Source organism: Jutongia sp. (assembly GCF_057878315.1).
Genome location: NZ_DBLXSO010000025.1, coordinates 1 through 42,396, shown reverse-complemented (window position 1 = coordinate 42,396; position 42,396 = coordinate 1). Strand labels below are relative to the sequence as shown.

The window sequence follows — 42,396 nt, the reverse complement described above, 5'->3', positions numbered from 1 at the left end:
TTAATGGACTTTTCTGAAAGGAGGTTATTGCTGTGAAAGTTAGATCTTCAGTAAAACCGATTTGCGAAAAATGTAAGGTCATCAAGAGAAAGGGGCGCGTCAGAGTAATCTGCGAGAATCCTAGACACAAACAGAGACAGGGCTAATGAGAGAACGGAAACCAAAGCATATCACTTTGGCTTTTCTGTTGTTAAAATAGAACTTGCTTTCTGTAATTATAGTGCGTTTTATAACATGCGCACTGTGACATTGTGGATGGAGTGATTACCCATCTCATCACGGCTATGTGTCATTTCATAGCAGGATGGTCCTGCCACGGCAGATGATGACTGCGGCGTAGATCGATCGTCAATTCGCAGGCGATCCCGAGGGACAGCAATAGGGCTGTCATAGTGAAAAATGTCTATGCAGTGGGATTACAATTTAAAGCGGCTGAAGATGAAGGAACCATCTATTCCCTCATCGAAATCACTGAAAGCATGGGGATTCCCATGTGACCGGCAGCGAGGCTGCCACGAAACTCATTGTAAAATAGAAAATTAACGGAGGTGTAAAGTACACATGGCTCGTATTAGTGGTGTAGATTTACCAAGAGAGAAACGTGTAGAAGTTGGTCTTACCTATATTTATGGTATCGGACTTACCAGCTCAAAGCGTATTTTGGCAGAAGCTAATGTCAATCCTGACACACGTGTCAAGGATCTTACGGACGAGGAAGTTTCCCGTATCCGTGATGTCATTGACGAGACACAGACAGTAGAGGGTGATCTTCGCAGAGAGATCGCAATGAACATCAAGAGACTTCAGGAGATCGGATGTTACAGAGGTATTCGTCATAGAAAGGGTCTGCCGGTTCGTGGACAGAAGACAAAGACAAATGCCAGAACTCGCAAGGGTCCTAAGCGTACTGTCGCTAATAAGAAAAAGTAATTTAGGTAGGAACAGTTAGACACTCTACCAAAATCTAACTAGGAGGGTTTGATAATGGCTAAAGTAGCAACAAAGAAGGCAACAAAGAAGCGTGTCAAGAAGAATGTCGGACATGGACAGGCACACATTCAGTCTTCCTTTAATAATACAATCGTTACGCTTACAGATTCAGAAGGAAATGCTATTTCCTGGGCAAGCGCAGGCGGATTAGGATTCAGAGGATCCAAAAAGTCAACTCCATATGCAGCACAGATGGCTGCAGAGACAGCAGCAAAAGCAGCTCTGCCACATGGTTTGACATCTGTTGACGTTATGGTTAAGGGACCTGGTTCAGGCCGTGAGGCAGCAATTCGTGCACTGCAGGCATGCGGTATCGATGTAACAAGCATCAGAGACGTAACACCTGTACCACATAATGGATGCCGCCCACCGAAGCGTCGTCGTGTTTAATCAATGATTACCAGATTAGGAGGATATAGAAATGGCAAGAGATATGACGCCTGTACTGAAGAGATGTAGAGCTCTTGGTATTGAGCCTGCATACATGGGACTTGATAAGAAGTCTAAGAGAAATGTTCGCGCTGGCAGAAAGCCAAGTGAGTATGCGTTACAGTTAAAAGAGAAGCAGAAAGCAAAATTCATCTACGGTGTACTTGAGAAGCCGTTCAGAAACAATTTTGCAAAGGCACAGAAGTTAAAATACGGTACAACCGGTGAGAACCTTATGATTCTCCTTGAGCTGAGACTGGACAACGTAGTATTCCGTATGGGATACGCACGCACCAGAAAAGAAGCTCGTCAGATCGTTGGACACAAGCATGTACTTGTAAACGGCAAGTGTGTAAACATTCCATCTTACACAGTTAAGCCGGGCGATAAGATCGAGATCAAGGAAAAGGTTAAGGGATACCAGAGATATAAAGATGTTCTGGAGACTACCGAAGGCAGACTGATCCCGGATTGGCTTGAGGCTGATCATGAGACTCTGACTGGTACGGTTAAAGAGATTCCTACAAGAGAGCAGATTGATGTTCCTGTAAATGAAGTGCTTATCGTCGAGTTATATTCTAAGTAATAACCGGATAGCATGTGAGCATAAACCCAAAAGGAGGGTCCTGGAGTGCTTGATTTTAAAGAACCAAATATTGAGATTGTTGAGATTTCAGAAGATAAGAAATATGGACGTTTTGTTGTAGAACCTCTGGAAAGAGGATACGGTACGACTTTGGGTAATTCTCTCAGAAGAATTATGCTTTCATCATTGCCGGGTACAGCTGTTAGTCATATTAAGATTGATGGCGTCGTTCATGAGTTCAGCTCCATTCCTGGAGTAAAAGAAGATGTTACAGAGATCATCATGAACATCAAGAGTTTAGCAATCAAAAACAACAGCGACTCCGATGAAGTTAAGACAGCATATATCGAGGCTTCCGGCGAAGGCGTAGTTACAGCAGCAGACATTCAGGTGGATTCCGATATCGAGATCGTTAATCCTGATCAGGTGATTGCTACACTGAGTGGCGGTCCTGACTGCAAGCTCTACATTGAGATGACGATTGTCAATGGACGTGGATATGTCAGCTCTGATAAGAACAAGAGAGATGACCTGCCGATCAACGTGATCGCCATTGACTCGATCTTCACTCCGGTAGAGAGAGTAAATATTCAGATAGAAAATACTCGTGTTGGTCAGATTACAGATTATGATAAGCTGACCCTTGAGATATTCACAAACGGAACAATTGAGCCAAGCGATGCCGTAAGTCTGGCAGCAAAGGTGCTCAGCGTTCACTTGAACTCATTCATCAACCTTTCAGAGAATGCAAAGAAAGCAGTAATCATTGCACCATCTGAGGAAGATGACAAAGAGAAGGTTCTCGAGATGAACATTGACGAACTGGAGCTTTCCGTTCGTTCTTACAACTGCTTGAAGAGAGCAGGTATTAACACGGTTGAAGAGCTGTGTAACCGTACATCAGAGGACATGATGAAAGTAAGAAACCTCGGACGCAAGTCACTGGATGAGGTTTTAGCAAAGTTAAACGAATTAGGTCTTTCTCTGAATTTAGGAGAGGATAATTAGGAGGTAAGCAAATGGCAGGCTATAGAAAACTTGGAAGAACTTCCAGCCAGAGAAAAGCGTTGCTTCGTAATCAGGTAACAGATCTGCTTTACTACGGAAAGATTATTACTACAGAGGCTAAGGCAAAGGAAATTCGCAAGATTGCAGAGGGAATCATTGCATTAGGAATCAAGGAGTGCAATAATTTCGATACCGTAACTGTTACTGCAAAGGTAGCACGTAAGGATAAAGACGGCAAGAGAGTAAAAGAAGTTGTAGACGGTAAGAAAGTAACTGTTTATGACAATGTTGAGAAGGAGATCAAGAAGGATCAGCCTTCAAGACTTCATGCCAGACGTCAGATGCAGAAGACTCTGTACAAGATCACAGAGGTTCCTGCAGATGCACAGGGTCGCAAGAGCGGTACAAAGACAGTTGATGTTTCTAACATCGTACTGGATGAGCTCGGACCAAAGTATGCGGAGCGTAACGGTAATGGTGGTTACACCCGTATCGTAAAGATTGGTCAGCGTAAGGGTGATGCTGCTATGCAGGTACTCATCGAGCTGGTATAATTGAATTTTTGAAAACAGAGGGCGTGCATGATATGTGCACGCCTTTTATAGTATATACGGGAAAGGCGGTAGAACAATGCAGCCGATAATTGACGCAAAGGATTTGGTACATGAATATTCCAGACGCGATGAAGAGGGAAATGTGACCGGAATTACCCGGGCGCTGGATGGTGTTTCTATGCAGGTAAAGCAGGGGGATCTCATTGCGGTGCTTGGAGCCAACGGCTCCGGTAAATCGACCTTCGCAAAGCATCTGAACGCTTTACTGACGCCGACCGAGGGCACGCTGTATGTCGGAGGAATGGAGTGCGGAGATCATACAAAGGATCTTGACATCCGCAAGACGGTCGGTATGGTATTCCAGAATCCGGATAATCAGATCATCGCCAATGTGGTTGAGGAGGATGTCGGCTTCGGACCGGAAAATATCGGTGTTCCGACGGAGGAGATCTGGGAGCGTGTTGCAGATGCGCTCAAGACTGTCGGCATGTATGAGTATCGCTTGAATTCGCCGAATAAGCTTTCCGGTGGACAGAAGCAGAGAGTTGCCATTGCGGGAATCCTGGCGATGAAGCCGAAGTGCATCATTCTGGATGAATCGACAGCTATGTTAGATCCCGGTGGGCGTAAGGCTGTGATCGATACGATCACGCGCATCAATAAAGAGGAGAATATCACGGTCATTCTGATCACACATTACATGGAAGAGGTAACCGGAGCGGATTATGTTTATGTGATGGATTCCGGAAAGGTTGTAATGGAAGGAATGCCGCGTGATATTTTTGCCAGAAGTGATGAGCTGGAAGAATTTCGTCTTGCGGTACCGGAGGCTGTCCGGGTGGCGATGCATTTGAGAGAGAAGGGCATCGAGCTTCCGAAGGACATTCTCGATGCCGGGGAGCTTGTTGATGCGGTGATGAAGCTGCAGGTGTGATGTGATTGTATTGTTGCTGCGATGAGACTGCAGGCGTGATGTGATTGTATTGTTGCTGCGATGAGACTGCGGGAGCAATGTGAGCGTGTCGATGCAGTGAATGACATGAGAGACTACACATCTATTATGTAGACGCTGGAGTGTCAGTGGACGAGTGTGTTCATGGACGGATCACTGTGCATGGAAAGGATAAAAGGTGAATGAACATGTCGATTCGACTGGAAAATGTGAATTACATCTATGGGGAAGGCTCCGGACAGGAGAAATGGGCATTAAAAAATATCAATCTGGCGATTCATGACAGGGAATTTATCGGGATCGTGGGTCACACCGGCTCCGGTAAATCAACGCTGACCCAGCTTTTGAATGGATTGGAGAAGCCGTCATCCGGTACGATCTACTATAACGATGAGGACATTCAGGCGGATGGCTATGAACGACGCAAGCTCCGCCAGAAGGTAGGACTTGTCTTTCAGTACCCGGAGCACCAGCTTTTTGAGGTGTCCGTGATCAAGGATGTGGAGTTTGGCCCGAGAAATCTGGGACTTTCCAATCTGGAGGTCGAGAAGCGTTCCTTTGATGCATTAAAGCAGGTCGGACTCAGTGATGATCTGTTAGATGTGGCGCCGTTTGCATTATCCGGTGGGCAGAAACGCCGCGTGGCGATCGCCGGTGTGCTTGCGATGCAGCCGGAAGTGCTGATCCTGGATGAGCCGACAGCGGGACTTGATCCGGCAGGGCGCACGGAGATTCTCGAGCTTTTAAAGAAGCTGCATGAGGAAAATAACATTACGGTGATATTAGTTTCTCACAGTATGGATGATGTGGCACGGTATGCCGGAAGAATCCTTGTGATGAATCAGGGAGAGCTTGTGCTTGACGGAGAACCGCAGAAAGTATTCCGGTATCGGGACGAGCTGCGCAAGATCGGTTTGGATGTTCCGCAGTCAACCAATATACTGTACGAATTACGGGACAGAGGAATGGCAGTAGGAACAGAGGGCATCACGCCCGAACAGGCAGCAGAGTGTATTGCAGATAGTTTGAGGAGGCAGTCATGATCAGAGACATTACAATCGGACAGTATTATCAGGGCAGTTCCCTGATCCACAGACTGGATCCGCGCCTGAAGGTAGTCGGTGTACTGGTCTATTTGATCTCGCTTTTCTGCTTCCGCTATGTGATCGGTTTTCTGGTGGCAGGCTTGTTTTTCGTGCTGGTGCTGCACCTGTCGAAGGTGCCGTTTCGCTATGTGATCAAGGGTCTAAAGCCGATTCTGTTTCTGCTGATCTTTACGGCGGCGCTGAATCTTTTGTGGACGCCGGGAGAGACAATCTGGAAGTTTGGTATCCTGAATCTGACCCGCGAGGGAATTTATAAATGTATCTTTATGGCACTTCGTCTGATCCTTCTGATCATCGGATCCTCCATGCTGACGCTGACCACAACGCCGAATCAGCTTACGGATGCCATGGAGCATCTGCTGGGACCGTTGAAACGCTTTGGGGCACCGGTGCATGAGGTCGCAATGATGATGAGCATTGCGCTGCGTTTTATTCCGATCCTTCTCGAGGAGACGGACAAGATCATGAAGGCGCAGATGTCCAGAGGCGCTGATTTTGAATCCGGCAATCTGATGCACCGTCTGCATAATATGATCCCGCTGCTGGTGCCGTTATTCATCTCGGCGACAAGGCGTGCCAATGAGCTGGCCTATGCGATGGATGCCCGCTGCTACAACGGCGGTGCCGGACGTACCAAGATGAAGCCGTTAAAATATAATCCGAGAGATTACAAGGGATACGCAGTGCTTGTGCTGTACGTTATTGTACTGATCCTTGTGACAAGGACAGTTGCAATCTGACAATCTTTGACGGGATTATATTGGGATTTCTGGGAAAGATCCGCTCTGAGATTTTATTGGCACTATAAATGATTATTAGATGGAACAGGATAGAAGCTATGAATCAGAAAATGACCACACAGACAAAAATGACCCGTAGAATACTTCTGCGGGTCGCTTACGATGGAACGAATTACCACGGCTGGCAGCTTCAGCCCAATGCGGCAACGATCGAGGGAGAATTAAACCGTGCGTTGTGTGCGCTGACCGGCGAAGAGATTGTTGTGACCGGGGCAAGCCGGACGGATGCCGGCGTGCATGCGCTTGGCAATGTTGCCGTGTTTGATACGACATCGAGGATCCCGGCGGAGAAGTTTTCGTATGCGCTGAACCAGAGACTGCCGGAGGATATCGTGATCCAGTCCTCCAAGCAGGTGGCGGATGACTTTCATCCGCGTCACTGTGACTGCCGCAAGACCTATGAATACGATATCTTAAACCGGACATTTCCGCTGCCGGCATACCGTAACACCGCATATTTCCTGTATGGAACGCTGAATATCAAGGCAATGCGCCGGGCGTGTCAGGCATTTCTGGGAGAACATGATTTTGCGTCCTTCTGCACGGCGGGAGCACAGGTGCAGACAACCGTTCGGACGATCTACAGCCTTGAGGTAGAATGCCGCCCGCTGACGGAGGCAGGAACACCGGTTCCGCCGGCATCCGGCGAAGCAGTCAACGCAGCTGACGGAAAGCGCGGTGAACAGGTGCAACAGGCGCAGTCTGCATCCGGAGAAATGCTCAACGCAGCTGCCGGAAAGAGCGATGAACAGGTGCAACAGACGCAGCCTGAATCAGGAGAAACAGCCATCCCGGCGGCTGGCGGGGCAAACGCCGGATCAGCCGATCAACTCCTGACGATCCGCGTCAAAGGCAACGGCTTCTTATATAACATGGTGCGGATCATTGCCGGTACTCTGGTAGAAGTTGGCAGAGGTCATATAAAACCCGAGGAGGTTGCCGGTATTATTGCCGCGAAAGACCGGGCAAAAGCAGGACCGACCGCTCCGGCAAGAGGGCTGCGGCTGGTAGAGATCGAGTATTTGCAATAACAATCGAATTGTATTATAATTTAAAAAGGTATGCATTCTGGGAATACAGGGATTTCCGGAAATGAATCATAACATTTTGCATGAAATAGAATGGAGTACATCGATGATGTCTATAGATAAAAAAATGCCGGCACCGATTCATATGATTGGGAAGAGCATTCGCAACCGGGAAATGATCGTGAAGCTTGCCAAAAATGATTTCAGGACCAAATACGCAGGATCCTATTTTGGCATTGCATGGGCATTTGTTTCACATATTGTCACGATCTTATTGTACTGGTTTGTCTTTCAGATCGGATTTCGTTCACAGCCGGTGGGAGACTATCCGTTTGTGCTGTGGCTTACGGCAGGACTTGTTCCGTGGTTTTTCTTTTCCGATGCATGGAACGGTGCCACGAACAGCCTGATGGAATACAGCTTTCTGGTCAAAAAGGTTGTGTTTGATATTGAGATTCTTCCAGCAATCAAAATTGTGTCATCATTTATGGTAAATATCTTTTTTACCGTGTTTGTCGTGATACTTTTTATGCTCAACGGGTTTGGATTGACACTGCACATGCTGCAGCTCATTTACAGTCTCGTCTGTATTATGGTGTTGACATGGGGACTGAGTTATCTGACATCTGCAGTGGTCGTATTTGTGCGGGATTTATCCCATTTTCTGGGGGTGGCACTGCAGGTGTTGATGTGGTTGACACCGATCATGTGGAATATTTCGATGTTGGACAAGTATCCGTGGCTGGCATCTCTGATGAGACTCAATCCGGTCTTTTATATTGTCCAGACATACAGAGATGCTATGTTTAATGGCTGCTGGTTTTGGGAACGTCCGCTGTGGAGCTGTTATTTCTGGGGATTGACGATACTGATCTTTTTGGCAGGTACGTCTGTGTTCAGTAAGTTGAAGTCGCATTTTGCGGATGTGTTATAGAAATGAGGGGAATTATGGCTGCCGACTACGAAAAAGGTACTATAAATATAACCAATTTAACAAAGGTTTACCATCTTTATGAGAAGAATACAGACAGGATCAAGGAGACATTTTCGAAGAAGAAGTATTCCAGAGATCATTACGCCCTGCGGGACATCAATTTGCAGATCAAACCGGGGGAGTCTGTAGGAATTGTCGGAACAAACGGTTCCGGTAAATCAACGCTGTTAAAGCTGATCACCGGCGTGGTCGCACCGACAGAAGGTGAGATTCAAAGTTATGGTAAGATTGCCGCACTTCTGGAGCTTGGCGCAGGCTTTAATCCGGAATATACCGGCATTGAGAATATATATTTGAATGGAACGATGATGGGGTACAAGAAAAGCGAAATGGAAAAGAGAGTGCCCCAGATCATTGAATTTGCCGATATTGGAGAGTTTATCTATCAGCCGGTGAAATCATACTCCAGCGGTATGTTTGCAAGACTGGCGTTTGCGGTATCTATCAATGTGGAGCCGGATATTCTGATCGTTGATGAGGCATTGTCTGTGGGGGATACCCGTTTTCAGATGAAATGTATCGACAAGATGACACAGCTTCGTGATCAGGGAACGACGATTTTGTTTGTGACGCATGCGGTGGAGCAGATCAAGCGTTTCTGCACGCGTTCCATCTGGATCAAGGATGGGGCAGTGATCGAGGACGGCGAAGCAAGTCGGATCGTGGATCTGTATGATAACTTTACCAAATATGGAGAGCTTCCGGGTGAGGAGCAGTCGAATTCCGATGAACTCAAGCCGTTTCGGACACCGGAGGATGTGACCTGCCTGGCAGCGATCCAGAGAGTCACGCTCAACAAGAAGCTTTTTCAGTCGTTTGAACCGCTCGAGGTTGATGTGGTTTATGATGTGTATCAAGAGATGAAGGATCTGCAGATCGGCGTTGCGATCTACAGCAGTGACCGTAAAATCTATGTTTTCGGGCCGAATACGAATCTTGACAAGTATCCGTTGCCGCAGCAGGCGGGGAGATACCAGATGCGCTACAGGATTCCAAAGCTTGCATTGATGAGTGGAGATTATGTCATTGATGTGGGAATCTTTAACAGTGACGGGATTGTCAATCTGGATTACCGTAATGGCTGTAAGGCGTTTTCGGTGGCAAATGAGTATTTCTCTGAAGGAATGATATATTTAGAACATGAATGGGATGTTGAGAAACTGACAACAGAGGAGAATTAGTACGGAAGCAACAGGAAAGAGAGGAATCCGATGGGAACCGGTAATGTAATAGAATCCATTAAAAAAATAAAACGAAAGATTCCGTTTATTCAGGTACCATGCGAGATCATATATATTGCCAGACATCATGGAATGGGTGCGGTGTATGATCTGCTGTTCTGGTCGAAGCCGCGGGCGATGCGCAAGATGGAGCTGGAAGAGATCACAGAGGATATCCGGTTCAGTATTGTCGTTCCGATGTATAACACGCAGATTTCGTTTCTGCGGGAGCTGATACAGGGTGTTAAGGATCAGGTATACAGCAACTGGGAGCTGTGTCTGATCGATGCCAGCGATAGGGATAAGGATGCGATCCGGGCGGTTTGTGAGGAGTACAGCCGGGAGGATGAGCGGATCCGCTATATTCCGGTAGAGAAGAATCAGGGAATTTCCAAGAATACGGATTACGGGATTCAGAAGGCGTCCGGAGAGTTTATTGTGCTGTGTGACCACGATGATGTTCTTCTGCCGAAGGCGTTGTATATGATGGCAGATGCGATTCACTGCTCGAATGCGGATGTCTATTATACGGACGAGGATCATCTGAATGCACGCGGTAAGCATGTGATGCCTTTATACAAGCCGGACTGGTCAAGAGACTTGTTGTACAGTCAGATGTATACCTGTCATGCATTCTGTTTCCGCCGGTCTTTATATGATCAGATTGGCGGTTTTGATGCAGAGATGGACGGCGCACAGGACTATGACTTGATGCTTCGTTTCTCGGAGATTACGGAGAATATCCGTCATATTCCGTTTGTTCTCTACTCATGGAGAGAGTCCGAGGAGTCAACGGCGAGCAATGCGGATGCAAAGCCGTACGCACATGTGGCGGGGCTGAAAGCGTTGAACGCACATCTGCACCGGAGGTATGGGGAGACTGCGGAGGCGGTCGAAACGGAGTATCCGTTTGTATATCACAGCGTATTTCATACGATGCAGACAGAGCCGAAGGTTTCCATTATCATTCCGATGAAGGACAAATGGGAGTTGACGGATCAGTGTCTGCGCAGTATTGCCGAGAAGAGCACTTATAAGAATTATGAGATCATTATTCTGGACAACCGCTCGGAGGAGCCGGGAACCTTTGCATGGTTTGAAAAGATCCAGAAAACAGACAGTCATGTCCGTGTCATCAAGGCAGACTTTGAGTTTAACTGGTCAAAGCTGAACAATTACGGAATGCAGTTTGCACAGGGAGATGTTTATATTTTCCTAAATAATGATATTGAGATCATATCGCCGGACTGGATCGAGACGCTGTGCAGCAATGCACTTCGTGAGGATGTCGGTGTGGTTGGACCGCTTCTGCTGTATGAAGATGATACGATACAGCATGCCGGAATTATTGTCGGCATGGGCGGATGGGCAGATCATGTTTATAAGGGGACAAAGGTATCCCATACGGGAACTCCGTTTGTTTCTCCACTTGTCAGCCGTAATGTTACTGCGGTGACGGGGGCATGTATGGCAGTTTCGCGTAAGACGATCGAACAGATTGGAAGCTTTGATGAGCGTTTTGTCATTTGCGGCAGTGATGTTGAGCTTTGTATCCGCGCATATGCAAAGGGCTTTAACAATCTTTATACACCGTATGCAAGATTGTATCATCTGGAATCAAAGAGCCGTGATTCATATATACCGGAGATTGATTTTAAGATGTCCTATAATTGTTATACACCTTTCCGCGAGGGAGGAGATCCGTATTATAACATCAATCTTGATTCGAAACGAGTAGTACCAAGAGAAAGCAGGGAGAAAATGGATTATCAGAAGATCAAGCAGCAATTAAAGAGAAACAGACTGGCGTCTGCTGCATACGCAAAGCTGAGAGCGGCAGTCAATCATACAAGCACAGATTACAATGTGGTTGAGGTTCAGCCGATCACACCGCGCAGACTGGATGGTTATGACAAGACACGTCTTAATCTGCTTGTCCCGTCGCTCAACGTGGAGCATGTATTTGGAGGTATTGCAACAGCGCTGAAGTTCTATAAGAAGCTTGGAGCAAAGCTGGGTGTGGATTTGCGTGTGATCACACTTGATGCGGAACTTAAGGAAGATGCGATGGTCGATATGGAAGGATATACGGTAGTGCTGTCTGACAAGGATGATGTCACAACGCCGAATCAGATTATTTCCTTTGCTAATCGTTATGGTCAGACGATCCCTGTTGGAAAGGGAGATATCTTTATGGCAACCGGATGGTGGACTGCATATACGATCATTCCGGTGATGCACTGGCAGCAGGAGACATACCGGACGCCGCTTCACAAACTGATTTATTTTATTCAGGATTATGAGCCGGGCTTTTACGCATGGTCTTCCAGATATCTGATGGCAGACAGTACCTATAAGTCCGATGTTCCGACGATCGGTATCTTTAACTCCGGACTGCTCTATGAGTTCATGAAGGGAAAGGGCTATCAGTTTGCCAATGAATTTTACTTTGAGCCGGTGCTCAACGATGCATTAAAGCAGGAGCTGATTGTCGGCAAAGACAAATATACAAGAAAAAATCAGATTTTATTATATGGCAGACCGGGAACCGTCCGGAATGCATTTGAGCTGATCATTGCATCTTTAAACGAATGGGCTGCAAAGTATGAGAAGGCAGGCGAGTGGACGATATTATCTGCGGGCGAGAGCTTCGATGAGATCGAATTGGTCAATGGAATGAAGGTCAAGTCGATCGGCAAGGTATCTTTGCAGGAATATGCCAGGGTTATGCTTGAATCCAAGATCGGTATTTCCTTGATGGTATCTCCGCATCCGAGTTACCCGCCACTTGAGATGTCTTCCTTTGGTATGAAGGTGATCACCAACAAGTACGACAATAAAGATCTCAGTGGTTTTAATGATAATATGATCTCTCTGGATAACTGTTCTGCAGCAACAGTGGCAAAGACGCTGGAACAGCTTTGCAGCCGGAAGGATCTGAACAACAAACCGGTCACGGAGGGCGCTTATTTTGAGGGCGCAGACGGCTGGGATGAGCTGATGGACGAATTGGTTCAGGTAATCGAGTAGTTTACAGAGCATGTCTGCAGCCGGTGTCGGCGGGAGACAGGAAGGCATGGTTATTATGGCAAAGAAACATGTACAAAAGGGGAATGTACAGAAAAAGAAAACACCAGCGGGAAAGGTGTCAGGGAAGAAGCTGCACATGGGGAGAAACGCAGTTATTCTGATACTCATCGCAAGTATTCTGACGTTTGTGGGTTACAATTCCATGAATATTTATCGGAATACTGTGGTATCGGAGTATATGAATCTTGATGAGACAGTGGGTTATACCATCAACGGCTCCGTTTATGCACCGGTTGAGGGAGAGGAACACATCATGAAATTCTCGACGCCGGAGCAGTTTTCGCGCGCATATGCCATTTATCTAAATAGTGGTGTGCAGGCAGATACCGCAGTTCAGGCAAAGCTGTACTTTGAAGGAAATCTGGTTCGCACGGTTGATTCTGTGATTCCGGCATCCGAGGCAAGCTGTACGATCGTAACCGGCAATGAGCAGGTGGATCAGGTGTGGGTGACCATCGAGGGCATGTTTGACTATAACAATGCCACGGCCGAGACTTTATATGAAAATGATGATAATGCGTCGCAACAGAGACTGATCAAATTAGTTCTGATGGGGTGGATCGTACTTGTGGTTCTCGCAGTTGTGCTGGCACGCACACAGAGAGTGGATACGTGGATTGACGGAATGATTGCTTCGGTGAAAGGATTGCCGGAGACGCTGCATAAGAATGGCATCCGTTATCTGAAGCGGGTCGGAGTCTTTGTTGCGGCAATGGCTGCGGGCAATGTGATATGGGCAGTGCTTCGTCCGGTCTGCCTGAAAAGTGCGTGGAGTATGACCTATACCAATATATTATTTGGAAGCATGATCGGACTGATCACTCTGCTTGTGCTGGCATATGCCCTGCGCAGACACATGAAGTTTGAGACGCTTTATATCGCATGTACGTTGATGATGAGTATGGTTCTGGCGCTCAGCCTGCCGCTTCATCTGAATTTGTCTTGGGATGACCAGATTCATTTCCAGGGAACGGCAGTCGTATCCCATATGGATTCCAAGGAGATTACCTTAAATGAACAGGATTTCTGGCAGAGCTGCTTCAGCCGTCAGTTAAAGAGCTACGGAGAGAGCAACCGCAAAGAGATGAGCCGGATTCTCAATGATAAGCAGGATCGACAGACCTCTGTTTTGACAGACTATGGTATGAGTAAGGGGGCAGTCGTTTATACACCGATGGCTCTGACCATTTTTATTGCGAGAGGTCTTGGTATTCCGGCGTCAGTATATCTCGTACTTGGAAGAATGGCGAGTGCATGGTTTTTCTTTCTGCTGGTGTATCTGGGAATGCGTCATCTCAAATCAGGCAAGCTTGTGATGGCAGCATGTTCGCTGATCCCAATCTGCCTGTTTGAAGTTTCCAATTACAATTACGATTACTGGCTGGTGGGCTTTACGATCTATGCAATCGCGTATCTGATGGGAGAATATCAGACACCGGACAAGTCGATTCGCATGAAGGATATCCTGATCATATTCGGTGCATTTCTGTTAGGTGGAATTGTGAAGCCGGTATATGTCCCACTGTTGGGACTGGCAGCTTTTCTGCCGCGCACGAAATTTGCCTCCAAACGTTTTTGGAACGGCTATCATATTTTCTTCCTTTCGATGGTCGGATTAGCGGCAGCCGGATTTGCTTTGTTGATCTTCGGTGGTTTTCTGGGAGGAGGAGATATGCGTGGCGGCACCGAGGTCAGTGCACCGGGACAGATCCAGTACATTACTTCCAATTTTAAACAGTATTGTATTGTGATCTTCAATTTCTTAAAGGATTATCTTTCAGTGAAAAATATTCAGCTGGATCTTGCTGATACCGCGTATATTACACGAAAGGAATGGCTCGGAACAGTCGTAATGATCTGGCTTCTGATCGTTGCGTTTGTTGACCGTAATAAAGAAGAAAACAAACGGATCAACTGCTTTGTTAAGATCGCGGTGATCCCGCTTGTGCTGATCGCCGTGTGGTGTGTGGCAACGGCAATGTACGTTATGTTTACACCGGTCGGATGCGGCACAGTCTATGGCTGCAGCGGCAGATATCTGATGCCGGTATTGTTCCCTCTTATGATTGTGATATCAAGGATCCGGTTTGCTGTGATCCCGCAGCCTGACAAGGTAAAGCCGTGGATTGATGCCGGCGTGTTCGGTGTGACCATGATTCTTGCCGGAGCGATGATGTCTGCGTTTGTATAATATAATGCAGGGGTCAGAAGGCTTTTTTGTCCCTTGCGTTATCAGAAGGAAATAAATAACAAAGGAAATGATTGAGGAAATAAAATGAAAAAACTTGTTATCATCCCTGCCTATAATGAGGAAGGAAATCTGGAAAAGACCATCAATGATATTACAGAGAATGCACCGGGGTTTGATTATGTGATCATCAATGACTGTTCCACGGATAATACGCTGGAAATGTGCAGACATCACGGGTTTCATTATCTGAATCTGCCGGTCAATCTGGGAATCGGTGGAGCTGTTCAGACGGGATATCGGTATGCTTTTTATCATGGGTATGACCTTGCAGTTCAGTTTGACGGGGACGGTCAGCACAGTGCGGCACATCTTGAGGATATGGCAAAGGTTCTGGAGAAATCCGGTGCAGATATGGTGATCGGATCGCGTTTTATCGAGAAGGAGGGCTTTCAGTCTTCCGGGCTGCGCAGAGTCGGGATCCGATATTTCACGATGCTGATCCGCCTTCTGACCGGCAAGACGATCACAGATCCGACTTCAGGAATGCGTATGGTCAACCGGAAGCTGTTAGAGAAGTTTACCAACGAATATCCAAAGGATTATCCGGAGCCGGAGAGTGTCGTTACGATCTTGTCAGAGAATTATAAGGTAAAGGAAGTTCCTGTTATCATGAATGAGCGGGAGGAGGGGGTTTCTTCCATTTCCCTGCGAAACAGTGTATACTATATGATCAAAGTAAGTTTCGCAATTCTGATCGCGCGAATGAAGAAATAGTGAGGAATTTATTATGACATTACGATTACAGATTATGGTGATTATATTTATTGTGCTGGCTGTGTTATACATTGTAAATCAGCTGCGCAAAAAGAAACTGGATTACCGGTTTGGACTGGGTTGGCTGCTTATTATATTTTGTATATTGGTCCTGACTGTAAGCCCAAAGCTGCTGTCTATGCTGGCAGGTTTTCTTGGAATTACACTTCCGATCAATATGCTGTTTTTCTTTGGATTTTGTTTTATTGTGATCCTTGTATTTTCGATGTCCATGATGATCAGCAGCTTAAGCGACCGCGTGAAAAAGCTGTCCCAGGAGATTGCAATTCTCCGCAAGGATATGTATGACAACTATCAGAAGCTTTCATCAGAAGAAAGAGAGGATTAAAAATATATGCTCGATAAAATAGCAGCAGTCATTTATGTGATCACCTTTGGATTTGCATATTACCGGATGTTTGTACTTCCGAAAGGAAACCGTAAATTAAACGGTGTCACATGGATTCTACTGACGCTTCTTCTTGAAGCGAGCGGACAGGCACTTGTGGCTGGTATTATCAATGCATTTCATGCTCCGGTCAATCTGTGGACCGTGTCTGCGATCAATCTTGTGATGGGACTCACCGCGTGGGGAATCTGCTTTAAGACAAAGCAGAAGAAACAGAGCTATGAATGGAAAAAATACGATATCTGCTATGCGGTGATTTTATTTGTGGCGGGTATTATATTTCTTTTTTGGTTTAAGGGATTCCGGTTAGATCCTGTTTTTTGTAACAGTGACGCAGCTGTTCATTTTAAGAATGCAATGTTCGTTGTGCGGGATGAAGCACTTCCGACCATGTATTTTTCTGAGCTTTGGAATGCAATGGCGATCCGCTGTGTGATTCCGTTTATCGGAGAGATCAATGCAGTTCGTGTGTATGTTCTGATGGACTGGCTGTATTTTGTGCTGGAGATCTGGATGTTTGTGGCAATCCTCAGAGAATATGTGGATGATGTGAAAGCAACCGTTGCAGCCGTTGTATTTACGATCATGTATCTGCTTGGCTATCCAATGCTTGGTTATCTGTACACATTTCTGTACTGGGGCATGGGAGTAATGCTGATCGGTGCCGTTTATCTTCTGTTGAAAAAGTACCGGGAGGAGAAGATATCTTATGGGTTTACGATCGTAAGCATGATGCTGTTATGTAATGCCATAACGATGTGCTACATGCTTTTTGGACCGTATGTGTTTGTGATGCTGGCATTATATCTGACATATCATTGGCTGGTTACAAAGCATAAGCTGGATCTTGCATGGCTGAAAATGTGTTTTGGCATTTTCCTTCTGCCGACAGCACTGGCGGTATATTATTGTTATTTCCAGTTCCTTGCGGCACAGTCGCTCTCTGTTGGAAGTGTTATGAGCATTGTCGGAGGAGCTTATCAGGAAGCATATGTTCATTTCATCTGGCTGCTGATTCCGTTCGTGGTGGAGGTTATTTGTTCCATCCGCCGGAAGAGAATGGATGAGACAATGCTTTTCAGTATTGGTGCCCTTCTTGTGGTCGGTGTGCTTACTGTGTTATATTTGCGTGGCAGAATTGGATACTATTATTACAGTAAGTATTTCAATGTACTCTGGTTTGCACTTTATGTGGATGCGTTCAAGGGAATGCTGCATATTTTGAAGTGGAAATGGCAGGTTGTGTGCGGATATGCGGTTGTCGTTGCGGCGGGATTTTTCGTATTCTGGTCTGTGCATATTTTTCCCGAAACAACAGCACAGATGGACGTGTACAAGTACAATACGACGCTTTTTCAGGCATCGCATAACCAGTGTGCCAAAGAATTTATGGATACCTGTCAGTATGTGATGAAAAAACTGCCGAAGAAGGATACGGTGCCAATCATGCTTGAACTCGAGTCCTATAGCACCTGCTACTGGTATGAAGGAATCACAGGGAAAAATTCCGCAGAGTATTACACCTGGAGCAACAACAAGGATGATGTGTTTTTAAATCTTGCCCAGCAGAAGGTGCCGTATTTCGTTATAGTGTATGGTTCAGGCTTGTACAAAGATTACAAAGATTTCTTTGATCAGTTTGAATGTCTTGACAGAAACAGCGTATCCGGTGTGTATGCGTCATATGCGGCAACCGATGCATCAAAATAGGAGATCAACCATGGCAGCAGAGAACAAGAAAACAAAACGGCTTTATCTGGAAGACCAGATGAGCCACAAAAGCAATAATCTGGATCTGATGAAGTTTTTGGCCGCATGGCTCGTCATTGTACACCATTCCTTTGACCTGAATGTTTCCAATGGAGAGTGGATCAAGGTGATCACGGGCGGACAGCTCGATTTCGGAACCATGGCAGTCAGCCTTTTTTTCCTGGCAAGTGGTCTTTTTATTGCCAAGAGCGTGGAGAGAGTGCAGACAGCCGGAAAGTTTTTCAAGGCAAGATTTCGCCGTGTCTGGCCACCTCTCGCAGCGGTTGTTGTATTATCCGTCATCATGGGTGCATTTATCACAACATTGTCGCCTGGGGCATATGTTTCAAATTCTATAACGTGGCGTTATCTGCTCAATGCAGTCTTCGTGCTTCAGCATGGGCTGCCGGGTGTATTTGAACATAACGTTTACGGCAGTGCAGTCAATGGGGCACTGTGGACGCTTCCGGTGGAGGTGGCGTGCTATGTGGCATGTTTTATTGTATATAAGCTTGGTCTTCTCAAAAAGAAACGGATCATAGGTGTGATGGCACTTTATCTGGTGTGTGCAGTGGCAGGTTACCGGATCTGCACGATGCTTGGGATTGGTTTGCTGATATCTGCCTTCCGTCCGATCTATTTCTTCTTACTGGGACATGTTTTATATGTATACCGGGACCGCGTTCCGGTGGACTGGCGTTTGTTTGTGCTCTCACTGGTGGGCATGGCAGTATGCTTTGCGCTGTCCTGGTCGACGGCGGCTGTCTGGATCTTTTATCCGTATGTGCTTCTTTATCCGGCATTTATGGCGAGACAGTGTGGCAGCAGACTTGCCTTTGGGGGACGTTTTTCATATACGATCTATCTATGTGCCTTCCCGATCCAGCAGCTTCTGATCCATCTGTTCGGTGGACAGATGAATGTTTATCTGCATATGGGACTGGCGTTAGTGATCGCAACAGCAGTTGGCGTTGTATTACATTATACAACGGAGAAATAAAGGGGGTTATCCGATGAAGATATTGATTACCGGAGCAGCAGGATATATTGGTCATCATGTGGTCAAGGCATTCTGCAACGCAGGGCATGATGTATATGTGTCTGATTTTTCGTACAAGGGAGTTGACGAGCGGGCAAAGAGGATTGACGTGGAGATCTTTAACGGGGAGAAAGATATCTATGAGCAGTGCGGCAGTCCGGACGTGCTTGTGCATATGGCATGGCGCGATGGCTTTGTGCATAATTCGGAGGCACACATGAAGGATCTGTCCTCTCATGTGACATTTCTGAATCATATGATCGATGGCGGTCTGAAGTATCTGACCGTTATGGGAAGCATGCATGAGGTCGGCTACTGGGAGGGTGCTGTGGATGAGAATACACCGTGCAATCCGATGTCGATGTACGGCATTGCCAAGAATGCGCTCAGACAGCAGCTTCTTCTGTACACACAGAACAAGGATGTGCATCTGCACTGGCTCAGAGCCTATTATATTTACGGCGATGACGCCAGAGGAAGCTCTATTTTTGCAAAGCTGTATCAGGCGGCAGAGGACGGCAAAACGACATTTCCGTTTACGACCGGCAAGAATCTCTACGATTTCATCCATGTGGATGATCTCGCGCAGATGATCATGAAAGCGAGTATTCAGGGCGAGGTTGACGGCATTATCAATGTATGCACCGGCAAGCCGATGTCCCTTGCGGATAAGATCGAGTCCTATATCAAGGAAAAGAACATGAATATCAGGCTGGAGTACGGTGCTTTTCCGGACAGACCATATGACTCTCCGGGCATCTGGGGAGACGCAGCGAAGATTGAAGCAATCATGGGAAATGGAGCGAAATAAGCATGAAACAGTACAATAACTACACCGCGGATGATTTTACCTTTGTTGTCTGCGCTTATCAGGAGTGCGAGTATCTGGAGGAGGCCATCCGTTCCGTAAAGGAGCAGACGATTTCCGCAAAGATCCTGATCTCGACCTCCACGCCGAATGATTTCATTCAGGGGATCGCGGACCGCTACGATATTCCGGTCTGTGTCAATCGGGACGGCGGACAGATCAAGGACTACAATTTTGCGATGGCACTGCCTGAGACACCGCTTATGATGCTGATGCATCAGGACGAGATCCTGGCACCGGCATTCCTCGAAAAGGTGCTTGATGCACTGAATCATGCGAAGGATCCGATCATCGCATTTACCAATTATCTGGAGATGCACAACGATGAGGTTGACAAGAAGCCGTCCACGATGGTGCGGATCAAGCGGATGCTTCTGTGGCCGTCTCTTGTTCATGCATGGCAGGGCACATGGATCGGCAAGCGAGGGATCCAGCTTCTCGGCAATCCGATCACGCATCCGACGGTTGTGTGCGTGAAGGACAAGATGCCGGAGCCGGTATTTTTGGAGAAGTACAAGGCATCTATGGACTGGGATCTGTGGGAGCGTTTATCCAGACAGAAGGGGACCTTTGTATATGTGAAGGATGTCCTTTTATACCATCGGATGAACGACTTAAACCAGACCGCGAAGCTGCTTAAGACAACGAATGCCAGATACGATGATGAGTATGAGATTTTCTGCCGTTTCTGGCCGAAGTGGATCGCAAAGCTGCTTATGAAGTTTTATTCCGGAGCAGCGAAATATTACTAGAGAATAATCTCTGAGAGTTTGTGCCTGCAGGCATTTGAGTGCAGGCAGAGAAAGGAATGTCAGATTATTATGCCAAAGGTGAGTTGTATCGTACCGGTTTATAATGTGGAAAAATATCTCAGGCGATGTCTGGACAGTCTGCTTTCCCAGACGATAACGGACTATGAGATCATATGTGTCAACGACTGTTCGCCGGATGGCAGCCTGGCGATCCTTGAGGAGTACCGGGAAAAGTATCCGGACAAGCTTCGTATTCTGCAGAATGAGGAGAATATGGGGCAGGGAAGGAGCCGTGCCAGAGCGATCCTTGAGGCAAAGGGAGAGTATATCTGCTTTGTGGACAGCGACGATTACATCAAAAGCGATTACATGGAAACCTACCTGACCGAGATGGAGAAGGGGGATTTTGATTTTGTGATCGGCGGCTATATCCGTGATGTGGAGGGAAAGTTTCAGGAATGTCTTGTCTCTGATTCGGACTGGAGCATTCTGACGTATACCGTGGCGTGGGGCAAGCTGTTTCGCCGGAGCTTTCTGGTGGAGAATGCGATCGACTTTTCCGATAAGCGGCAGGGCGAGGATGTTTATTTCAGCCTGCGCGTGTATTATCACTGTGAGCATTATAAAGTGATCCCGTATGCCGGCTACTATTATTATCTGAACCGCAATTCGACGACGGGCAGAATGAATTATCAGCTGAATTTTGAGCGTACGGTAACGGATATGTTTGATCTGCTGATGAAGCGCTGCGATCTGACGAAGATTTCGGAGGAGAAGCGCCGCCATATCGAGTATGATTATCTTGCGAATATGATCAATGCGCTGATCACTTATGGACATGGCTGTGGACCGGCACGCATGAAGGACAAATACGAATATTTCCGGCAGGACAGAGAGCGGAGATTTCCGGATTACCGGCACAATCCTTATGTCGGACTCCGAAAGCCGAAGGGACAGACATTAAAGATCCGCATGGGCGTCGGCGTGACAATGTTTCTTAGCAGGCTGCATCTGGAACGTCTGATGTTCCAGGTGATCTCACTGCTTCGTTAGTGCCGTGTAATAATGAGTCTTGAGAGGATTTGATCAGGAATATGGAGAAAGAACAATATTTTACATTTATCGTGCTTCATTATAACTGCTTTGAGGAAACGAAGGCGTGTGTCGATTCGATCCTTGCGCTGGAGCAGAGTGAGCAGACACAGATCGTGGTGATGGACAATGCATCCGTCAACGATTCCCTGGCGGGTCTTAAACAGACCTATGGAGACAATCCGCAGGTGCATATCCTGCACAATGAAAGCAATGAGGGCTTTTCGGCAGGTAACAACAAAGCATATGCCTATGCGAAACAGCACTGGGACTGCGAATTTGTTGTGTTTGCGAACAATGATCTGTTGTTTGAGGACAAGGAATTCATCCGTAAGGTGCGGGAGGAATATGAGGCGAGCGGCTTTGGCGTGTTAAGTCCCGATATCTTCCACACGACTCTAAAGATCCATCAGAGTCCGATCGATGAAAGACTGGTGCTTCCGGTGTCGGGCGTGCGAAAGACGATCGTGCTGAATACGGTTGCGCTGTGGATCTATCCGTTGTTTTATGCGCTTTTCGGAAAGAATATGAAGGAGACGGTGGCAGCGGCGGTTGATCTTTCCTATCGCACGGATGTCGTGCCGATGGGGGCGTGTCTGATCATTTCCGAGAGGCTGATGGAGCGCAAGGACGTGATCTTTGATCCTGAGACCCATTTTTATTATGAGGAATATATATTAAGCTGGTGGTGTGCAAAGCACGGCGTGGATATTGTGTTTCAGCCGCGGATCCAGGTGCTTCACAATCACGGCAGAGCGACGAAAAGCATCGGTGATCCGAAGCGTGTGTTAAAGTTCCGGATGCAGAATATTTTACAGGCGGCAAAGGTTTATTATAAGTTGATCCGGTGAAGGGAGAGCGTTACATGAAAGGATTTTTGGAGTTTGTCTATCTCGTATTCAAACGAAAGATCGTCTGGCGTTTCCGTAACAGGGAGAACGGAGCGAGATGCACAAACGTTTATGATATAGATTGTGTCAGTGTCGGCAGGTACACATACGGACCGATTGACATTGAAATGACGAGAAGAGATGTTATGCTTCGGATCGGAAGCTTCTGCTCCATCGCAAACGGTGTGAAGTTCATACTAAGTGCCGAGCATCCGATGGATCATCTGCTGACGTATCCGGTGCAGGAGCTGATCACAAGAGACGGCATAGATGCACAGTCCAAGGGAGATATCCGGGTGGACGATGATGTGTGGATCGGCTGTGGCGCGATGGTGCTTTCGGGAGTACACATTCATCAGGGCGCTGTGGTGGCAGCCGGTGCGATCGTTACGAAGGATGTGCCGCCGTATGCGATTGTGGCAGGAGTTCCGGCGAAAGTGATGGGATACCGTTTTGAACAGGAGCTGCGGGATAAGCTGCTTTCCATTGATTTTTCAAAGATTGACGGGGCGTTTGTAAAGGAACACCGCGATATCTTTTCGAAGGATAACCGGTATTTTGCAGAGCATCTTGATGAGCTGCCGAAGAAAGGAATGTAGGGATTAGTATGAAGATTGCGTTATTTGGAGGAGCCGGTTTCATCGGCGTGAACCTGACCAGAGCCCTTGCACAGCAGGGCGGACACGATATTACCGTGATCGACGCCAGAGAAGAGTTCTTTGCACCGTTAAAGCAGATGGAGCTGCCGGACGTGCATTTTGCCGTGTCGGAGTTTCCGGTGGAGCAGGATTTTGACCGCCTGCTGGCGGGGATGGATGTGGTCTATCATCTGGTGAGTACCACGAATCCAAGCACATCCAACAAAGGAATTTCGCATGAGCTTGAGGCAAATATAGTTGCCACATCAAGATTTCTGGAGAGCTGTGTCCGTGTGGGCGTGGGAAGGGTGATCTTTCTTTCCTCCGGTGGAACCGTGTACGGCAAGGAGCAGCAGTGTCCGCTCAACGAGAATACACCGACATATCCGATCAGCTCCTACGGCATTCAGAAGATTACGATCGAGAAGCTTTTGTATCTGTATCATTATCTGCACGGACTTGATTACCGTGTGATCCGTCTCGCCAATCCGTACGGACCTTACCAGCGTCCAAACGGCGTGCTCGGAGCGGTTGTGACCTTTACTTACAAGGCACTGCGTCAGGAAGAGATCGTGGTGTACGGGGACGGTTCCGTTGTGCGCGACTTTATTTATATTGATGATGCCGTGCGTGGAATCCTTGCGGTGGCGCAGGGGGAGAGTGAGCACCGGATCTTTAATCTGGGCTGCGGCTACGGCACAAGTATTCATGACGTGCTGGTCGAAATTGAGAAATCACTTGATATTTCTTTAAATATCACGTATAAAGAAAGCAGAAAGGTGGATGTGCCGGTCAATTATCTGGACATTTCCCGCTATGAGAAGTATTACGGAAGCTTAAATCCAATCTCTCTGGGCGAGGGTATCCGCAAAACAGCAGAATTTATGAAGGAATATTACGAATTATGAGCAAAGAAGATTTGATGGTTTCACTGGTGGTTCCCACGAATGGTGTGATCGAGTGGGTATTTCCGGTATTGGACAGTATTTATCAGGACGAGCCGGAGCACGGCCGGTTTGAGGTGATCGTGACCGACAACGGCGACAATGAAGAGTTTCAGCGTCAGATGGAGTCGTACTGCGCGCGTTATGACAATCTGATCTACCGCAAGACACAGGCGAAGCAGTTTCTGAATCAGGTCGAGGCGTTCAAGCTTGCCTCCGGGCGGCTGATCAAGTTTGTCAATCACCGGATGAAGCTTTTGCCGGGAACGGTTGAGGAGCTGATCCGCTTTGCGGCTTCCCATGAGGAGACAAAGCCGGGCATTTATTTTATGAACGGTGCGATCGCCGGGAAGAACGGCGAGGAGAAGTTTGACAGTTTTGACGCCTATGTGGCAGGCATGCGCCGGTTTTCCTCATGGTCTGCAGGCACAACGATGTGGAAGGAGGACTTTGACCGGCTTGATCCGGACATGACCTACAATGCAACCTTTCCGCATACCGATTATGTGTTCAGCGAGAAGAACAAAGCAGAGTATATCATCGACCACCGCGTGCTTTTTGAGGAGATTCCGGTAGACGATACCAAGAAGGGCAAATACGACCTGTTCCATGCCTTCGGCGTGGAGTACCCGGGATTGATGTTAGATCTGTGCCGCCGCGGCGAGATCTCTAAGGAGACGTTTCTGACAGTGAAGGAGGATATGCTCCGTCTGCTGGCAGAGCTTTACTTTGGCTATGTGCTTCGCAAGATGCCGTGTTCCTATGATCTTAGTGGATACAAATCATCCATCCCTGTCTTTTTCAGCAATGGAGCAGTGTGGCGGATGATGGTGCGGATCGGATTTGGCAAGATCTTTGGCAGAAGAGGATGAAATGAGGAGTCGATATGAAGAGAGCAGTATTTGAGAAGGATTTTATCCGTGTGGAGGACAGTGAGACAGGGACGCCGGGGGCGTTTTTAAAGTTTGCGTTCCGGGTGCAGGCTGCATTATATAAGCTGCGTTACCGGTTTGTGCATGTAAAGCCGCAGGATAAGAAATACAACGTTGCCGTCTGCGCGATCTTTAAAAATGAGGCACCTTATCTGAAGGAATGGATCGAGTTTAATCATCTGGTGGGTGTGGAGCATTTCTATCTCTACAACAACAATTCCGAGGATGATTATCAGAGCGTGCTGGAGGAGTATGTGCAGAGCGGTCTCGTCACACTGATCCAGTTTCCTTACGAGCAGGCGCAAATGAAGTGCTACAAGGACTGCATTGACAAATATGCCGGCGAGACAAAGTGGCTCGGCTTTATTGATATTGATGAATTTATCGTGCCGAAAAGTACAAATGATATTTATGGTTTTTTGAAGCCGTTCGAGACAAAGCGCGGTGCGGTAAAGCTCAACTGGCAGCTTTTCGGAACCTCCGGAAGAATGGACCGCGATATCGAAGGTCTTGTGGCGGAGGATTTCACCGTCTGCTGGCCGAAGTATTACGACGTCGGCAAATGCTTCTACAATACGGCGTTCGGTGTCAACCCGGATTCGCCGCAGAATGCGGGGATGCATCACAGCTTCTGGACGATGTACAAGGGAAGACAGCTTCCGCCGGTCAATGCATTTGACCATGTCTGCACCGGTACATTCAGCAAGGCGGACAGCAGGGATTTTCCGATCCAGCTCAATCACTATTTTACGAAGTCCTATCAGGAATATGTGATGAAGCGGTCAAAGGGAGATGTCTTTTTTAAGACGAATCCGCACGATGAGGAATACTTTTATTTTCATGAAAATCTCTGCACGGCTCAGGATCATTCTGCATACAAGTATCTGATCCAATTGAAACAGCAGATGAACCGCAAATAACAGAACGATAAGTGCTTCGATGGCAGCAGATATGCCGGAGAAGCACTGTTTGATATTTATACGGAAGAGAGACAAAGAAGGGGGACAAGCATGGCTGAGACAAGTTTAAAGAAACAGATCATGTCCGGAATGGTGTGGAAGTTTGCAGAGCGTTTTATTGCACAGGGCGTTTCCTTTGTGGTATCGCTGGTGCTGGCGCGCATCCTGATGCCATCGGACTACGGAATTATCGCGATCATCAATGTGTTTATCACGATCGCCGATGTGCTGCTGACCAGCGGTCTGAATACGGCGCTGATCCAGAAGCAGGACGTGGACGAGCTTGATTTTTCCACGATATTTTACTGCAACTTTATCCTTGGAATGGGACTTTATGCGATCCTTTTCGTGGGGGCTCCGTTTCTTGCCACTGCATATAAGATGCCGTTATTAAAGCAGGCGATCCGCGTTTTTGCGATCCGTCTGCCGATTTCTTCCTTCCAGTCGATCCAGACAGCATATATTTCCCGTAAAATGGACTTTAAGCGGTTCTTTTTCTCAACGATCATCGGAACGCTGGTCTCTGCAGTGGTTGGAATCGTGATGGCACTGAAAGGTGCAGGCGTATGGGCGCTAATCGCACAGTATCTGACAAACACGATCATCGATACGCTGTTCCTGTTTGTGACGGTGCGCTGGCATCCGAGGCTCATGTTTTCATGGAAGCGTGCGAAGCCTCTGATCGCCTATGGAAGCAAGGTTATGATGACCGACCTGATCGGAACGATCTTTAACAATCTGGGTGATTTTATCGTGGGACTGCGTTATACGACGGCAGATCTGGCATATTATACCAAAGGAAAGCAGCTTCCGATGCTGCTCAAGACAAATATCAGTACGGCACTGATCAGTGTACTTTTCCCGGGGATGTCCCAGGTGAATGATGAGAATGAAAAGGTGAAGATTTTGTCCAGACAGAGTGTGCGTATGCTAAGCTACATTATCTTTCCGCTGATGGCGGGGATGATGGTTGTGGCAAGACCGCTGACGATCGTGCTTTACACCGGCAAATGGATCGCGATGGTGCCGTTCGTCTGGGTGGTATGTCTGGAGGCGGTGATCTCGGTGCCCGGAACCGTGGCACTCCAGTGCGTCAAAGCGGTCGGACGCAGCGATATGATGCTTTATTCGGAATTTGTCAAGAAACCGATCTTTTTAATTTCTATATTTGTGGCACTTCATTTCGGGATCATGGCAGTGGCACTGACGCTGCCGGTCAATGCGCTGATCGAGCTTGTGATCAACAGCTATATGACCGGGAAAACGATCCGCTATCACATCGGAGAGATCCTGGCGGATGCGTTTCCTGCATTTACACTGTCAGCTCTCATGGGAGCTGCTGTCTATGGTATTTCCCTGCTGTCCTGGCACAATCTTGTGCTGGAGCTTTTCGTGCAGGTTATTGCCGGTGGAATCTGTTATATAGTGCTGTCATGGATTTCACATAACCCGGAGTTTGGGATGATCCTTCGCGTGATAAAGTCACGCAAAGCCAGTCAATAAGCTTCATGTACTGCTTTTCGAGTACATGGATGCGGATCAGCTCGATCAGGGAGCAGACGATAAAGACAAGCAGGACCACCACGATCGAATAAGGGATCAGAAGCCTGTCTTCCGCAAATGCGGCGTTTCGGAAAATATGACGCCAGAGGAACGGACGTACATAGCGGTTATCGTGGATGAGGTAAACGCCGAAGGTTGTTGCGGAGATCAGATTGATCGCCGGAATGTACGGCATTTTGATCTTGGAAAATCCCAGAAACATTGTGATCGAGATCAGCACGATCGGAATCTGATGCATCTCATAGAAGAAGGTGGCATTCATGCCGAAGAACGGCAGCCTCAGTCCGAGAAAGTCGAAAACGACAGCGGAGCCGAAGGTCAGCAGGATCAGGAAGCCGGACACCAGCAGATAGGTACGTCCCGTGATCGTTGATTCCTTGGCGTGAAGCCGGATGTAGCCACTGATCAGATACAGGTAAATGAACCAGAGCAGGTCGTTGCATTCCCATGTCTCGTAGAGAAAGGTCGGGATAATGCACCAGCAGAAGGTCATCAGTGCAAGCATCTGCAGATAGGTTGTTCTGTCAAAGGAGCGGATCGCCTTATTGATAAAAGGTGACAGCAGATAGAGTACAAAGTAGCCGCTTGCGAACCACCAGCGGTCATAGGTGATCGGAAGTGCGTTCTTGACCAAATCTTTTGCACTAAACGGTGTCGGTCTTAAAATGACAAATAATACATAGATCAGAACGGAATAAGTAAAGATCTGGATCCACATCTTGATCGCTTTATTGATCTTCAGAGAATCTGCCGTGATCAGAAAATATCCCGAGATCAGTACGAAAACATCGACACCGATCTTGCCGCCGATCTGGATAAACTGGATCCAAAGCCGGTTTATTGTGACCGTATTGATCGGAAAATCAAAATTCCCATGTACGGAAAAATGATGAGCAACGATCATGATCATTGTGATGATGCGCAAAAGCTCGATATTGGACTGGCGTTTTTGCGCCGGAGCCGCTGTTGTATTTGCAGAAATTTCCTGATTCATTTGTAATATCCTTTCTTGAAAACCCCAATAAAATATACCCATATACTTCTATTTTAACCGAGACCGGAGCGATATGCAATAGGCAGAAACAGCCGGATCATCCGTTGACTCCCCTGCTGCGGGAGAAGGCGGAAATACTGCGTCTGCCGTGTGCCTGAAAACGGTCGGATCGTTTTGCGTTATCGGTTGTCAGATTCAAGCCGTGATGGTATAATGAAAATTGGAGTTTTTTGACGATTCACGATTGAGAAAAGGGGTGTTTCATGAAGGCGGAAACAATAAAAAATAAGTTAAAACGTCCGGAGAACCGGAAGACAGTGATGGATCTGGGAATCCTGCTGCTTCTGGTTACGATAGCGGCGTGCATTGCGTATGGAGTCAATGGCATTTACCCGTTTGGAAGCAAGTCGATCGCCCGCGGTGACATGGTTCAGCAGACGATCCCGGCAGGAATGTATTATGTATGGGATGTGCTGCACGGAAAGGCAAGCCCGTTTTTTACCTGGAATTCAGGTCTTGGCATGAACATTTCCGGAGCGGTTTCTCTGGGAGCGCTGTTCAGCCCGCTCAATCTCTTTTTATATTTTTCAACGAGAGCGTATCTGTATTATTTTGCCAATATTCTGATGATATTGAAAATGATCGCGATCGCATATGCGATGTATTTCTATCTGCGCAAATATGACATGGAGCGCATGGCATATGTGGCAGGTGCAGCTGTTTATGCATTCGGAGCGGCATCCTTAGTACATTTCCAGATCATGCTCGTAATGGACGTGGCGTTTCTGCTGCCGCTGATCATGATCGGAATTGACCGGCTTTATGAGAATAAGGGCTGTCTTTACTTTATCATTGTATTTACGCTGGTGATGATGGTGGATGTTTATACCGGCTGTATTACATTGCTTTTTATTCTGTTATCCTCAGGAATCCGCACCTTTGTCGATTCTGCAAAAGAGAAGGAAGAGAAGAAGCGGTGGATTCTCCGGCTCGGCGTATCCGTACTCGTCTCCCTGCTTTTAAGCGCAGTGGTCGTGATCCCGGCACTTCGCAGTATTGCTGAGGCACCACGAAGCGGTGACGGAGATTATCTGGCAACTTATGCAACGGCACTGCAGGCACAGTGGAGCAGCTACGAGTGGAGTATGGTTCGTCGCATGTGTGTCAACATGGCACTGCCGTTTGCCTGTATCATTGGCTTCTTTGTTATAGGGGACGGACAGAAGGGGGAGCGCCGGAAGTATAAGGGTCATATGATCCTGACTTTGTTGATGCTTGTATCCATGATCATTCCTTCGGTAGAGCTTTTGTGGCATGGCGGCAGCAGAGCAAGCTGGCCGGTTCGCTTTATCTATGTGGTATCCTTTGTGTTGATCGATTTTGCGGCATTGTTATATCAGGATCATCGCGAGAAGGACGAGACGCAGAAGGAGGATGTGTTCCGCAGCCTTTGTATTGCCTGTGTCTGCCTCGCTGCAGCGCTGATCGCGGGCAGAGTTATCTACAAAGCATACGCGGCATATTGCGGTCATTCTTCCTATGCGACACTTGGTGATGGATTTTTGTGTCTCGTGATCGAGGCAGTTTTTGCAGGTCTGTACCTGTTTATCTTAAAGAGTCACAAGCGCAAGACGGCAGTGCTGGTGCTGATGTGTGCGCAGCTTGTTGCAACCTCGGTCATCTGCTTTGCAACCAACAAGGAGAATGCAACCGTATTTTCCTCCGAATATCTGGAGGCTGCTAATAACGCAGGCAAGAGCGTTACGACAGATATCAAAGACTTTGAACGAATCAAGAATACCGATTATAAGATCGATCATATTGATTATGCACTTGTCATGGGACAGGAAGCGATTTCAAATTACTGGCATGTGATCAATCCGGATCTGCAGCCGAACTTTGCGGCACTCGGCTATTCCATCAACTGGACACAGCTTTTGGATGCCGGCGGAACGATCTTTTCCGATACGCTGTTACATATCCAATATGATCTAAGCTACCGTAATCTCCCGGAGAGCATGTATTCTCTGTGCGAGAACGTGGAGGGCTATAACGGAGATCAGATCGGACTTTACAAGAATAATCTGGAGCTGCCGTTTGCCATTGGTACGGATACCTATGAATTATCTGCGGGCAGCGATCTGTTCAGTACTCAGAACAGTCTGTTTTCAGCAATCACAGGAAGCAATGAGACGTTGATCCGGGATGTGACCGGCGAACTTGATACGACGGATCTTACCTATGAGACGAATGTGACCGGTGGGCGTAAGGTGCTATATTTTTATGGCACGAACAACACGGATCTGCAGGAGACCATCACGGTCAACGGTCAGGAGGTATATATTCCAAATTCTGATTCTTCCGAAAATACCAGCTATCCGGTGGACTTTGGCAATGGTCTGATCTGCCTTGGAAGCTTTGAAAATGAGAGCGTTTCGGTTGAATTTAACGGCGAGGCGGATCTTTCCCAGCTTCATATCGGCTGGCTTGACTATGATCTTCTGACCGGGGCGGTAAAGGAAATTCAGGATCAGAATCCGAAGATCACAACGCTGAAGCAGAAGAACAGCGGCGTGAAGCTTAAGCTGGACAATGTGACGAAGAGTAATGTGTTCCTTCCGATTTCCTATGATAAAGGATGGAGCTGCAAGGTCAACGGTAAGAAGGTCGAGATCGGTTCGATCGATGGAATGCTTTCTATTCCTGTAGAACAGGGAAGTGACAATATCGTATTAAAATATCACCCAAGCGGCAGAACGCCGGGACTGATCATTTCGCTGATCACGCTGCTTATCTGCGTGGCAGGCCGGTATCTGTTCAAGAAGGGAATCGTAAAGCAGGATCAAAAGACAGAAGGCGTGCTTGGAAGCATTGCGTATGACATATATGGGGTTGTGTATGCGCTGTTTATCGCACTGCTGTTTATTGTACCAATACTCTGTTATCTGAGACAGATTCTGGTACTCATACAATCATAGAAACGGAAAGGTATGGTGATGATTTGAAAGTTGTACTTTTAGCAGGGGGAAAGGGAACCCGTATCTCAGAGGAGTCCCAGTATAAGCCGAAGCCGATGGTGGAGATCGGAGGCAATCCGATCCTCTGGCATATTATGAAGGAATATTCCTACTACGGATTTAATGAATTTATTATCTGCGCAGGCTATAAGCAGCACATGATCAAGGAGTGGTTCTCAAACTATTTCCTGTATCACAGCGATGTGACCTTTGATTATACGAACGGACAGAAGACAGTGATGGTACACGACCACCGCTGCGAGCCGTGGAAGGTGACGGTGGTGGACACCGGACTGGAGACGATGACCGGTGGCAGAGTGAAGCGCATTCAGCCGTATGTGGGGGATGAGACATTTATGCTGACCTACGGGGATGGCGTGTGTGATGTTGATATTGCCAAGTTGTTAGAGTTCCATCGAAACCACGGCAAGAAGGCAACGCTGACTGCCGTTATGCAGGAGCAGCAGAAGGGCGTATTAAATATTGGCGGCGACAATGCCGTGAAGTCGTTCCGTGAGAAGAATATTTCGGACGGAGCACCGATCAATGCAGGATATATGGTATTAGAGCCGGATATCTTTGATTACATTGACGGAGATGATACCATTCTGGAGAGGGAGCCGTTGGAACGTCTTGCTGCGGAGGGTGAGCTGATGTCTTATATGCATCGCGGTTTCTGGCAGTGCATGGACAACAAGCGTGAGATGGACATGCTGGAGCAGTACCTGCGCACCGGCAATGCACCATGGAAGAAATGGAACGATTAACCGGAAAGGATATATAGAAATGGACGTATCATTTTATAAAGGAAAACGTGTGCTGGTAACAGGACACACAGGCTTTAAGGGAAGCTGGATCTGCCGGATCCTGATCAAGGCGGGCGCAGAGGTGACCGGCTACTCACTGGAGCCGCCGACGGACCCGGATCTGTTCTCATTGGCGGATCTGGCACCGCATATGAATTCAGTGATCGGAGATATCCGTGATCTGAACCATTTAAAGGAGGTCTTTCAAAAGACGCAGCCGGAGATCGTGCTTCATCTCGCGGCACAGCCGATCGTGCGGGATTCCTATAAGGATCCGGTTTACACCTACGAGACCAATGTGATGGGAACCGTCAATATCTGTGAATGTGTCAGACAGAATCCGTGCGTAAAGAGTTTCCTGAATGTCACGACCGATAAGGTCTATGAGAATAAAGAATGGGAGTGGGGCTACCGCGAGAATGAGCCGCTTGATGGCTTTGATCCGTATTCCAACAGCAAATCCTGTTCCGAGCTTGTCACACACAGCTACATAAACTCTTTTTTTGCAGACCGTGATCTGGCAGTCTCCACAGCGAGAGCAGGCAATGTGATCGGCGGAGGCGACTTTGCCAACGACAGGATCATCCCGGACTGCGTGCGTGCGATGCAGCGGGGGGACACTATCGGCGTAAGGAATCCGTATTCCACCAGACCATTCCAGCATGTACTGGAACCGCTTGGTGTTTATCTTTTGATCGCACAGAAGCAGTATGAGGATAAGAGCTATGCAGGATTTTATAACGTGGGACCGGATGAGTGCGACTGCGTGACGACCGGCGAGCTGACCGACCTGTTCTGCAAGTGCTGGGGCGATGGTGCTGCATGGGAGAACCAGGCGGAGGAGAATGCACCGCATGAGGCGAATTTCCTCAAGCTAGACTGCAGCAAGGTAAAGCGCGTCTTTGGATGGACACCGCGGTGGCACATTGAGGAGTGCATGGAAATGACATGCCGCTTCAGTAAGGTATGGCTGGCAGGCGGTGATATTCCGGCAGAGATGGACCAGGAGATCGACGAGTTTTATAGTACGAAGAGCAGACAGTAACACATGACACCTGTTGGGGCAAAGAGATTGACTTTAACAGAATTTTAGAGAGATATGTATGTGAATATATAGAATGGAGGCAGTATGTTCGAAAATAAGACAGAGCAGCAGGCAAAGGAAGAAATCCTGAAAATGGTCGCAGAATACTGTGACACATATCACAACAAGAAGGAGTATCATGAGGGAGATCGGATCCCGTATGCATCCCGTGTATACGATCATGCAGAGATGTGCAATCTTGTGGATTCCGCATTGGAGTTCTGGCTGACCGCCGGACGTTATACCGATGAATTTGAGAAGAAGTTCGCAGAATATCTGGGCGTGCGCTACTGTGCGCTGGTCAACTCCGGATCATCTGCAAATCTGGTTGCTTTTATGACACTGACCTCACCGCTTCTTGGTGACCGCAAGATCAACCGCGGGGATGAGGTGATCACGGTGGCAGCGGGATTTCCGACAACGATTGCAGCAATGATCCAGTACGGTGCCGTGCCGGTATTTGTGGATATGACGATCCCTCAGTACAACATTGATGTGACACAGCTTGAGGCAGCACTTTCCGACAAGACGAAGGCGGTCATGATCGCGCATACGCTCGGCAATCCGTTTGATCTTGCCGCAGTCAAGGCATTTTGTGATAAGCATAATCTCTGGCTTGTTGAGGATAACTGTGACGCGCTGGGTTCGACTTACACGATCGACGGTGTCACAAAGCAGACAGGAACCATCGGAGACATCGGAACATCAAGCTTCTATCCGCCACATCATATGACGATGGGAGAGGGCGGTGCCGTTTATACCGATGATCCGTTATTAAACAAGATCATCCGCTCCATGCGTGACTGGGGGCGTGACTGCATCTGTGCGTCCGGTCGTGACAATATGTGCGGTCACCGCTTTGACGGACAGCACGGAGAGCTTCCGTTCGGATATGATCATAAGTATGTATATTCTCATTTTGGATATAATCTCAAGGCAACCGATATGCAGGCAGCAGTCGGCTGTGCACAGCTTGAGAAGTTCCCTTCCTTTGTGGAGCGCAGAAAGCATAACTTCAGCCGTCTGAAGGAGGGACTTAAGTGCGTGGAGGACAAGCTGATCCTTCCGGAGCCATGTGAGAATTCAGACCCCAGCTGGTTCGGCTTCCTGCTGACCTGCCGTGAGGGCGTTGAGAAGAATACCGTGGTACAGTATCTGGAGAAGGAAGGCGTGCAGACACGTATGCTGTTTGGCGGTAATATGCTAAAGCAGCCTTGCTTTAGCGAGCTGAAGAAGTCCGGCGAGGGCTATCGTGTGATCGGCGATCTGCCGGTGACAGACCAGATCATGACGGACACATTCTGGATCGGTGTTTATCCGGGAATGACCGATGAGATGATCGACTATATGATTCGTAAGATCAAGGAAGCAGTAGAGCAGTAAAATACGGCGAAGCGATCGTATGCACCGGCAGCCGGACTGTCCGGCGAAGGAGCATATGGCAGGAAGAGCCGAAGGAATATATTTTGACCGGCATCCCGCAGAAGCAGGAGCGTGAGCGTCAGATGGAGGCAGCATGAAACAACGATTAGCAGATTATGTAGCAGATTTTTTGGTAGATCATGGAATTACAGACTGTTTTATGGTGACAGGCGGCGGTGCTATGCATCTGAATGATGCACTTGGACACAAGGAAGGCATGCACTGTCTTTACAATCATCATGAGCAGGGCTGTGCCATTGCGGCAGAGGCGTATTCCCGCATTCATAACAGGATGGCGGCACTCTGTGTGACCACCGGACCGGGCGGAACCAATGCAATTACCGGCGTGGTTGGCGGATGGCTTGATTCCGTGCCGATGTTCGTGATCTCCGGACAGGTCCGTTATGACACGACAGCACGTTATATGAGCCGGTTCACGGATGGATTGCCGCTTCGTGCCGTGGGCGATCAGGAGTTTGATATTACAAAATCTGTCGACAGCATGTGCAAATATGCCGTGATGATCGAGGATCCGATGCAGATCCGTTATGCGTTGGAGAAGGCATATCATCTGGCAATGACCGGCAGAAGAGGTCCGGTATGGATCGACATTCCGGTGAATTATCAGGGCTGTTATATTGAGACGGACGATCTGAGAGGCTACGATCCGGCGGAGGATTCCGCAAAGATGCCGGTTTCGGTAGCACAGAGTGTGATCGATCAGGTCATCGAAAAGGTACGTCAGGCGAAACGTCCGGTACTTTATGCGGGCAATGGCATCCGGCTTTCCGAGGGCTATGAGGCATTCCGAAGTGTTGTGGAGAAGCTTGGCATTCCGGTGGCAACCTGCTGGGATTCTATCGATGCGATCGAGACGGCACATCCGCTTTATGTAGGCCGTGGTGGCATCATGGGTGACCGTGCCGGCAACTTTGCCGTGCAGAATGCAGATCTTGTGCTTGCTGTCGGAAACCGTCTGTCCATTCGTCAGGTCGGCTACAATTGGAAGACCTGGGCGAGAGAGGCGTATGTGATCGACGTTGATGTGGATCCGGCAGAGCTTAAGAAGACCACAATCCATGTGGACATGCCGGTCTGTGCGGACGCAAAGGATTTCTTCGAGAAAATGGATCAGACCTTATCCGGCGAGACGCCTGTATTTACCGGACAGGACTGGGTAAGCCGCTGTCAGAACTGGAAGAAAGATTATCCGGTTACGCTGCCGAAGCATTGGGAAGAGGATGGCAGCTACGCCAATGTATATGCATTTATCAATTATCTGAGTGAAAGCCTGCCGGAGGGCAATCTGACCGTTGTTTCAAACGGAAGTGCCTGCGTGGTGGGAAGCCATAACTATGTGATCCAGAAGGATGCACGTTTTATCATTAACAGTGCGATCGCCAGCATGGGCTACGGTCTGCCGGCAGCTATCGGTGCCTGTGTGGCAAATGACCGTAAGGACACGATCTGTATTGAGGGCGATGGAAGTATCATGATGAATCTGCAGGAGCTGCAGACGGTACTGACAAACAAGCTTCCGATCAAGCTGTTCCTGATCAACAATCAGGGCTATCATTCCATCCGTCAGACGCAGAACAATCTGTTCAGCAATCATTGCAAGGTCGGAATCGGACCGGAGAGCGGCGATCTGTCATTCCCGGAGTTTGAGAAGCTTTCTCAGGCATTTGGATACACATATTATCAGGCACACAGCAACGAAGAAATGAAGAAAGCAGTTGATAAGACGCTGGCAGAGGAGGGACCTGTATTCTGTGAGATCTTCGTTTCACCGACACAGAACTTCGAGCCGAAGAGCGCAACAAAGCGTCTGGAGGATGGCAGTCTTGTGAGTCCGCCGCTGGAGGATCTGGCACCGTTCCTTCCAAGGGAGGAAGTGCTTGCCAACCTTCTGATCCCGCCGGTAGAGTAGGACGATAAACAACAGAAAGGCAGAAAGAAGATGAAAAGGATTGTAGTGACCGGACCGACCGGAGCCATCGGCACCGCATTGATTCGGGAATGTATTGCAAAGGATATTGAAGTCTATGCCATTGTCCGTCCGCATTCGGCGAGAGCGGCACGGATTCCGGAGGATGCGCATGTCCATCTTGTGGAGTGTGATCTTTCGGGACTTGGCGATCTGGACGTGTCCGACATTCCGCCCTGCGATGTGTTCTATCATTTCGGGTGGGCGGCAACGATTGGCGATGCCCGCAATGATATGAGGCTGCAAACGGATAATATCCGTTATACGATCGAGGCGGCAGGACTGGCGGCGAGAATGGGCTGCGAGGCGTTTGTCGGCTCCGGCTCCCAGGCAGAGTATGGCAGAGTGGAGGGAAATCTGACACCACAGACACCGGCATTTCCGGAGAACGGTTACGGCATGGCGAAGCTTTGTGCCGGTCAGATGAGCCGTATCGAATGCGAAAAGCTTGGACTGCGCCATGTGTGGACGCGTATCTTAAGCATTTACGGACCATGCGACAGCGATAAGACCATGGTCACGACCACGATCCGAAAGCTTCTTGACGGGCAGACACCTGCCCTGACCAAAGGAGAACAGCAGTGGGATTATCTGTACAGCAGGGATGCAGCGAGAGCCATGATCGCGCTTGGCGAGAAGGGACAGCACGGAAAGGTGTACTGCATCGGCAGCGGAACAGCACGCCCACTCAAAGAATATATTGAGCAGATCAGAGATCTGATCGACCCGGAGGCAGGGCTTGGCTTCGGTGAGATCCCGTATGGCGCGAGACAGGTTATGTATCTGTGTGCCGATATCTCTGAGCTCACAAAGGATACCGGATTTGTACCACAGACAGATTTTCGTACCGGCATGACCGAGACGATCGCGTGGATGAAGTCGGAATGGAGGCAGCATGAAAATAATTAGTGTAATGATACCTTGTTATAACGAGGAAGAAAATGTAAAAGCGATCAGTGAGGCGGTGATCCGTGAGATCACAACGAATCTGCCGTCCTATGATTATGAGATTTTGTTTATTGATAACGATTCCACAGACCGTACCAGAGAGTATCTGCGGGAAATCTGTGCCGACAATTCAAAGATCAGAGCAATCTTTAATGCAAAGAATTTCGGACAGTTCAACTCTCCGTATTACGGAATCTGCCAGACGAGCGGTGACTGCACGATCTGCCTGTGCTGTGATTTCCAGGATCCGGTGGAAATGATCCCGCGTCTTGTTGAGGAGTGGGAGAAGGGTGCCAAAATCGTCTGTGCGATCAAGACGACCAGCAAGGAAAATAAGATCATGCGTTTCCTTCGCACCTGTTATTATAAGATGATCAAGAAGATGTCTGATGTGGAGCAGATTGAGCATTTCACCGGCTTTGGTCTTTACGACAAGGGCTTTGTGGATGTACTGCGCAATCTGGACGATCCGACACCGTTCCTGCGCGGAATCGTCGCAGAGCTTGGCTATAAGCGTGTGGACGTGCCGTATGAGCAGCAGAAGCGCCGCGCCGGCAAGACGCACAACAACTGGTTCACTCTTTACGATGCAGCGATGCTCAGCTTTACCTCATACACGAAGGCGGGTCTTCGTCTGGCAACGATCGTGGGCTTTATCATGTCCGCGATCAGCCTTGTGGTCGCCTTTGTATATCTGATTTTAAAGCTTCTTTACTGGGATCGCTTTGTGGCCGGTATGACACCGATCCTGTTAGCCGTGTGCATCCTTGGTTCGGTTCAGCTGTTCTTTATCGGATTTCTGGGCGAGTATGTGCTCAGTATCAATAAGCGTATGATGAAGCGTCCGCTTGTAATTGAGGAGGAGCGCATTAACTTTGACAAGGACAAGACAGGAAATAAATAATGAAATATATAGAAAATAAAAATATTCGTGCCGTTTTGTTTGATCTGGACGGCACGATCTACTATGGAAGTAAGCTGATACCAGGGGCGGATGAGGTAGTACGCCGGTGCCGTGAGCTTGGCAAGCAGGTTTACTTCATGACAAACAATTCGACCAAAACAAGAAAACAGATCTGGGAGAAGCTGACCGGCATGGGGCTTGCCTGCAGCTATGAGGAGGTTTATACCGGCAGCTACGCCGCAGCACTTTATGCACATCAGATGGGCTACAAGACCGTATACATTATGGGAAGCGATGCGCTGGCAGAGGAGTTTGCAGGGCTCGGTGTTACGGTTTCCGATCATGCGGAGGTCGTGATCGTGGGCTATGATATGGATTTCAATTATCAGAAGCTGACGGATGCGCTGCAGGTAGCACTGCGGGCGGACAAGATTATTGCCTGTAATCTCGAGCATCATTATCCGGGCGAGAATGCGAAGCGTATGCCGGGCTGTGGTGCGATGGTCGGCGCGCTGGAGGGAAGCCTTGGACGAAAGGTGGACTACTCGGTCGGAAAGCCTAATCCGCTGCTGATGGACATTATCTGTCAGGACAAGGGCTTAAAGCCGGAGGAGATCATTGTGGTCGGAGACACCTATGCGAGTGATATCGTCATGGCACATAAGTACGGGAGCCGGGCGGTTTATATCGGGGAGGAATCCCATGAGGACACCAACTGTGTCCGGAAGATCAGCGAATTGCTGCAATAGATGCAAAGGGGGCATTTTAGATGAGCAGGATAAATTTACTGGATTGTACACTGCGTGACGGCGGTTATGTCAATGACTGGCATTTTGGAAGAGATGCCATTTTCAATATTGGCAAGAAGATTGTTCTCGCGGGGATAGAATACTTCGAGATCGGTTTCGTCAGAGAATGCGAATACAGCAAGGATTATTCACTGTTTGACGGCAACGACAGCGTGCGGGATATGATCGCACCGAAGAATCCCGACACCCATTATGTCGGCATGATCGATATGGGGCGGCCGATCCCGTTAGAGAAGCTTGGAAAACGCGTGCCGGACGGCTTTGATGTATTCCGTGTGATCTTCAAGAAAAGCAAGATCGAGGAGGCGTACAATTACATTCAGGAGCTGGAAAAGCTGGGCTACGATGTCTTTGCGCAGGCAGTGGGAACCGACAATTATACCGACAGTGAATTTATCGCGCTGATCGAGAAGTTCAACCGGCTCCCGATCAAGGCATTTTATATTGTGGACAGCTTCGGTCTGATCAAGAAAAAGGACTTTGTCCGTCTGGCGCAGATTGCCGATCATAATCTGCGGGAGGACATTATGCTCGGGTATCATTCCCACAACAACATGCAGCAGGCGATGGGCAATGCCTCCGCCTTTACGGAAATGCATCTGCACCGCGACATCATTCTGGACGCCTGCGTGTTTGGTATGGGACGTGGCGCCGGCAATCTGAATCTGGAGCTTTTCGCCGAGTACATGAACGAGAACTTCGACAAGCAGTACCGCATTGAGCCGATGCTTGAGATCATTGACGAGTATCTCAACGACATTTACCGGGAGCATTTCTGGGGATATTCCCTGCCGCTGTATCTGTCTGCCGCCAACGGCTGCCACCCGAACTATGCGATCTACTTCGCATCTAAGGGAACGCTGACCGTGAAATCCTACAATGAGATCTTAAAGTCGATCCCGAAGGAGGACAAGGCTCTTTACAATAAGGACAAGGCTGAGGCGATTTACAAGCAGTATCAGGAAAATTATATCGACGACCGTGAGGCTGTCGAGAAGCTGGAGCAGGAGCTTTCGGGCAGAGAGGTGCTTCTTCTGGGATCGGGCAAGAGCCTGATGCAGCAGAAAGCGCAGGTCGAGGAATACATCCGCGAAAAGAATCCGGTCGTGATCGGGCTGAACTTCGTTCCGGCTGACTTTGCCTGTGATTATGCGTTCATCTGTCATATGCGCCGCTACAAAAATATTACCGATGATTCCGTCAGAAAGATCATCACCTCCAATCTGCGCGAGGCAAAGGACTACGAATACATGTTAAACTTCGCAAGCTATTCTTCCCAGGAACCGGCGATCATGGAAAACTCCGGTCTGATGTGCCTGCATTTCCTGCTGCACATCGGGATGCCGCAGGTTGTCATTGCCGGGCTGGATGGCTACGATATCCGAAACCACGGCAACTACGTCAACAGCGGTCTGGAATATGACTTCTCCGCAGAGCAGCTCAAGGAGCGCAACGAGCTGATCGCCGCAGAGCTGAACCGGTTGCAGGAGAAGATGCAAATTACATTCCTGACCGACAGCATTTATAAGAAATAGACCCTGCGGGGATTAGACAAGAATAAGAATAGAAATTCTGCAGAGTAATGAGAAGCAGAATACAACAATACGGGGGAAAAGAGATGACAGAAAAGAAACAGACGAAGATGGAGCTGCTGATCCAGTTTATTAAATTCGGGATCGTAGGTGTCACCAATACAGTCGTATCCTATGTGATCAATGTTGCAACCCTGTTCCTGCTGGGACATGCGCACATATTCCAGCGCTGGGATTACATCATAGCCAACACCGTGGCGTTTATTCTCAGTGTGCTGTGGTCATTTTACTGGAACAACAAGCTGGTATTTAACATGGAGGGAACCTCCTGGAAGGAGCTTTTGCAGGCACTAATCAAGATGTATCTGTCCTACGCATTCACCGGAATTATTCTGAGCAACGTGCTGTCATATCTGTGGATCGATGTACTCCACATCTCCAAATACATTGCCCCGCTGATCAACTCGATCATCGGCGTGCCGATCAACTTTGTACTCAATAAGTTCTGGGCGTTCCAGGGAAAATAGGAATGGTACGGAGGCGCGATCGGTGCGGTTTATGTTTGACAACCCTCTATGGGAATGATAGAATAAACAGGATCTGTCATAGATGTGGCAGATTCCTTTTATATAACTGCGGATGTGATGGAATTGGCAGACATGCAAGATTTAGGTTCTTGTGCCGCGAGGCGTGCAGGTTCAAGTCCTGTCATCCGCATCAAACCCCCGGAACGAAGGTTCCGGGGGTTTTTGCGGATGGAGACCTTGAATCCTGGGATTCAAGGTCTCCGCTGCCGCTCCGGTCGGTGCCGGTCAGACGTCCACCGGACGTCTGGCATCCTGTCATCCGCATGATAAGCTTCAAACCATTTATTTATAAGGGCTTGGAGCTTTTTTTACTTTTTGCCGAAGAGTTGTGAATTTATGATATAATCAAAAATAAGATATTAGAATTTATGCTTTTATATTGTTGGATGCACAGCTAAAAATAAATGATGCTCGACATCATTATCTGTAAAAATGCTATTGATAATATAACGAGAAGGAGAAAAGATATGGCATACACAATGATTCACATAATTATCGCAGAGGAAATATTTTCGAAATTTTCTTTAAATATAAATGAAAATGATTTTTTGATAGGAACAATTGCGCCAGATGCAGTACATTCATGTGAAGAATTTAGTTACAAATTGAAGGAAAAAAGTCATTTTTTTCCCGAAAGTTTAACTTGGGGAAAGGTTGATACATGTACCAAGGCAAATCTATGGATGGATTCAGTGTTGGAGTTTTATGAG

At 48.0% G+C, this 42,396-nt stretch carries 38 protein-coding genes, 1 tRNA gene and 1 pseudogene; 39 read left to right on the top strand and 1 reads right to left on the bottom strand.

Translation table 11 applies throughout. The features are described 5' to 3' along the window. The first annotated feature begins 32 nt into the window (after positions 1 to 32). The 27 genes from rpmJ to ACZLMD_RS07540 all read left to right on the top strand — a co-directional run bounded on the left by rpmJ (position 33) and on the right by ACZLMD_RS07540 (position 27,536). Entirely contained in the window at positions 33 to 146 is a 114-nt protein-coding gene (rpmJ, locus tag ACZLMD_RS07670) for a 50S ribosomal protein L36 (protein ID WP_118559023.1), read from the top strand. A gap of 415 nt (positions 147 to 561) precedes the next feature. Next, positions 562 to 930 (top strand): 30S ribosomal protein S13, encoded by a 369-nt coding sequence (gene rpsM, locus ACZLMD_RS07665; RefSeq protein ID WP_022306314.1) that lies wholly within the window; start codon positions 562 to 564, stop codon positions 928 to 930. Between the two features lie 54 nt (positions 931 to 984). After that, complete coding sequence (rpsK, locus tag ACZLMD_RS07660; protein WP_022306313.1) at positions 985 to 1,380, top strand: 30S ribosomal protein S11; 396 nt, start codon at positions 985 to 987, stop codon at positions 1,378 to 1,380. Between the two features lie 31 nt (positions 1,381 to 1,411). Then, complete coding sequence (gene rpsD, locus ACZLMD_RS07655; RefSeq protein ID WP_022306312.1) at positions 1,412 to 2,005, top strand: 30S ribosomal protein S4; 594 nt, start codon at positions 1,412 to 1,414, stop codon at positions 2,003 to 2,005. A 45-nt stretch (positions 2,006 to 2,050) separates the two neighbouring features. Further along, positions 2,051 to 3,013, top strand: coding sequence for a DNA-directed RNA polymerase subunit alpha (locus ACZLMD_RS07650; protein ID WP_022306311.1), 963 nt, complete (start codon positions 2,051 to 2,053; stop codon positions 3,011 to 3,013). Positions 3,014 to 3,024: 11 nt separating this feature from the next. Further along, positions 3,025 to 3,567, top strand: coding sequence for a bL17 family ribosomal protein (locus tag ACZLMD_RS07645; RefSeq protein ID WP_022306310.1), 543 nt, complete (start codon positions 3,025 to 3,027; stop codon positions 3,565 to 3,567). Positions 3,568 to 3,643: 76 nt separating this feature from the next. Continuing rightward, a complete protein-coding gene (locus ACZLMD_RS07640; RefSeq protein WP_484107299.1) occupies positions 3,644 to 4,501 on the top strand; it encodes an energy-coupling factor transporter ATPase in 858 nt (285 codons plus the stop codon). Positions 4,502 to 4,707: 206 nt separating this feature from the next. Next, positions 4,708 to 5,562, top strand: a complete 855-nt coding sequence (locus ACZLMD_RS07635; RefSeq protein ID WP_484107298.1) for an energy-coupling factor transporter ATPase — start codon at positions 4,708 to 4,710, stop codon at positions 5,560 to 5,562. After that, positions 5,559 to 6,365 (top strand): energy-coupling factor transporter transmembrane component T family protein, encoded by an 807-nt coding sequence (locus ACZLMD_RS07630; RefSeq protein ID WP_022306306.1) that lies wholly within the window; start codon positions 5,559 to 5,561, stop codon positions 6,363 to 6,365. Before ACZLMD_RS07635 ends, ACZLMD_RS07630 begins: the two co-directional genes overlap by 4 nt. Before the next feature lie 98 nt (positions 6,366 to 6,463). Continuing rightward, entirely contained in the window at positions 6,464 to 7,456 is a 993-nt protein-coding gene (truA, locus tag ACZLMD_RS07625) for a tRNA pseudouridine(38-40) synthase TruA (RefSeq protein ID WP_484107297.1), read from the top strand. A gap of 103 nt (positions 7,457 to 7,559) precedes the next feature. Then, positions 7,560 to 8,387 carry an ABC transporter permease gene (locus ACZLMD_RS07620; RefSeq protein ID WP_455057153.1) on the top strand — a complete coding sequence of 276 codons (828 nt, stop codon included), beginning with the start codon at positions 7,560 to 7,562 and terminating at the stop codon, positions 8,385 to 8,387. A gap of 2 nt (positions 8,388 to 8,389) precedes the next feature. Continuing rightward, positions 8,390 to 9,628 carry an ABC transporter ATP-binding protein gene (locus ACZLMD_RS07615; RefSeq protein WP_484108884.1) on the top strand — a complete coding sequence of 413 codons (1,239 nt, stop codon included), beginning with the start codon at positions 8,390 to 8,392 and terminating at the stop codon, positions 9,626 to 9,628. 30 nt (positions 9,629 to 9,658) lie between these two features. Next, positions 9,659 to 12,697 carry a rhamnosyltransferase WsaF family glycosyltransferase gene (locus ACZLMD_RS07610; protein ID WP_484107295.1) on the top strand — a complete coding sequence of 1,013 codons (3,039 nt, stop codon included), beginning with the start codon at positions 9,659 to 9,661 and terminating at the stop codon, positions 12,695 to 12,697. 55 nt (positions 12,698 to 12,752) lie between these two features. Continuing rightward, positions 12,753 to 14,948, top strand: coding sequence for a DUF2142 domain-containing protein (locus ACZLMD_RS07605; protein ID WP_484107294.1), 2,196 nt, complete (start codon positions 12,753 to 12,755; stop codon positions 14,946 to 14,948). Positions 14,949 to 15,032: 84 nt separating this feature from the next. Then, a complete protein-coding gene (locus ACZLMD_RS07600) occupies positions 15,033 to 15,722 on the top strand; it encodes a glycosyltransferase family 2 protein (RefSeq protein ID WP_455057157.1) in 690 nt (229 codons plus the stop codon). Between the two features lie 13 nt (positions 15,723 to 15,735). Further along, the gene (locus tag ACZLMD_RS07595; protein ID WP_484107293.1) at positions 15,736 to 16,110 is read left to right on the top strand and encodes a DUF2304 domain-containing protein; all 375 of its coding nucleotides are present in this window, start codon (positions 15,736 to 15,738) and stop codon (positions 16,108 to 16,110) included. Between the two features lie 6 nt (positions 16,111 to 16,116). After that, entirely contained in the window at positions 16,117 to 17,880 is a 1,764-nt protein-coding gene (locus ACZLMD_RS07590; protein WP_484107292.1) for a hypothetical protein, read from the top strand. 10 nt (positions 17,881 to 17,890) lie between these two features. Next, positions 17,891 to 18,919 (top strand): acyltransferase family protein, encoded by a 1,029-nt coding sequence (locus ACZLMD_RS07585; protein ID WP_455057160.1) that lies wholly within the window; start codon positions 17,891 to 17,893, stop codon positions 18,917 to 18,919. A 13-nt stretch (positions 18,920 to 18,932) separates the two neighbouring features. Continuing rightward, complete coding sequence (locus ACZLMD_RS07580; RefSeq protein WP_022306297.1) at positions 18,933 to 19,769, top strand: NAD-dependent epimerase/dehydratase family protein; 837 nt, start codon at positions 18,933 to 18,935, stop codon at positions 19,767 to 19,769. A 2-nt stretch (positions 19,770 to 19,771) separates the two neighbouring features. Continuing rightward, the gene (locus ACZLMD_RS07575) at positions 19,772 to 20,578 is read left to right on the top strand and encodes a glycosyltransferase (protein WP_022306296.1); all 807 of its coding nucleotides are present in this window, start codon (positions 19,772 to 19,774) and stop codon (positions 20,576 to 20,578) included. An 18-nt stretch (positions 20,579 to 20,596) separates the two neighbouring features. Beyond that, on the top strand, positions 20,597 to 21,631 hold the full coding sequence (locus ACZLMD_RS07570) for a glycosyltransferase family 2 protein (RefSeq protein ID WP_489495488.1): 1,035 nt from the start codon (positions 20,597 to 20,599) through the stop codon (positions 21,629 to 21,631). A gap of 41 nt (positions 21,632 to 21,672) precedes the next feature. Next, positions 21,673 to 22,521, top strand: coding sequence for a glycosyltransferase (locus ACZLMD_RS07565; RefSeq protein ID WP_022306294.1), 849 nt, complete (start codon positions 21,673 to 21,675; stop codon positions 22,519 to 22,521). Positions 22,522 to 22,535: 14 nt separating this feature from the next. Next, on the top strand, positions 22,536 to 23,159 hold the full coding sequence (locus ACZLMD_RS07560; RefSeq protein WP_489495486.1) for a CatB-related O-acetyltransferase: 624 nt from the start codon (positions 22,536 to 22,538) through the stop codon (positions 23,157 to 23,159). Between the two features lie 8 nt (positions 23,160 to 23,167). Beyond that, positions 23,168 to 24,106 carry an NAD-dependent epimerase/dehydratase family protein gene (locus tag ACZLMD_RS07555; protein ID WP_455057165.1) on the top strand — a complete coding sequence of 313 codons (939 nt, stop codon included), beginning with the start codon at positions 23,168 to 23,170 and terminating at the stop codon, positions 24,104 to 24,106. Further along, entirely contained in the window at positions 24,103 to 25,014 is a 912-nt protein-coding gene (locus ACZLMD_RS07550) for a glycosyltransferase family 2 protein (protein WP_489495485.1), read from the top strand. The genes ACZLMD_RS07555 and ACZLMD_RS07550 overlap by 4 nt, the downstream gene beginning before the upstream one ends. A 14-nt stretch (positions 25,015 to 25,028) precedes the next feature. Beyond that, on the top strand, positions 25,029 to 25,994 hold the full coding sequence (locus ACZLMD_RS07545; RefSeq protein ID WP_022306290.1) for a glycosyltransferase family 92 protein: 966 nt from the start codon (positions 25,029 to 25,031) through the stop codon (positions 25,992 to 25,994). Between the two features lie 90 nt (positions 25,995 to 26,084). Next, positions 26,085 to 27,536: a lipopolysaccharide biosynthesis protein gene (locus tag ACZLMD_RS07540; RefSeq protein ID WP_489495484.1), complete on the top strand. Its 1,452-nt coding sequence runs from the start codon at positions 26,085 to 26,087 to the stop codon at positions 27,534 to 27,536. On the opposite strand, the gene ACZLMD_RS07535 is transcribed toward ACZLMD_RS07540, so the two are convergent. After that, positions 27,433 to 28,590: an acyltransferase gene (locus ACZLMD_RS07535; protein ID WP_484108872.1), complete on the bottom strand. Its 1,158-nt coding sequence runs from the start codon at positions 28,588 to 28,590 to the stop codon at positions 27,433 to 27,435. The genes ACZLMD_RS07540 and ACZLMD_RS07535 overlap by 104 nt on opposite strands. 263 nt (positions 28,591 to 28,853) lie before the next feature. On the opposite strand from ACZLMD_RS07535, the gene ACZLMD_RS07530 reads away from it, so the two are divergent. The 12 genes and pseudogenes from ACZLMD_RS07530 to ACZLMD_RS07475 all read left to right on the top strand — a co-directional run. Then, positions 28,854 to 31,568: a YfhO family protein gene (locus tag ACZLMD_RS07530; protein WP_489495483.1), complete on the top strand. Its 2,715-nt coding sequence runs from the start codon at positions 28,854 to 28,856 to the stop codon at positions 31,566 to 31,568. 23 nt (positions 31,569 to 31,591) lie between these two features. Continuing rightward, positions 31,592 to 32,305: pseudogene (gene rfbF / locus ACZLMD_RS07525) on the top strand (glucose-1-phosphate cytidylyltransferase); the annotation flags it as partial. Positions 32,306 to 32,393: 88 nt separating this feature from the next. Beyond that, positions 32,394 to 33,458, top strand: coding sequence for a CDP-glucose 4,6-dehydratase (rfbG, locus tag ACZLMD_RS07520; protein WP_489495482.1), 1,065 nt, complete (start codon positions 32,394 to 32,396; stop codon positions 33,456 to 33,458). An 84-nt stretch (positions 33,459 to 33,542) separates the two neighbouring features. After that, the gene (rfbH, locus tag ACZLMD_RS07515; RefSeq protein WP_022306284.1) at positions 33,543 to 34,880 is read left to right on the top strand and encodes a lipopolysaccharide biosynthesis protein RfbH; all 1,338 of its coding nucleotides are present in this window, start codon (positions 33,543 to 33,545) and stop codon (positions 34,878 to 34,880) included. Between the two features lie 133 nt (positions 34,881 to 35,013). Then, positions 35,014 to 36,849, top strand: a complete 1,836-nt coding sequence (locus ACZLMD_RS07510) for a thiamine pyrophosphate-binding protein (protein ID WP_118561626.1) — start codon at positions 35,014 to 35,016, stop codon at positions 36,847 to 36,849. Between the two features lie 30 nt (positions 36,850 to 36,879). Then, positions 36,880 to 37,815: an NAD-dependent epimerase/dehydratase family protein gene (locus tag ACZLMD_RS07505; protein ID WP_484107285.1), complete on the top strand. Its 936-nt coding sequence runs from the start codon at positions 36,880 to 36,882 to the stop codon at positions 37,813 to 37,815. Beyond that, on the top strand, positions 37,802 to 38,758 hold the full coding sequence (locus ACZLMD_RS07500; RefSeq protein WP_489495481.1) for a glycosyltransferase family 2 protein: 957 nt from the start codon (positions 37,802 to 37,804) through the stop codon (positions 38,756 to 38,758). Before ACZLMD_RS07505 ends, ACZLMD_RS07500 begins: the two co-directional genes overlap by 14 nt. Then, positions 38,758 to 39,507 carry an HAD-IIA family hydrolase gene (locus tag ACZLMD_RS07495; protein ID WP_489495479.1) on the top strand — a complete coding sequence of 250 codons (750 nt, stop codon included), beginning with the start codon at positions 38,758 to 38,760 and terminating at the stop codon, positions 39,505 to 39,507. The genes ACZLMD_RS07500 and ACZLMD_RS07495 overlap by 1 nt, the downstream gene beginning before the upstream one ends. A 20-nt stretch (positions 39,508 to 39,527) precedes the next feature. After that, complete coding sequence (locus ACZLMD_RS07490) at positions 39,528 to 41,102, top strand: beta/alpha barrel domain-containing protein (RefSeq protein ID WP_022306279.1); 1,575 nt, start codon at positions 39,528 to 39,530, stop codon at positions 41,100 to 41,102. Between the two features lie 83 nt (positions 41,103 to 41,185). Next, positions 41,186 to 41,626 (top strand): GtrA family protein, encoded by a 441-nt coding sequence (locus ACZLMD_RS07485; protein WP_022306278.1) that lies wholly within the window; start codon positions 41,186 to 41,188, stop codon positions 41,624 to 41,626. A gap of 108 nt (positions 41,627 to 41,734) precedes the next feature. Continuing rightward, positions 41,735 to 41,816, top strand: a tRNA-Leu gene (locus ACZLMD_RS07480). 337 nt (positions 41,817 to 42,153) lie between these two features. Beyond that, on the top strand, positions 42,154 to 42,396 hold a 243-nt coding region (locus tag ACZLMD_RS07475), incomplete at its 3' end, for a hypothetical protein (protein WP_489495478.1).

Bases quoted from the DNA above. Each gene is read 5' to 3' on its own strand.
- rpsM (WP_022306314.1), top strand. From the start codon at position 562: ATGGCTCGTATTAGTGGTGTAGATTTACCAAGAGAGAAACGTGTAGAA.
- rpsK (WP_022306313.1), top strand. From the start codon at position 985: ATGGCTAAAGTAGCAACAAAGAAGGCAACAAAGAAGCGTGTCAAGAAG.
- rpsD (WP_022306312.1), top strand. From the start codon at position 1,412: ATGGCAAGAGATATGACGCCTGTACTGAAGAGATGTAGAGCTCTTGGT.
- ACZLMD_RS07645 (WP_022306310.1), top strand. From the start codon at position 3,025: ATGGCAGGCTATAGAAAACTTGGAAGAACTTCCAGCCAGAGAAAAGCG.
- ACZLMD_RS07640 (WP_484107299.1), top strand. From the start codon at position 3,644: ATGCAGCCGATAATTGACGCAAAGGATTTGGTACATGAATATTCCAGA.
- ACZLMD_RS07635 (WP_484107298.1), top strand. From the start codon at position 4,708: ATGTCGATTCGACTGGAAAATGTGAATTACATCTATGGGGAAGGCTCC.
- ACZLMD_RS07630 (WP_022306306.1), top strand. From the start codon at position 5,559: ATGATCAGAGACATTACAATCGGACAGTATTATCAGGGCAGTTCCCTG.
- truA (WP_484107297.1), top strand. From the start codon at position 6,464: ATGAATCAGAAAATGACCACACAGACAAAAATGACCCGTAGAATACTT.
- ACZLMD_RS07620 (WP_455057153.1), top strand. From the start codon at position 7,560: ATGATGTCTATAGATAAAAAAATGCCGGCACCGATTCATATGATTGGG.
- ACZLMD_RS07615 (WP_484108884.1), top strand. From the start codon at position 8,390: ATGAGGGGAATTATGGCTGCCGACTACGAAAAAGGTACTATAAATATA.
- ACZLMD_RS07610 (WP_484107295.1), top strand. From the start codon at position 9,659: ATGGGAACCGGTAATGTAATAGAATCCATTAAAAAAATAAAACGAAAG.
- ACZLMD_RS07605 (WP_484107294.1), top strand. From the start codon at position 12,753: ATGGCAAAGAAACATGTACAAAAGGGGAATGTACAGAAAAAGAAAACA.
- ACZLMD_RS07600 (WP_455057157.1), top strand. From the start codon at position 15,033: ATGAAAAAACTTGTTATCATCCCTGCCTATAATGAGGAAGGAAATCTG.
- ACZLMD_RS07595 (WP_484107293.1), top strand. From the start codon at position 15,736: ATGACATTACGATTACAGATTATGGTGATTATATTTATTGTGCTGGCT.
- ACZLMD_RS07590 (WP_484107292.1), top strand. From the start codon at position 16,117: ATGCTCGATAAAATAGCAGCAGTCATTTATGTGATCACCTTTGGATTT.
- ACZLMD_RS07585 (WP_455057160.1), top strand. From the start codon at position 17,891: ATGGCAGCAGAGAACAAGAAAACAAAACGGCTTTATCTGGAAGACCAG.
- ACZLMD_RS07580 (WP_022306297.1), top strand. From the start codon at position 18,933: ATGAAGATATTGATTACCGGAGCAGCAGGATATATTGGTCATCATGTG.
- ACZLMD_RS07575 (WP_022306296.1), top strand. From the start codon at position 19,772: ATGAAACAGTACAATAACTACACCGCGGATGATTTTACCTTTGTTGTC.
- ACZLMD_RS07565 (WP_022306294.1), top strand. From the start codon at position 21,673: ATGGAGAAAGAACAATATTTTACATTTATCGTGCTTCATTATAACTGC.
- ACZLMD_RS07560 (WP_489495486.1), top strand. From the start codon at position 22,536: ATGAAAGGATTTTTGGAGTTTGTCTATCTCGTATTCAAACGAAAGATC.
- ACZLMD_RS07555 (WP_455057165.1), top strand. From the start codon at position 23,168: ATGAAGATTGCGTTATTTGGAGGAGCCGGTTTCATCGGCGTGAACCTG.
- ACZLMD_RS07550 (WP_489495485.1), top strand. From the start codon at position 24,103: ATGAGCAAAGAAGATTTGATGGTTTCACTGGTGGTTCCCACGAATGGT.
- ACZLMD_RS07545 (WP_022306290.1), top strand. From the start codon at position 25,029: ATGAAGAGAGCAGTATTTGAGAAGGATTTTATCCGTGTGGAGGACAGT.
- ACZLMD_RS07540 (WP_489495484.1), top strand. From the start codon at position 26,085: ATGGCTGAGACAAGTTTAAAGAAACAGATCATGTCCGGAATGGTGTGG.
- ACZLMD_RS07535 (WP_484108872.1), bottom strand. From the start codon at position 28,590: ATGAATCAGGAAATTTCTGCAAATACAACAGCGGCTCCGGCGCAAAAA.
- ACZLMD_RS07530 (WP_489495483.1), top strand. From the start codon at position 28,854: ATGAAGGCGGAAACAATAAAAAATAAGTTAAAACGTCCGGAGAACCGG.
- rfbG (WP_489495482.1), top strand. From the start codon at position 32,394: ATGGACGTATCATTTTATAAAGGAAAACGTGTGCTGGTAACAGGACAC.
- rfbH (WP_022306284.1), top strand. From the start codon at position 33,543: ATGTTCGAAAATAAGACAGAGCAGCAGGCAAAGGAAGAAATCCTGAAA.
- ACZLMD_RS07510 (WP_118561626.1), top strand. From the start codon at position 35,014: ATGAAACAACGATTAGCAGATTATGTAGCAGATTTTTTGGTAGATCAT.
- ACZLMD_RS07505 (WP_484107285.1), top strand. From the start codon at position 36,880: ATGAAAAGGATTGTAGTGACCGGACCGACCGGAGCCATCGGCACCGCA.
- ACZLMD_RS07500 (WP_489495481.1), top strand. From the start codon at position 37,802: ATGAAAATAATTAGTGTAATGATACCTTGTTATAACGAGGAAGAAAAT.
- ACZLMD_RS07495 (WP_489495479.1), top strand. From the start codon at position 38,758: ATGAAATATATAGAAAATAAAAATATTCGTGCCGTTTTGTTTGATCTG.
- ACZLMD_RS07490 (WP_022306279.1), top strand. From the start codon at position 39,528: ATGAGCAGGATAAATTTACTGGATTGTACACTGCGTGACGGCGGTTAT.
- ACZLMD_RS07485 (WP_022306278.1), top strand. From the start codon at position 41,186: ATGACAGAAAAGAAACAGACGAAGATGGAGCTGCTGATCCAGTTTATT.